Raw genomic sequence first — 45,074 nt, 5'->3', positions numbered from 1 at the left:
CGATATGGCGCTCGCCCAGCGCAACGCGCTTCTCCGCTTCAGCCAGCTCCGCCAGTCTGATTGCACGGTCCATGTTCGAACTCCACTGGGTTTGTTGACATCCTCCCATGACGAGCCGGCTGGCGATTGACGCAGATCAACCGCAGCGAAGACTTCCTGCGCATTTGCGATCGAGACGGAGGGGCAGCGCAGCGGCCTGAGCTCACGCTGCCGCGCGGACGGCCTGCCAGAGCGCCAGCACCTCCTCGCGCGCGATATTGCGAGTGATGAACACGATGCGCGAACGGCGGTCAGCGTCGGGCCATTTTGCGAGCGCCACCGGCGGATGAAAAACGTGGTGCACGCCGTGGACTGCGACCGGCGTCGGCTCATCGCGGAGGTTGAGAATACCCTTGACACGCAGGAGGTCCTCGCCTCGCCCTGAGCGCAAATGCGCAAGCCAGTTCGAGACCGCCATCCAGTCGAGTGGTTCGTCGAAGGCAAGCACGAAGCTGGCGATCGATGCGTCGTGATGGTGATGGCCGTGGTCGTGGTCATGGTCGTCGTGCGCGTGCTGTGCCTGACGAGGCGCCACGAAGGCCTGTTCGTTGAGCCAGCGTGCGACATCGACCGTCTTCTTCTCGGGATCCATGAGACCGGCGCCAAACAGCCGCGCCGGATCGATGTCGCCTTGTGCCACGCGTTCGATTCCGGCACTGGGATTGAGTCGGCGCAGGCGCGCCTCCAGCGCGGTGGTGTCGCCGGCAAGATCAGACTTGGTGATCAGCAGCCGGTCGGCGAGCGCGACCTGCTTCACCGCCTCGTACTGACGGTCGAGCTGACGCGGCGCGTTGACGGCATCCACCGTGGTCACGACGGCATCGAGCCGGAGAAAATGCGAGACCAGCGGATTGTTCAGGAGGAGCTGAACGATTGGCGCGGGATCGGCGAGACCGGTGGTTTCGATGAGAATACGGCGGAATGGCGGCACCTCGCCGCGATCGCGCCGCACCAGCAGCCCACGCAGCGTCGCCTCGAGGTCGCTGCGGACGGTGCAGCAGATGCAGCCACTCGCAAGCACGGCGACCTCGCCATCGACGCGCTCGACGAGGAGATGGTCGAGGCTGACTTCACCGTATTCGTTGATGATGACTGCGCTGTCCTTCGCGTCGTCGTGGCGCAGCACATGATTGAGCAGTGTCGTCTTGCCGCTGCCGAGAAAGCCGGTGATCAACGACACCGGAAGCCGCTCGGCGGATTTGTCGCTCTCGAACAGGCTCATCAATGCCCCTCACCTTGCCGTCTTATTTTTGTCGCTGGACAACAACTTAACGTAGGAGGAGCATGCCGAAAACAATTTAGAGCCCAGCTTCTCTGGGCCACAACCTGGGAGAGTAAAATGCCTAATGAAATCAAGGGCGAAGAACAGCAAGGCGGCATGACTACGACAGATCGTCGGACCTTGCTCCGCACGGCAGGCATCGCCGGCGCCGCAAGTGCAGCCCTCGCGGGCACGATGCACGGCAAGTTCTCGCTCGCCCCGGTCAGCGAAGCCCAGGCGCAGACCCCCACCTCCATGCCCAAGGGAACAGACAAGCCATGGTGGCCCTCGAAATGGGGCAAGGATGACGAGGCCGGGGCTTCGAACCACATCACGGCGGAAAAAGTTCTCGACGCGGTGAAATGGATCAAGGACGGCAAGATCTACAAGATCGGCCGCGTCTATGAAGGCGGAATGCCGTTGTTCGGTCCGCGCGTATTCACGCTGCGTATTCCAGGCAGTCCGACCGGCGGTCCGTTCGGCGACAACAAGATGGTCTATCACGACGAGTTTCTGACCACCGAGATCGGCCAGACCGGCACGCAGTTCGATGGTCTCGGCCACATCGGCATCCAACTCGGCAAGGACGGCGACAAGAGCGAGATGCGATTTTACAACGGACATACCGCGGCAGAGATCAGCGACGCTTATGGCCTCAAGAAGCTCGGCGTCGAGAAGCTCAAGCCGCTGTTCACCCGCGCCCATCTCATCGACATGGTCGCGCTCAAGGGCGGAATGATGGATGCCGGCCAAGAGATCACCTCGGCCGACATCAAGGCGGCGCTCGCCAAGCAGAACATGTCGGAGAGCGACATCAAGCCGGGCGATGCGATCATGTTCCACACCGGCTGGGGCTCGCTCTGGATGAAGAACAATGATCGCTTCAACAGCGGCGAGCCGGGCATCGGGCTGGACGCTGCGCGATGGGTGATCGAAAAGGACCTCGCGCTCACCGCGGCCGACACCTGGGCGGTCGAAGTGGTGCCCAATCCCGACAAGTCGCTCGCTTTCGTGGTGCATGCCGAGCTGCAAACCAAGCACGGCATCCACAATCACGAGAACCTGATCTTCGACGAGCTGATCGCCGACAAGAAATACCAGTTCGTCTATTGCTTCACCCCGGCCCCCATCAAGGGCGCCACGGGAAGCAACGGCTGCCCGATCGCGATTACCTGACGACCACACATCGGCGCGCGGGCGGAAGCACCGCCCGCGTGTGCTTTGTCAGCCGCGACGGATCAGCATGCCCAAGAGCGGATTCCAGACGGTATCGTTGCTACAGTCGGCCGTTTCGCCGCGTTCATAACGAGATACAGACGATGGTGTTGGACGCCAGCCGTGGATGCGCACGTATGCTGAGGCCGCAATACCAAGGGAATTGTCTGCTGTGGGCTTAAAAAAAATGGGGCGAGAAACTCCAGCCATCCGCACTGACAGCATTCACGCTGCCACGATCTTTTCCTCTCGTGCCTGATTGGCGTTAGCAGCTTGTTGTGGCTGCACCAGCTCGTTCGAGCTGGCCGTGCATTCCCTGAAATGCTCGTGCACGGCTGCATCTGCGGCATGCTCCCAGTATTCCGCTTCAGCGAGCAGCTTCCAGCATCTGTCAGGACGATACGCCGCGCTCTGTCGGCAGAGCGAAGCCATTGCACGCAGGCGGCGCACGGTCTCCATTCTTTCCTCCCGTTCTTTTCGGCTTGCTTTCCTGCCGTGTTTTCCCACAGCTTATTTTCTATTTCTGCATCTGAGCCATCATGATTATGATCTAGAACTATTTTTTTCGCTCCTCGATTAACCCATCGGACGAATGGTTACCGCGCTTGTTGCGATCCGGTTTCGGTTCCCCTTCACATCGATTTCGAATGCTACTCTCGCCGCCCCAGTCTCCGTATTATGACGACCTCCGATCGGGGACATCATGAACCGACGCCGGCTTTTTCTCAGATTTGTCCTTGCCGCTAGCCTCGCGGGCGTCCCTCGCGCGCCGGCCGCGGCCGACGGCAAGCGCGTAGCGCTGGTGATCGGCAACGGCGGCTACAAAAGCGTACCAGCGCTGCCCAACCCACCCAACGATGCCGCCGACGTCGCAGCCGCGCTCAGGCGTCTCGGCTTCACGGTCACCCTCATCGCCAACGGTTCGTTCGACGAGATGCGGCGCGGCCTGATCGCTCTCGGCCGCGATGCGGCGGGCGCCGACATGGCGGCGGTGTATTTCGCCGGCCACGGCATGGAAATCAACGGAGAGAACTGGCTGATCCCAATCGATGCGGAACTGAAGAAGGACACCGACGCGGCGAACGAGGCGATCAGCCTGCGCAGCGTGATGTTGCAGGTGTCGAGCACCACGAGCCTCGGCCTCGTTGTCCTCGATGCTTGCCGCAACAATCCTTTCGCCGCGAAAATGCAGCGCTCGCTGGCGCTACGCGCGGCAGCAACCAGCGGCCTCGGCCGCATCGAGCCGGCCGGCAACGTGCTAGTCGCCTATGCCGCGCGCGACGGCACGACCGCGCTCGACGGCGACGGCCGTAACAGCCCGTTCACTGCGGCGCTGTTGCGGAACATCGAGACGCTGGGAGTCGAGATCACCTTCATGTTCCGCAACGTTCGCGACGACGTCATGGAGGCAACACGCAACGAGCAGCAGCCCTTCGTCTACGGCTCGCTCTCGCGCCGGGCGATCTATCTCGCGGGCGCGCCGTCTGCGGCCGAGCAAGAGGCCACGAAACAGGCAAATGCCGCACCATCGGCCGCGGCTACACCAGCGCCCGTCGCATCAGCCATCGACCCTGCGCTGGTCGGCACCTGGGAGATCATGGTGCCGAATGCTCGCGGCACGTCGCGCTGGACGTGGCGCATCATGGGCGATGGCACCTATACGTTCCACGCCGAAGGCCGGCGCGCCGCGCCGGCGCATGAAGGCACGATTGCCGCCATGAACGGCCACTGGTCGCTGCACGCCTTGAAAGGTCTCTCGGGTTACGCCGACGCCGGCTCCTATGAGGTCCGCGACGCCACCGCCGTCATCACCGGCAGGCTCGGCACCGGCTACTGGAAGCGCAGCCTGCAGTGAGGCACCCCGCCCGCGCGTCGAAACCGCGCGTGCATTTCGTCCCGCGATGCACATAGTTAGCAGAGCGTAACGGCAGTGACGGTGCTGAATTTGCCTCGGAAACAGCTATCTGCTCCGTCCACTATCCCTAACGCCGTCTCAACGGCGCACAACGCCAGTAGAAATGCGGGGGTTTCCCATGGCCCCGTGAGGTTCCTTCATGGAACCCGCCTAACCCGCCCTTTACCCCTCCTGTGCACGATCGCCCGCGATTCAAAGGATTTTCACGGGACACTTTCGCGGACTCTGGGGCTCGTTTCTCAATGCCTGTTGCTGATTTGAGATCTCACCTTGCGGCGGCGGTGCGCCTGTTTCGCGTGCCCGCCGACAATCCTGATCTGACGCGGGCCCAGTTTGACGCCTTTTCCAAGCAAATTCCGCTGCTCTACTTCATCCTGATCACCAACACGCTCGCCGTGGCCTACACCTACGTGCCGCTCGCCCCGGTCTGGCTGACGATGGTGGTGCCTGCGGTGCTGACCGTGTTCGCGGCCTTGCGGACGTTCTGGTGGCTGCGCCAGCGCCATCTCGTGCGTAGCGATGCAGACATCCTGAGCAACCTGCGCGCCACCAACTGGCTCACGGTTCCGATCGCGGTGGGATTCACCGCCTGGTCCTTCGCGCTCTACCCATACGGCGATCCCTTCGCCAAGAGCCACGTCGCCTTCTACATGGCGGTGACCGTGATCGGCTGCATCTTCTCGCTGATGCACCTCCGCTCCGCCGCCCTGATCGTCACACTGCTCGTCGATATTCCCTACGTCATCTTCTACTTCGCGACGGGCGAACCAACGCTGATGGCGATAGCGGTCAACGACCTCCTGGTGTCGGGCGCGTTGATAACAGTGCTGTTCATCTATTACCGCGACTTCGCCGACCTCGTCGCATCCCGCAAATCGCTGCTTGCGCAACAGGCGGCGACGCAGGCGCTCTCGGACGAGAACTTCCGCCTCGCCAATCTCGATTCCCTGACGGAGCTGCCGAACCGCCGCCGCTTCTTCGCCGAGCTCGCCAGCGCCTTCGGCGATGCCGAACGCCGGCAGATCCGGCTCGCGGTCGGGATCATCGACCTCGACGGTTTCAAGCCGATCAACGACAATTACGGCCACACCGTCGGCGACCGCGTGCTGATCGAGGCAGGCCGGCGCATCCGCGAGGTCTGCGAAGCTTTTGGCCCGCATCGGGTCGAGTTCGCGCGGCTCGGCGGCGACGAGTTTGGTCTCGTGGTGAGCGGCGATCCCAGCGACGAGGATCTCGCCGAGATCGGCGAGCGGATCGGCGACCGCGTCAAGCTGCCCTATCAGCTCGACACGTCGCACACCGGACTCTCCTGCTCAATCGGGTTTGCGCTGTATCCGCGCTCCGCAACGGATGCCGAAGCCCTCTACGAATGCGCCGACTATGCGCTCTATCACGCCAAGCGCCACGCGCGCGGCCACACCGTGATCTTCTCGAGCGAGCTGGAAGCGGAGATCCGCAGCCGCGGCGTCATCGAGAACCTGCTGCGCATGGCCGACTTCGACGCGGAGATGGAGCTCGTCTTCCAGCCGATCGTCGATGCCATGAGCGAGCGCACTGCCGGCTTCGAGGTGTTGGCCCGCTGGCACTCACCGCGACTAGGCCTCGTCTCGCCGGCCGACTTCATCCCCGCCGCCGAGCGCATCGGTCTGATCCGCAGCCTGACGCAGGCGCTGCTGGTTCGCGCGCTCGCGGCGGCCAAGACCTGGCCCGACGATATCAGCCTGTCGTTCAACCTCTCGGCCCACGACATCTGCTCATCCGACGGCATTTTGCCGCTGATCGCAGTGATCGAGAAGAGCGGCGTTCTGCCACAGCGGATCGATTTCGAGATCACTGAGACCGCGGTCACCTTCGATTTCGTCCGGGCGCAGCAGTCGATCGCCACCCTGAAAGCGATGGGCTGCGGCATCTCGCTGGACGATTTCGGCACCGGCTATTCCTCGCTCAGCCACGTCCACCGCCTGCCACTCGACAAGATCAAGATCGATCGCAGCTTCGCCGCCGACGTCAACGACAATCCCGTGAGCCACAAGATCATCAAGTCGCTGACGGGTCTGTGCGCAGACATGGAGATCGCCTGTGTCGTCGAAGGCGTCGAGACACGCGCGCAGCTCGAAAGCTTACGTCGCCTCGGCTGCGATTACATCCAGGGCTACTATTTCGCAAAGCCGATGCGAAGAGATGCGGTCTCGGGCTATCTTGCTGAGGAGCGCCAACGCCTCGGCGACGACGTCGCGCGCGCGAGCGCGTGAGCCCTCTTCGCCGATCGCCTCAACGCGGCTTCAAAAGCTCGCGCGCAACGATCAGTTTCTGGACCTCGGTCGCGCCCTCGTAGATTCGCAGCGCGCGGATTTCGCGGTAGAGGCTCTCGACGATTTCGCCCTTGCGTACGCCGCGTCCGCCGAACATCTGCACGGCGCGGTCGATGACGCGCTGGGCCGTCTCGGTCGCCGTCAGCTTGGCCATCGCCGCCTCGCGCGTGGTTGGACGCCTCTGAACGTCGCGGCGCCAGGCCGCGCGATAGGTCAGGAGCGCTGCGGCGTCGATGTCGGTCGCCATGTCGCCCAGCGCGGCCTGGGTCAGCTGGAGATCGCCGAGCGTCGCACCGAACATGTGTCGGCTCTGCGCATGCGATAGCGACTCATCGAGCGCGCGCCGCGCAAAACCGAGGGCCGCGGCGGCGACCGAGGCGCGGAAGATGTCGAGCGTTTGCATTGCGAGCTTGAAGCCGCCGCCAGGCGCGCCAAGCCGACGGCTCGCCGGAATCCGGCAGTTCGTAAAGCGCAACGTCGCCAGCGGATGCGGAGCGACGACGTCGATACGCTCGGCAATGGCAAAGCCTGGATCGGTGGGGAAGACGACGAAGGCCGAAATACCGCGAGCGGCCGGCGCCTCTCCGGTTCGTGCGAACAGCGTGTAGACATCGGCGATGCCGCCGTTCGATATCCAAGTCTTCTCGCCGTCGATGACGTAGTCATCGCCATCGACGCGCGCCGCGCACGACATCGCCGCAACGTCCGACCCTGCTTCCTTCTCCGACAGTGCGAAGGCCGACAGCCATTCGCCCGATCGAACCTTTGGCAACACGGCCTTGCGCAGCTCCGCCGAGCCGCCGAGCGCGATCGCGCCGGAGCCGAGCCCCTGCATGGCGAAGGCGAAATCGGCGAGCCCGTCAGCATAGGCGAGCGACTCGCGCGACAGGCAAATCGAGCGCGAATCGATCGTCGTCGCATCGCCATCAGGCGTAGCGACCGCGCAATCGAGCAACCCCGCCTCTCCCAAAGCTCGCACGAGCCTGCGGCAGGCGCCGTCGACATCGTCGTGGTCGATCCTGTCGAGGGCCCCCGACCGCACGAAGCCGTCGAGCGCATCACCGACCGCATGATGGCGCGGCTCAAAGAACGGCCAATCCAGCCAGTCGCGCCTGATCACCTTGGCAACAGAGCTCATTTTGAGTTCTCCTGCGCGGCCATTGCTGCGGCGCGGGCGAGATTGGTTTCATATTGGCCCTTGGCGGACAGATATTGCTTGGGCCAGGTGACGGCGGTGATACCGATGCGCGCGGCTTCGTGCAGCGTCCAGGCGGGATCGGCAAGGTGCGGCCGCGCAATGGCGCAGAGATCGGCGCGGCCTGCGGCGAGGATCGAGTTGGCGTGATCGGCCTCGGAGATTGCACCGACCGCGATGGTCTCAATACCAACCTCGTTGCGGATCAGGTCGGCGAACGGCGTCTGATACAGGCGTCCATAGATCGGCCGATCGTCCTTCCAGACCTGCCCCGACGAACAATCAATCACGTCTGCGCCCGCTTCCTTGAACAGCGCAGAGAAGATCGCCGCATCGGCCGGCGTGTTGCCGCCTTCGGTCCAGTCGTGGCAGGACAGGCGCACCGATGCGGGACGATCGGAAGGCCACACGGCGCGCATCGCGCTGAAGACCTCCAGCGGAAAACGCGCACGGTTGTCGTGGCTGCCGCCGTATTCGTCGGTCCGCCGGTTGGTCAGCGGCGACAAGAAGCTCGACAGCAGATACCCGTGTGCGCAATGGAGTTCGAGCCACTCGACGCCAGCTTCGGCCGCGCGACGCGTTGCCGCGACGAAATCGTCGCGCACGCGGTCCATGTCGCGGCGATCCATCGCCCGCGGCAGCTGGCTGTGGGGCAGGTAGGGCAGCGACGACGCAGAGATCAGCGGCCAATTGCCCGATTCCAGCGGCTCATCGATGCCGTCCCATGCGAGCCTCGTCGATCCCTTCCGTCCGGCATGACCAAGCTGAATGCCGACTTTGGCGTGTCCGAGGCTGTGGATCAGGTCGACGAGGCGGCGCCACTGCGCCGCTTGCGCGTCATTCCAGAGGCCGAGACAGCCCGGCGTGATACGCGCATCGGGCGAGACGCAGGTCATCTCGGCAAAGATCAGCCCAGCACCGCCCATGGCGCGCGCGCCGAGATGGGCAATATGGAAGTCGTTGATGAGCCCATCCTGCGCCGAATACATCGCCATTGGCGAGACCATGATGCGGTTCGCAAGGCCAAGCCCCCGCACGCGGTGCGGCGTCAGCATCGGCGGCGGCACCCGGTCGCCGTCCTTGACGGCGATGCCCGAGCGCGCGGCAAACCAGCGCTCAAACCCTTCCAGCCAGGTGCGATCGCGCAGACGAAGGTTCTCGTGGCTGATGCGCTGCGAGCGCGTCAGCATCGAATAGAAGAACTGCGGCGGCTCGAGCGTGTCGGCATAGCGCCGCCCGACTACCTCGAACCATTCCATGGCGTTCCGTGCCGCATTTTGGATGCGGGCAACGTCGACACGGCGCACCTCCTCGTAGGCTTCCAGCACGGTCTCGATCTTGTCGCGACTGTGGCCATGGCGGTCGAACTGGTTGGCGAGCTCGATGGCGTCGTCGAGCGCGAGCTTGGTGCCCGAGCCGATCGCGAAATGTGCGGTGTGCGCGGCATCGCCCATCAGCACGACATGGGAGCGGCCGTTGAACACGCTCCATTTGCCGCAGATCAGGCGGCTGAAATTGAGCCAGGCCGAGCCGCGCAGATGCCGGGCGTTGGTCAAGAGCTCCGCACCGTCCAGTGTCTCGGCGAAGATCTTTTCGCAGAATTCGATCGAACCCTGCTGGTCAAGGTCGCCAAGCCCATGGCCGCTGTAGGCCTCTTCCGTAGTCTCAACGATGAAGGTCGAGGTTTCACTATCGAACTTGTAGATATGCGCCTGGAACCAGCCGTGTTCGGTCCGGCGAAAGTCGAACGTGAAGGCATCGAACGCCTTCTTGGTGCCCAGCCAGATATAGCGGTTCGGCCGGATCACCATGTCAGGCTGGAACTGTTCGGCGTAGCGGGCACGGATCCTGGAATTGACGCCATCGGAGGCGATGATCAGGTCAGCATCGGGGAATTCGAGATCGGACTCCACATCGCGCTCGAAGACGAGCTCGACGCCCAGCGCCTCGCAACGTCGCTGCAGGATGTTGAGCAGGTGCTTGCGCCCGATGCCGATGAAGCCATGGCCCGTCGTGCGCTGGCGCGTCCCCTTGAAGACGAGCTCGATGTCGTCCCAGTGATTGAAGGCGTCCTCGATCTCGGTAGCGCTTTCGGGATCGGCGATCCGCATCGCCTGCATCATGGCGTCGGAGAACACGACGCCCCAGCCGAACGTATCGTAGGGCTTGTTGCGCTCGACGACGGTGACGACGTGCTCCGGGTGACGGCGCTTCATCAGAAGGCCCAGATAGAGCCCGGCCGGTCCGCCGCCGATACAGACTATGCGCATGATCCCTCGCTTTCGCGCGCCGCGCCGTGGGAGAGCTGCAAACCCTGTCAAACCCTAGGGCAAATTATTTTAAGTATAAAATATTTCGCCGGAACGCGGATTGTCAAGGGACTTCTCGGCCGCGCCGCCGAGCTGGTTTCTCGCGACGGGCGGTGAGCAGGCTGTCTTGTTCCTTAGCCGAACCGATCCACCCGGAATGGCGACAGATCCCACGCGCCATTTCCTCCCTCGACGAGGCCAGCGACGATGAGGCTCGTCACGCCAGCCAAGGTCATGCCGAGATGTCCGTGGCCGAACGCGTGAATGAGGTTCGGATGACGTCGGCTCGGCCCAATGATCGGCAATGAATCCGGCAGCGAGGGACGGAAGCCCAACCATTGCGCCTGTGGCGGGCCCAAATCAGGAAATAATTTGCGCACGCCGCGCTCGAGAAGTGCGGTTCGGTTAGGGTTTAACGGCGCATTCAGGCCGCCGAGCTCAACGGTGCCGGCGACCCGCAACCGGCCGACCATCGGCGTAATATAGAAACCAAGATCAATGGGGCTGACGGGCCTCCTGATTGGGCAAGCGTCCATAGCGAATTCGAGGTGATAGCCGCGCTCTGTTTCAAGTAGGACCTCATCTCCTACTTGCCGCGCAAGGGTTCGCGACCAGGCACCTGCCGCAAGAACAACCTTCCGCGCCTCGATCGCAAGATCGCGGCAAACTAACCTGAATCGGCCGGAGACCTGTGGCTCGATCCGTTCCACGCGGACACGTTGAAACGAAGCGCCATGGAATCGCGCAGCATCCGAGAGCCGCCGGGTGAGTTCGGGCGGATCGACGATGTGGGCGGCATCTGGGAAGAATAAGCCTGCCGCCACGCGAGGAAGCGCAGGCTCTAAGCGCGCAACATCTTCCGAGGTGAGCCATTCCTGCTTGACGCCCAACTCTTCTCGCAATTGGGCCGCCCAATCGCTGTTCTTCGGCGGCGGCTTTTCGCGATAGATGTAGAGGCAGCCCTCATCGCGGATGAGATCCGAAACATCGGCTTGGTCAGCCAGATCGTGCCAGGTCTGCGCGGCCTCCCTAAGCAAGCTCTGCAGCGCCCGGGCATTGCACCGCGCCCGCCTTGGAGTGGACTGCCAAAGGAAACGCGACACCCAGGGAAGCAGCGAGAAAAGAGCGGTCGGCCGGATGGCGAGCGGACTTTCCGAACCCAGGAGTAGATGAGGCAAGTTGCGCAGAACGTCGGGATTGCCGATCGGGGCACAGCCGTAAGGCGCGATGGCGCCGGCATTGCCGTAGGAGGCGCCGGAACCTGGATCGTTGGGATCGACGACGACAACGTCTCGGCCGGCCGCTGCCAGCCGAAACGCCGCAGCAAGCCCGACGATGCCGGCGCCCACGACAACGATGTCCGTTTTGATCAAGGCGGCGGCCATGACGCTTCAGACCGCACCGGAGATTTCAAGGTGGCCGTCATTCAAGAGGCCGGCGATGATCGCCAGTGCCTGCCGCAGGTCGCCGAGCGATGGCGCGGCTCCTAGATTGATCCGGACGGCATGGACCAGCGTCTCGCGCCCGACGGCAAAGGCGTCTGCGGGCAGCACGCCGACGCCACGCTGACGGCAGGCCCGAGCGAAGGCACCGCTCCGCCATGGTTCGGGCAGATGCAGCCACGCGTGAGGCGACGCCTCGTGGCTCTGAACATCGTATTCCGCAAGCGCATCGCGCAAGACGGCCTGCCTTCGCCGCAGCTCCTCGCGCTGAACTTCGATAATTCTCGCTGCGCCGCCATCCTCCAGCAGATTCGTCGCAATCAGCGCCGTGAGCGGACTGATGCTCCAGCAATCGATGCGCAGCGCGGCCGCTATATTGCCGAGAACGGCACGTGGCGCGACCACCAATCCAAAACGCAGACCAGGTGCGACGCACTTCGAAAGGCCACTGACGTAGACGGTCAGCTCCGGCTCGAGCGCCGCAAAAGAGGCAGCGGCCCCATCAAGCAGCGGCCGATAGACATCGTCTTCGATGATCAGCACATTGTGCCGGCGCGCGACGCCTGCGAGCGCAAGACGGCGCTCCTCGCTCAAGACCACCGTTGTAGGGTTGTGCAGGCTGGGGACGAGAAAAACGGCGCGCGGTCGCCAGCTCGCGCAAGCCGCTTCAAAAGCATCCGGCCGCATACCCTCCCGATCAAGCGGTAGACCACGCAAGTCGAGGCCCAGCGATCGGCATAGGGCGCTGATGCCCTGATAGGTGATCGAATCCGCCAATACGACATCGCCGCGCTGCGTCAGGGCACGCAGAACGCAGGCGAGGCCGTGCTGCGCGCCATCGGTCAGAAGCACGCGGCCGGCATCGCCATCACCAGCCACGCCATTCAGCCATTCGGCGACCGCGGTGCGCGCCCACAGTGGCCCCTCCGGCGGATGATAGTCCTGCAACGAGCCGTACCGGCGGTCCCTTGCGAGGCGCGGCAGCATTGTCGTCAGCGTATCCAGATAGGCGGAGGTGGCGGGTCGGTTGACCGACAGATCGATCAGGCCCGCCTCATCGCTGGGAGCGGATTTGAAACCACCCTCCTCCGCGTCGCGCGAAGCGATGAGCGTCCCGCGGCCGGGACGAGCTTCGACGAGCCCACGCTGCTGCAAGGCCGAGAAGGCGCGCGTCACGGTCGTGACATTGATGCCGAGCGCACGCGCGATTTCACGATACGGGGGCAGCTTGTCGCCGCTCGCCAGTTCGCCGCTGGCGATGCGCGCGCCGATGGCATCCGCCAGACGTTGATAGAGCGGTTGATCGCCGGCCGGCAGTTCCAGATTCTCAAGCATTCCTTTTCCGGCGTCCCGGAGTCCTCGTTTGCCCGCGTTTTCTTATCACACGGCCCGGCGCCATACAAATAATCTTGTATGCACCGAATCTGAGCAAAAAGAGCGAATTTGGTCGCATTGTATGACGTATAATTGGAGTTGACCGCACGATCCGTCGAATATATCGTCACCCAAATCCAAGTTGTATGGCATTACAACTTGACAAGCACCGCGAACAGCAGCGCCTCGACGCGATCTCTCGCAAAGGGGCCGAAGCACGGGGAACGGTCATGACGATGGCGGCAAAGGTTGCGGGCGCACCTGCAATTGGGGGGCAAGCGGACGCCAGATTCGTCGAGTTCGTCGACGTCGAGAAGTCCTACGGTACGTTTCGCGCAGTCCGTAGTCTGAACTTGTCCATCGGTCGCGGCGAGTTCCTGACGCTGCTCGGCCCGTCTGGCTCGGGCAAGACGACCACGCTGAACATGTTGGCGGGATTTGAACGGCCAACCCAAGGCGTCATCACCTTGGACGGGAAGTCGGTCGACCGCCTGCCGCCCTATGAGCGCAACATCGGCATGGTGTTCCAGAACTACGCCCTGTTTCCCCACATGAGCGTAGCCGACAACGTCGCTTTTCCCCTTTCCGTCAGGAAAATGCCCAAGCAGGAAATCGCCTCCCGGGTCATGCGCGCGCTGGAGATGGTGCGCCTGGGGCAATTCAAGGATCGCAAACCCACTCAGCTGTCGGGAGGACAGCAGCAGCGCGTCGCGCTGGCTCGCGCACTCGTATTCCAGCCGGCGCTCGTCCTGATGGACGAACCACTCGGCGCTCTCGACAAGAAGCTACGCGAGCACATGCAGATCGAGCTGAAGCAAATTCACGAAATGCTCGGCGTCACGATTGTCTACGTGACCCACGATCAGAGCGAAGCGTTGACGATGTCGGATCGCGTCGCGATATTCGAAAGCGGAGCCATCGTTCAGATCGGCACGCCCGATCAACTGTACAAGGAGCCGGCGACCGCGTTCGTGGCCAGCTTCATCGGCGAGAACAATGCGCTCGAGGGCGTTGCCGAACGCGTCAGCAACGGTCAGTGCCTCGTTGCGCTCCCGACGGGATTGCGAGCGACCGCACGATCCATCGGCGACATCCGCCCCGGCGCACCGGTGCATCTCGCGATTCGCCCGGAGCGCATCGGATTGTCCGCTACTACGGGAGGAGCGGAGAATCATTTCCGGGCCAAGGTCGACGGCCGCATCTACCACGGCGACCATCAGCGCCTGCTCGCGCGCCTGCCGAGCGGACAGGTTTTGACGGTGAAGATCGACGCGGAGGCGGCGCTCGCAACAGGCGACACGATCGATCTTTGCTGGCCTGCCTCGGAATGCCGGGCCTTTCCGACCGGCGCGTCCGCCAATGCAGTTTAGTAAGCTCAGGGAGATACCCATGACACGAGTGTGCAGAACGGCCTTAGCCTTGGCGAGCGCGGCGATCGTTTCGCAATGGCAGCCCGCGAACGCTGAGGAGCTTACGGTCATGGCGACAGGGGGCGCCTGGCAGACCGCGCTGCGTCAAGCTTGGTTCGAGCCCTTCGCCAAGAAAGCCAACATCAAACTCAACGAGCAGGAATACACGGGCGAGCTTGGCAAGATCAAAGCAATGGTCGAGACCGGCAATGTCCCTATTGATCTCGTGACCGTCGAAACTTCGACGGTTCTTCAGGGCTGCGACGCAGGGGTCCTGATCCGTCTCGACTATTCAAAGATCGCCGACCGGTCGAAATTCCTCCCCGGCACGGCACTCGATTGCGGCGTCGGTATCGACGTTTACGGCGACGTTCTTGCCTATGACACGACGGTGCTGAAGGAGGCCCCGACTTCGGTTCTCGACATTTTCGACACGAGGAAGTTTCCTGGCAAGCGCGCCATGCGCAAGGCGCCAGCGCAGAATCTCGAGTGGGCGCTGATGGCCGACGGCGTGCCGATCGACGACGTATATAAAGTACTGGCGACCCCGGCCGGCGTCGATCGCGCCTTCAAAAAGCTCGACAGCATCAAGAAGGACATCGTTTGGTGGGAGGCTGGTGCACAGCCGCCGCAACTCCTGGCTTCGAAAGAAGTCGTCATGACGACCGCGTGGAACGGGCGCATTCAAAACGCAATCGACCAGGATCAGCGGCCATTCGTGATCGTTTGGAATAACCAGATTGTCGAGTACGACATGATCGCGATCCCGAAGGGCGCCAAGAACCAGGATCTGGCCTACAAATATCTCGCCTACGCCGCCGAGCCCGAGGTGAGCGCGCAGTTGGGCCGCTTCATCCCCTATGGCCCGGTGCGGGCCGACGCAACTGCATTCGTCCCCAAAGAAGTTCTGCCGAAGCTCCCGACCGCGCCGGATCACATGAAGACCTATCTGGTGAGCGACGTCGAATTCTGGGGCGACCAGGGCGAGGACCTCGTGAAACGCTTCAACGCGTGGCTCGCCCAGTAGGCGGCAATCGCCTGACGCCCGGCTCATGGCGGATGCAAGGAGCGCAAGATGACATCGATCGCAATGCCCGCAATCAGGGGAAGAGAGCACAGCGAGAGCCTTCGTCCGCTGGCGCTGGCTGCCCCGCTCCTGCTGCTGTTGATCTTCAGCTTCGGTGCGCCGATTGTCGCACTGCTCTCACGAGCCGTTTATGAGCCGACGATCGCCAATGCGTTGCCGCATACCATCGATGCGCTGCGTTCGGATAACGGAGCGGGCGTGCCGAACGACGCTGCGTTCCTTGCTCTTGCAGCGGACCTTAAGCAGGCGCAGGCAGCGGGTGCGGTCCCTGAGTTCGCCAAGAGCCTCAACACCCGCCTGCCCGGCGCGCGCAGCCAGGTGCTACGTCTCGCCCGGCTGGCAAGCCAGGATCAGGCGACAAGCAAGGAGGCAATAATCAAGTCAGCGCCGCTCCTCGGCGAAGCGAAAAGCTGGACGGCGATCCGGGCGGGAACGCATCGGTTTACCTCGTTTTACCTTCTCAGCGCCTTCGATTTGCGGTGGACGGACGAAGGAACGATTGGCACGGTTCCCTCCGGCCAGGCGGTTTTCTTGCGCGTATTTGGTCGGACCTTTCTGGTCGCCACGCTCGTTACCCTCGCCACTTTGGCGCTCGGCTTTCCCCTCGCCTACCTGATCACCCACCTCCGTCCGGCAACTGCCGCGGTGGTTCTCGTTCTGGTTCTGCTGCCGTTCTGGACGTCGATCCTTGTCCGAACGGCTGCCTGGACGGTACTGCTTCAGAAATATGGCCTCCTCAACGATCTCCTGCTGTGGCTCGGCCTGACATCGGATCGTCTCGAATTGATGTACAGCCGCGCGGGACTGATCATCGCGATGACGCATATCCAGTTGCCCTTCACGCTGCTCCCGATTTACAGCGTGATGCGTTCGGTCCCCCCATCGCTGATGCGCGCCGCGCAATCGCTCGGCGCCCGCCCACTCACCGCTTTCTGTCGGGTCTATCTCCCGCAGGTCGTTCCGGGCGTTCTCGCCGGCTGTCTGCTCACCTTCATTTTGTGTCTCGGCTATTACATCACGCCGGTCCTGATCGGTGGGGCGAGCGACCAGTTGATCAGCAACTTCATCGCCAACTACGTCAACGCGGAACTGAATTGGGAGATGGCGGCGGCGCTCAGCTTCGTCCTGCTCGCCTCGACCCTCGGCCTCTATGTAGCCATGACCCGTTATCTCGGTCTCGATCTCTTCAAGATGGGGTAAAGCCATGCTGCTTTCGCCATATCCGACCACCGGCGAACGGCTTCGCGTGGCCGCGCTCTGGTTCTGGTGCGTTCTCGTCCTCATCTTTCTGGTCGTGCCGATCTTCGTACCCGTGCCCCTCTCCTTCAACAGCGGATCGTTCTTTACCTTCCCGCTCGCCGGATTCTCGACCCGCTGGTACGAAGTCGTGCTCGGTACGCCGCGCTGGCGGGCTGCTATCGGCAATAGTCTGCTGATCGGCTTCGGAGCGACCATCCTGGCGACGATACTCGGGACCCTCACCGCGATAGGCCTGTCAGACCCGAAATTCCCTGCGCGCCGTTTCGTCGTCCCACTGCTGATCTCGCCGCTGATCGTCCCGGTCGTGGTGACCGCTGTCGGCACCTATCTCTTCTACGCCAGAATCGGTCTCGCCAATACTTACGCCGGGATCGTTCTTGCTCACACGGTCCTTGCAAGCCCGTTCGTCGTGGTGACCGTCGGTGCCAGCCTCACGGGCTTCGATCGGAATCTGATGCGTGCGACGGCGATCCTGGGCGCCAAGCCGCTCACCGGATTCTTTCGGGTGATGCTACCGCTGATCCTGCCCGGCGTGCTCTCCGGGGCGGCTTTTGCCTTCGTTACGTCATTCGACGAGGTCGTCGTCGTGCAATTTCTCGCCAATGCAGATCAACGAACTCTACCGCTCGAGATGTTCACCGGCCTGCGCGAACAGCTAAGCCCGGCCATTACCGCCGCAGCGACGCTGATGATGGCGCTATCGATCCTGCTTTTGATCGTCGCCAATCTCCTGGCGCGGCGCTCGCGCCGGGACGCCGGCGTCCTCGCTGAATGAAGACGTCTGACAAAACGTCTCACGCCATGAGGAGCCCCGCATGTCTTACAGCACGACGCTTGGCGGCACACGCTGGACCTTTGCGGATCTGAAGACGCTTCTCGGCAAAGCGTCGCCGGCCCGCTCCGGCGACGTGCTGGCTGGCGTCGCGGCTCAGAGCGCCATCGAGCGCGTGGCCGCTCAAACTGCGTTGGCCGATCTTCCGCTCAAGACCTTTCTGAACGTTGCACTCATTCCTTATGAGGAGGATGAGGTTTCGCGCCTTATCTACAACAGTCATGACCTCGCGGCCTTTGCGCCGATATCGCATTTGACCGTCGGCGAGTTTCGGGAATGGCTCCTGGACGAAAAGACGACAACGGCCGATCTCACGCGGCTTGCTCCGGGGTTGACGCCCGAAATGGTCGCCGCCGTTTCCAAGATCATGCGCGCGCAAGATCTAATCGTCGTCGCCGCCAAGTGCCGTGTTATAACGGCCTTTCGCAACACGATTGGGCTTACGGGCCGCCTATCCACTCGTCTTCAGCCAAACCATCCGACTGACGATTCGCGCGGCATCGCTGCCAGCCTCCTCGATGGGCTCATGTTCGGCATTGGCGACGCCGTGATCGGCGTCAATCCTGCGACAGACGGCTTGGACGACTACATGCGGATCGTTGCCTTGCTCGACGACGTCAGGCAGCGTCTCGATATCCCGACACAGACCTGCTGCTTGGGTCACCTCACGACGGCGATGCGAGCGATCAGCGCAGGCGCCCCCGTCGATCTCGTCTTTCAGTCGATCGCCGGCTCGGAAAAGGCCAATCGCAGTTTCGGAATTGATCTAGCGCTGCTCGCGGAGGCCAATGACGCCGCACTCTCCCTGGGCCGCGGGACTGTCGGTCGAAACGTAATGTATTTCGAGACGGGACAGGGCAGCGCCCTCTCCGCCGACGCCCATTTCGGTGTCGATCAGCAGACGATGGAGACACGCGCGTATGCCGTGGCCAGACGATTCAATCCGCTCCTGGTCAACACAGTCGTCGGCTTCATCGGCCCGGAATATCTCTACAACGGCAAGGAAATCACGCGAGCCGGCCTGGAGGATCATTTCTGTGGCAAGCTGCTTGGCCTGCCGATGGGTTGCGACGTCTGCTACACGAACCATGCGGAAGCCGACCAAGATGACATGGACGCGCTGCTCACGCTGCTGAGCGCCGCCGGCGTCGCCTTCGTCATCGCCGTTCCCGGCGCAGACGACGTCATGCTGAACTATCAGAGCCTGGCGTTCCACGACGCTCTCTACATTCGCGGAACACTCGGAAAGCGAACCGCTCCCGAATTCGAAGCGTGGCTGCAGCGCGTGGGCGTCATCGATCAGGCCGGTCGAGCGCTCGAAAAGTCCCCCACCTCCGCGATCGCGCCAGCGATCACACTGATCGAATCGATGGTGGGCTGATGCAGGACGACCGGTCAGATAGCGGCGATCGAGCTCCACAAGCGAGCGGCGGACTGGAGCGCCTGCGTAGCTTCACGCCCGCCAGGATCGGATTGGGACGAGCCGGCTCCGGGCAATCTACCGTCGCGACGCTCAACTTCCTGGCTGATCACGCACGCGCCAGAGACGCCGTCCATATCCCCCTCGATTTCGAGCCGCTCGAGGAACGCCTGCGCGCCCAAGGTTGGAGTATTGTACGGATACGCACCGCCGCGAACGATCGAGCCGAGTATCTTCGTCGCCCTGATCTTGGGCGACGCCTTTCGTCGGAAGGACGCGAGGTTCTGAAAGCGCAGCCAGCCGGCGGCGACGTCGTGATCGTCGCTGCCGACGGTCTTTCTTCGTCGGCGATTGCGGGAAATCTCGCGCCGCTCGTCGAGCGCCTTCGACTTCTGTTGCTGGCCAGAGGGCTCAGCCTTGCCCCGTTTGTGCTCGTCGAGCAAGGCCGCGTCGCTGTCGGCGACGAGATCGGCGAACTGCTGAACGCCAAGCTCGCCATCGTTCTGATTGGCGAGCGTCCTGGCCTTTCGGCAGCCGATTCCCTTGGCGCCTATATCACATGGCGACCACGCGTCGGCACGATGGATTCGTCTAGAAACTGCATCTCTAATATCAGGCCGGACGGACTGCCAATTGAGGACGCCGCCGCACAGATCGACGCCTTGGTCAGCCGCGCGATTTCGCATGGGGTGACCGGGGTTGCCCTAAGTGACCTGCGTTCGTCTGCAGCTGTTTCCATCCCAGCTTCAGGGAGCTCTAAGCAGGCGGATTCTCGCAACGGCCCCTGACTCGACGTGTCGGGATGGCACCTTGGCGATCAGCTGCAAGTTCTTGTGCTAGGCTATGGAGTGCGAGCTGTGACGCGTGCAGTCAGTGGCTCCGCCGCACACGCCCGGTAAGCTATCCCTTCGAAACGCCAGAAAGTTACAGAGTCAGTCGCTCCGCAGCGGTCGCATGTCAATCGCTCCTCGCCGAGCATGTAGCGTCCGCGGAGCGCGGAAGCGGCATTTTTGCAAGACGGACAAACCAATAAGAAATTGCGCATACGCCAGCGCATCACCAGACTATCCAACACCTTCGAACGCCCCTTCGTGAGTTCTCGTAGAGGTGGAGATTAGCGGACCTTTGCACGCCTGAATGTTCGATTGCTAACACAGGAACCGCGATCACTTGCCCAGGCGTCGTAGTGGCGTTCTTTTCAGGAAGTGGTTACTCTGGGCAGAACCGCGAGAGAGCAATGAGCGATGACGCGAAAGATGCAGGCCTTGTGGCGCTGATCAGCGGCATTCTGGGCGGCAAGTCCACGAAAGAGCAAGCTTCAAGGTCGCATCCGCTCGAGGCTGCCCAGTCAGCGCCGACGAGCACGACCGCGCCTCAGGTGCCGGAGATACCGCCAACGCTCCAAGAGGAGCCCGTGACCTCCTCCGCGCCGCAAACGAAGCCAATTGCTCCCATGTCAACCAGCGGCCACGATGAAAAACGAGCGCGACTGCCGGCTGTGGCGATCGCCGACCTTGTTCTTGGCGAGCTTCGCAAAGTAGATGGCTTTCCGAACTCAGGCGTCTCGATCGTCGTCTACGGGTATCGGCCATGGAATGCCATGATCAGGTTCGCCCCGTTCTCGACCACTTCCCAAAATGCAGCACGGCTGCGATACGCTTTGCCCGACGTCATCTTCAGGCTGCGGCAGTACGTCGACGTCGAAAATTAGGTTCTGCCGGCAAATTACCGGTCGGCAATCGAGCTTTCGCTCACGGCCTGACTTCCTATGATGAGACATCAGCGCGAGTTTGCAGGTCGGAACGAGCTAGCACCGCTCGCATCTTGGCTCGTGACGCCTCGAAAGCAATGATGGCGCGGGAAGCAACTCTCTCGCGCGTCGTCTCGGTGAGCTCATCGCGATACGACCGGCACTCGCGGGTCAGGTCGAACTGCGACTGATCGGCAAGACCAAGGAAGTACAATTTGCGGCCAAGAAAAACGCGGCTCTCCTTGTCGGCATATTCGAGAATACCGGCCGCCAGCATCAGATTAAGGGACGGCGTCGGCCTGACGGCCGAGGACGATTTTGCCTTGTCGCTTTGCTTCTGCGAGTGCTGTCGAGCAGCTTGAAGCGCAAAATCGCCGTTGATGGAACCAGCAGGCTACGCGTCAAATCGGCAACCGTCCGGCTTGCCGTTTGATTTTTTGTAGCCCTGCCGCTTGCTTGCTGGCTACGGTCAGGGCCTCCCAGTCGCGCGCTGCGATCGCTTCGGGCCTGAGCATCCAGGAGCCGCCGACGCAGATCACGTTGGGAAGTGCGAGATAGTTCGGGGCGGTTTCTGGCGTCAGCCCGCCTGTCGGGCAAAACTGCAGTTGAGGTAACGGAGAAACCAGCGACTTCAGATAGGGAATCCCGCCGGCGGGCTCGGCCGGAAAGAATTTCGCAAATTGATAACCGCGCGCGATCAGTGCCATGGCCTCGGAAGCACTGGCCACTCCAGGCAGAAGCGGCATCCCCAAGGCACCCGCCGCGTTGAGCAAGGCGTCTGTCGCACCGGGCGACACCGCGAAGCGCGCGCCGGCTTCACGCGCCGCCTCCAGCTGGTGTGGGCTGAGCACCGTACCGGCACCGACGACCGCGCCCTCGACTTCAGCGGCAATGATGCGGATCGCTTCGAGTGCGGCCTGCGTGCGCAGGGTCACTTCGATGACGGACAAACCACCGGCGACCAAGGCACGCGCCAATGAAGTGGCGTCGACCAGCTTTTCGATCACCACGACTGGAACGACCGGCGCGCGGCACAAAATGTCCTTGAGCCCGCTCTGCGGAAGGAGGGTCGTCATGCGTTCAACCCTGAAAAAATGCTGGCACCGCGATCTGCAGGGCCGACGGACGCGCGCAATTGGGAGAAGAGCTCTCGGCCGATTCCGACGTGCGAGGCAGACAGATCTTTGCTGGCAAGCGGACGGGCCGCCCATTCGTCGGCAGGCACCCGAACGGTCAACGTTCCCGCGACTGCATCCATGCGGATGAAGTCACCGTCGCGGATTTTGGCGACCGGGCCTCCGTCGAGCGCTTCGGGCGTGAGATGGATTGCAGCGGGCACCTTGCCTGAGGCGCCCGACATCCGGCCGTCGGTGACAAGCGCAACCTTGAAGCCGCGATCCTGCAAGACGCCGAGCGGCGGCATCAGCTTATGGAGTTCCGGCATGCCGATCGCGCGCGGGCCCTGAAAGCGGATCACGGCGATGAAATCGCGATCGAGCTTTCCGGCCTTGAAGGCCGCCTGCAACTCCTCCTGCGAATGGAACACCAGCGCCGGCGCTTCAACGACATGCCTTTCAGGTGCAACCGCGGAGGTCTTGATGACCGCCCTGCCAAGATCGCCTTCGAGAATCCGCAAGCCGCCGGTTGGGCTGAAGGGCCTCTCGATGCCGCGCAGTATCGCATCGTCGGCGCTCGTGGCCGGCCCTTCGCGCCAGACGACTGCGCCAGAGTTGCTGAGGATCGGCTCCTGGCGGTAAGAGGCCAATGTCCCGGCAAAGGCGGTTGCCGCGTCCGCATGCAGCAGACCCGCGTCGAGCAATTCACGGATGACAAAGATCGTGCCGCCGGCAGCATGAAACTGGTTCACGTCAGCCTGGCCATTCGGATAGACCCGCGCCAGCAACGGGGTGACTTCGGCTACCCGTTCGAAATCGCGCAGGTCCACCGTCAATCCCGCCGCCGCCGCCATGGCTACGAGATGGATCACAGCGTTCGTCGAACCACCTGTGGCGGCGATGCCCGCCATCGCATTGACGAAAGAGCGCTCGTCGATCATGCGGCCGACAGGCAAGAACTGCGAGCCCAAGGCACTGAGGCCGATGACCTGCCGGACCGCTTCTCTGGTCAGGGCCTCGCGCAGGATCGTGTCCGGATTGACGAAGGATGCACCTGGCAACTGCAGGCCCATGAATTCCAGGAGCATCTGATTGGTGTTGGCCGTGCCGTAGAATGTGCAGGTGCCGGGCGCATGATAGGATCGCGCCTCGACTTCCAGCAGAGCAGCTCGATCGACCTTGCCCTCGGCGAAGAGCTGGCGAACGCGGTTCTTCTCGGCGTTTGGGACGCCCGAAGGCATCGGTCCCGCGGGAATGAAGATCGCCGGCAAATGCCCGAACGACAAAGCGCCGATCACAAGGCCAGGAACGATTTTGTCGCAGATGCCGAGAAGCGCGACGGCATCGAATGTTTGGTGCGACAAAGCGACCGCAACCGACAGCGCAATGACGTCGCGTGAAAACAGCGAAAGCTCCATTCCGGCCTCGCCCTGGGTGATCCCGTCGCACATGGCGGGAACACCGCCCGCGACCTGGGCGGTCGCGCCGATCGCGCGCGCTTCCGACCGGATCAGCTCCGGATAATGCTCATAGGGCTTGTGAGCCGAGAGCATGTCATTGTAGGCGGTGACGACGCCCAAATTTGGCTTCACACCCAGGCGCAACGCATCCTTGTCGTTTGCCGCGCAAGCGGCGAAACCATGCGCCTGATTGGCGCAACCCAAACGTTGGCGATGAGGCGCGGCGGATGCCGTGCTCGCGATGCGATCGAGATAGCGCGACCGCGCATCGCGGCTGCGCCGGACGATCGCCTCGGTGACCTCGCCGATTCTTGCGTTCAAAATGGCCATGCCTGGTCCTCAGTCTCTTGCGTGAACCGCCTTGAGTTCAGTGTGTCACTTGTTTCGAGGGCTCTCGGCGCCAGCAATTCTTGCTGGCTTCGTCACGCCCATTCACCGTCCTCGACCCATGTCCGACCATCGCGCTCGATCAGAGCAATCGCGGCCGAGGGTCCCCAACTGCCGGCGACATAGGGGCGTGGCGGCTCTTTCGAGTCCGACCAAGCTTGGCGGATTGGATCGATGAACGCCCAGGCGGCCTCGACTTCGTCGCGCCGCATGAACAAGGTGGCGTTGCCGCGGATCACGTCCATCAGCAGCCGCTCATAGGCCTCCGGCGCATTGTTCCCGAAGGCCTTGGAGAAGCTCATGTCGAGCGAAACATGCTGAAGTCGAAATCCACCTGGTCCCGGCTCCTTGATCATCAACCAGAGCTTGATGCCTTCGTCGGGTTGAAGGCGGATGACGAGCTTGGTTTGATGAACCTTACCCGCACTCGCCGCGAACAGCGCATGCGGGGCCTTGCGGAAGGTGACGACGATCTCGGAAATGCGTTCGGGCAATCTCTTGCCGGTACGCAGATAGAAGGGCACGCCGGCCCAGCGCCAGTTCTCGATTTCGAGCTTCAGCGCCACGAAGGTCTCGGTGGCGCTGTCCGGGTCGCCAACCTCCTCGGCATAGCCGCGCACCGCTTCGCCAAACGCCGCGCCCGCACGATATTGCCCCCGCACGGTCCGCTCGGCCGCATTGCTGGCGTCGATCTTCAGCAGCGACTGGAGCACCTTGCGTTTTTCATCGCGCACCGCATCGGCTGTGAGTGACGCCGGCGGCTCCATCGCCACGAGACAGAGCAATTGCAGGAGATGGTTCTGCACCATGTCGCGCAGCGCTCCCGACTTGTCGTAATAGCCAGCGCGACTCTCGACGCCGATGCTTTCGGACACCGTAATCTGGATGTGGTCGATATGACCCGAATTCCATAGAGGCTCGAACAAGGCGTTGGCGAAGCGCAACGCCATGAGATTCTGCACCGTCTCCTTGCCGAGATAGTGGTCGATGCGGAAAATCTGGCTTTCGGCAAAAACTTCGCCGAGAGCGTCGTTGATCTCGGCGGCCGACGCGCCGTCCTTGCCGATGGGCTTTTCGACAATCACGCGTGTCGCGCTTGTGATCAATCGATGTGCCGAAAGCCGATCGGCTATCTTTCCGAACAAGTCCGGCGAGGTGGCCAGATAGAACGCCCGAACGCGCACGGGATCGTCGCCAAGACTAGCTTTGAGGTCCGCCCAACCGAGATCGCCGCCTGCATCCACGACGACATAATCCAGCAGGTCGACAAAGCTTGCGAGCGCCTCGGGATTGCACGCGCGGGCGGGATCGAAGCGTTTCAGGGCATCGCCGACGGCGATGGCGAATTCCCGCCTGCTCATCCGCTGCCGCGAGACGGCGACGACGCGCGTTCCCGGTGAAAGCTGACCTTCATGGTGACGGCGAAACAGCGCCGGATAGAGCTTGCGGTAGGACAGATCGCCAGTCCCACCGAAAACCACCAGATCGAAGGGTTCGACTTGAAGAGCCTGCGTGATCATTTTCAAGACAGCTGTCCCATGTTTCGCGGCGACCAGACTGCACCCCGACCCACAGACGTCAGTCTGACGTCGGCGAGGCGCTGCCACCCGGGTGGGACGAACAACCCGCAACTGTTAGGGGCTGCCGCGACCGTTCGGACGCGTCGCGATCGGTTCAGCGTCGCCAAAAGACCCAAAGCCATGAGTCCCAGGGGCGGCCCCACCTTCCCATCCACTCAGCGCTATGTCAATAAATAAATCATTTTGGTTTATTTATTGACCTGTTCTCTATCTCGTGTTAAGCGCCGAGGCAGGTCTAAGAAGAGACACTTGTGTCTCCTCAGCCGGATTCCGGAATTTGCGCATCTCTTCGACAGCCCCGATGACACCTGAGGGAGCCGTGACGCCTCTGGCTGGGGAGCGATCTCGCGGCACCAATCTGATTGGCGTTCGCGCCTATAACGAGCGGCTTGTTCTCTCCCTCGTCCGCCGGTTTTCCAGTTTACCCAAGGCCGAGATCGCGAGGTTGACCGGCCTTTCGGCCCAGACCGCCTCCGTCATCGTCAAGGCGCTGGAATCGGACGGATTGCTCCTTCGGATGGAGCCCAATCGCGGTCGCGTCGGGCAACCCTCGGTGCCCTTGAAACTGAACCCCGACGGCGCGTACGCGCTCGGCCTCCACATCGGCCGTCGCACCGCGAGTCTCATGCTGATGGACTTCGTTGGATCGGTGCGCGATCAGATCCATTGTTCCTTCGCCTACCCGGACGTCGGCGATCTCCTGAGATTCACTGCCGACAGCCTTGCGGAGCTCACGGGAAAGTTGGGCAGCGCACAGAATCAACGGATCGTTGGTCTTGGCGTTGCGGTTCCTTTCGAACTGTGGAATTGGCGCAGCGAGGTCGGGGCACCTCATGCTTCGCTCGAAGCCTGGCGCAACTGCAATCTGCAAGCCGAACTCGAATCTCTCAGCGGTCTGCCCGTTTCGATTTCCAATGACGCAACAGCCGCCTGCGGCGCAGAGCTGACTTTCGGCAGCGGCCGCGAATATGAAGACTTCCTCTATGTCTTCGTCGGCTATTTTGCCGGCGGCGGCGTCGTTCTCAACGGTGAGCTTTATTCCGGGCGTCAGGGAAACGCCGGCGCGCTGGGCTCCATGCCAGTGCTCGTCAAGAACGGAAGCACGGGAATTGCGGAAAGGCGGCAACTGATTCATTCGGCATCACTGCACAGCCTGGAAAAGCGTCTCATCGGCGCCAATCTTGACCCCGCCGCCTTCTTCAGATCGCAGGACTGGGAGAGTCTCGGCCCGATTCTCGATGACTGGCTTGAAGAAGCATCGGATAGCCTCGCGCAAGCGATTGTCGCATCGGCATCGGTGCTCGACTTCGGCCAGGCCGTCATCGACGGTGGCTTTCCAGCCCACATCCGGCAGCGGCTTGTCAGCCTTGTGCGCGAGAAAAAAAGCGCCTCCGATCTGCAAGGGCTTTCACCCTTCGAGATTGGCGAAGGGTCGATTGGAGCCAACGCCCGCACGATGGGCGCCGCGAGTCTTCCCTTCTTCGCCCGTTTTCTTCTCGACCAGAATGTACTCTTCAAAGGGGAGACCTAGTGCCGAGAAGATCAGATTCCTTGCTTAGGTGCGCCCGTGAGAAGATCGCCCCATGATCCTTGTATGCGGTGAAGCCCTGGCGGATTTGTTCGTCGATGAGCGGCCGGATTCTGGACTGACTGCGCGAGTCACGTTGGGCGGCTCCCCGCTGAATGTGGCCATTGGCCTCGCGCGGCTGGAGGAGACAGCGGCATTTTGCGGCGGGATTTCCTTCGACCGTTTTGGCGTGGCCCTGCGACGAAAGCTCGAATCGGAGCGAGTCGCTCTTGACTACGTCGTCAACTCGGATCGACTGACGACGATTTCCATCGTTACGACCGACTCCTCGGGGCAGCCGAGCTATTCGTTCCACGGCGAAGGCAAGGCAGACCGGGAAATCGGCATCGACGCGCTGCCAGGTTCATTGCCGGCCGAGGTTTGCGCGCTCACATTTGGATCCTATACTCTGGCCGTGGCCCCCGTTGCGGATGCCTATCTCGCGCTCGCCAGGCGCGAAGCTGGCCGTCGTGTGATTTCCGTCGACCCCAATTTGCGCCCGACCGTGACACCCAACCTCGAGGATTGGAAAAGGCGCTTCGGCGCCTTCCTGTCGATCGCAGACATTGTCAAAGCAAGCGAGGAAGATATCGCCGTGGCTTACGGCGAGGACGCTGACATCGATGAGGTCGTCGCCGGCTGGCTCGCGTCGGGTCCTTCGATCGTTCTCGTCACGCACGGCGGCAATGGCGCGACCAGCTATCTGAAAAGTGGCGGAAAAATCTCAGTGCCGGGAAAGCCGGTCAATGTCATCGATACCGTCGGCGCCGGTGACACGTTCCACGCCGCGATTTTGAGCTCTCTCAATAGCTCAGGCAAACTGAGCAAAGAACGCGTCGCGGACCTGACCGCGCCGGAGTTGGCTCGGGCAATCGATTTCGCCGTGACAGCGGCCGCTATCACTTGCTCCCGACAAGGCGCGGACTTGCCGAGAAAAGCGGAAGTCGAAGCATGGATCCGTGGATAAGTGCGGCCATGACCATCCGACAAGCCGGATCGCACCCCCATTGCAAAAAGGGCTGCGATAGATCTTGCCTTGAATCCCTTAGGCCGCAATCTCGGCAGGTACGCGCGCGCCGGTCATGAACGCCACCGCATCCGACATCGTATAGGACTTGGGATCTATCACCGTCAGTCGCCGGCCAAGCCGATGGATATGGATGCGATCGGCGATCTCGAACACGTGCGGCATGTTGTGGCTGATCAGGACCACGGAAACGCCCCGCCGCCGCACGTCGAGGATCAACTCCAGCACACGACGCGATTCCTTGACGCCAAGAGCCGCAGTCGGTTCGTCCATGATCACCACGCGCGAGCCGAAAGCGGCGGCTCTTGCGACCGCCACGCCCTGGCGTTGACCGCCCGACAAAGTCTCGACACGCTGGTTAATGCTCTGCACGGTCATGAGACCAAGCTCGGTGAGCTTCTGGCGAGCGATGCGCTGCATGGCCTTGCGGTCGAGCATGCGGCAGATTGAACCGAGCGGGCCCGGCCGGCGCAATTCACGGCCGAGAAACATGTTGTCGGCGATCGAAAGGCTCGGCGACAGCGCAAGCGTTTGGTAAACCGTCTCAATGCCGGCGGCCTGCGCATCGAGCGGCGAGCGGAATGCGACCGGCCTGCCATCGAGCCTGATCTCGCCGGCATCAGGAACGAGCGCGCCCGAAAGCGCGCGGATGAGCGAGGATTTTCCCGCGCCGTTGTCTCCGATCACGGCAAGGATTTCACCCGGATAGAGATCGAAGTCGGCGTGATCGAGCGCCGTCACGCGGCCATAGCGCTTGACGAGGCCGCGCGCCTGCACGAGCGGCTCGGAGTTCTGAACGTTCGCAGCTATGCTCATGCCGACACCTTGCGAATCCATTGATCAAGCGCCACGGCGATGATGATCAACCAGCCGACGGCGAATTCCTGCCACAGCACGTCCACATCGGACAACGCGAGGCCGTTTCGGAACACGCCGACGATCAGGGCGCCGATCAGCGTGCCGATGATCGATCCGCGTCCACCGAACAGGCTGGCGCCGCCGACCACCACTGCCGTGATGCTGTCGAGATTGGCCGTCTGGCCGGCCTGCGGGCTGATCGAACCGATGCGCCCGATCAGAGCCCAAGCGCCGAGCGAGCAAATCATGCCGGCAATCACATAGACGGAGAACAGGATGCGGTCGGTCCTGATGCCGGCCAGGCGTGCCGCATCGGGGTCATCGCCAACTGCATAAAGATGGCGGCCGAAGGCCGTGCGATTGAGCACGAACCAGATCAAGGCGATGAGCCCCAGCATGAAGAAGGAACCATAGGTAAAGCGGGCCCCCAGGACGTCCACCGGTTTACCGAGCGCCTGTAGCAGCGGAGCGACTTTCGCCACTTCCTGCGAACGGATGGTTTCCGAGGCGGAGTACCAGAGATTGAGGGCGAAAAAGATCGACCAGGTCCCGAGCGTCACAATGAAGGGCGGCAGCTTCACGCGCGTGACAAGCGTGCCGTTGAGAGCCCCGCAGCCTGCGCCAACGGCGATGCCGATCACAAGCGCCAGTGGAGCGGCAAGTCCCATCGTGACTGCAAGCTTGCCCATGATCACGGAGCACAGCACCATGATGGCCCCAACCGACAGATCGATGCCGGCAGTGATCACGATCAATGTCTGGGCCGCGCCAATGACGCCGATGATGGTGACCTGCTGGATGATCAGCGACAGATTGAACATCGATAGAAAGCGCGGGCCGACGATGAGCCCGAACGCCGCAACGCCGAGCAACAGCACGATCGCCGGCACCGCCGTCGGATTGGCATGCAGAAAGTGCTGAAGTTTCTGCAACGGCGATCTTGCACGCACCTCGAATTCAGCCACACGAGAGTCGCTCTTGTCGACCAGAAGCTCGAAGGCCTGGGCAGCGGGTCGGCTGTTGCCGATATCGGTCATGGCCGTTTTCCTCGTTGCATGCGTAAGACGCGCCCATAGCGCTCAGGGCGAAAGTCTCCGCTGTTATCCGGCGCCCAGATGCCGGGCACCTCTCCTTGCCAGAGGTAAAAAGTCAGCGACGCGATCAGCCCCAGCACTTCTTCAAGGCGGCGGCGCTGTCGATCGACGGCAGGTCCGCTGCCGGCTTGTCGGTGACGAGCTCGACGCCAGTATTGAAGAAGTCGAGTCCGGGCGAAGCTTTGGGCTTTCCGCCATCTGAGGCGAAGGCCTTGACCGCCTCGACGCCTTTCGCCGCCATCAGCAGCGGAAACTGCATCGACGTGGCACCGATCACGCCATCCTTCACGTTGCGCACGCCGGGGCAACCACCGTCGACCGAAACGATCAGCACGTCCTTGTCGCGGCCGACGGACCGCAAGGCCTCGTAGGCGCCAGCCGCGGCCGGCTCGTTGATGGTGTAGACAAGCGAGATGCCGGGATCTTTTTGCAGCAGGTTTTCCATCGCCTTGCGACCGCCTTCCTCGCTGCCGAGCGTCACATCGTGACCGACGATGCGCGCATCCTTCTCGTCGCCGATCTTGGCGGGATTGCCGAGATCGATGCCAAAGCCTTTCAGGAAACCCTGGTCTCGGGCAACGTCGACCGAGATCTGGTTCACGTTGAGGTCCAGAAGTGCGATCTTCGCAGATGCCGCCTTGGCGCCGAGCGTCTTCGCGGCCCACTGCCCGATCAACTGACCAGCCAGGAAATTGTCGGTGGCAAAGGTTGCATCTGCCGCATTCGGCGGATCGAGCGGGGTATCGAGGGCTATGACCAGAATGCCGGCCGCGCGCGCCTTCTCCACGGCCGGCACGATGGCGCGAGAGTCGTTCGGCGTGATCAGGATGCCTTTGGCACCGGCGGCGATCAGGTTCTCGATGGCTGCCACCTGGCTCTCATTGTCGCCATCGACCTTGCCGGCGAAGGAGCGCAGTTCGACGTCATTGGCCTTGGCCGCTTCGTCTGCACCGGCCTTCATCTTCACGAAGAACGGATTGGTGTTGGTCTTGGTGATGAGCCCGACGATCGGCTTGTCGGCGGCGGAAGCGCCGGTTGTGCACGAAGCAAGCACGAGTGCGGTGAATAGCCCGATTGACTGACGCATTGATCCCCTCCCGTGGGACGTTTGTTTGGTAAGCGGTTCGATCCGCGTATTTGGCGATCCTAAGGGCATAGAAACCTCCGAGTCAATAAATAAATCATTCCGATTTATTAATTGACGCTTGGCTTCTCTCCGTTCATTGTGACCGCTAGGCTGCTGCGAAAGCGAGACAGCTCAAGGGTTTGGGAGCCGAGGATGGATGATGCAGCCCCAGGCGCCGGGGCCAACGCGCCGGTAACGTTGCCGGGTGGAAGCCGCGGCACCACCCAGACAGGGGTGAGACTTTACAACGAGCGCCTGATCCTCTCCCTGATCCGGCGCCATAGCAGCCTCGCGAAGGTCGAAATCGCGCGCCTGACCGGCCTGTCGACCCAGACCACGACGGTCATCATCAACCGGCTGGAAGCCGACGGACTGCTGCGCGCCGGCGAGCCGCAGCGAGGGCGTATCGGCCAGCCGTCTGTCCCCTACTCGCTCAATCCAGACGGTGCTTTCGGGCTCGGCCTGATGATCGGCAGGCGCAGTTCCGATCTGGTGTTGATGGACTTCGTCGCCGGCATCCGCGCCAGGCGCCGCATGATCTACGCCTTCCCCTCGCCTGAGGACATCATGGCTTTTGCGGAACGCGAGATGCCTAATCTTCTCGCCGCACTTCCGGAGAATCTGCAAGGCAGGATCAGCGGCATCGGCGTCGCAATGCCCTTTGAACTGTGGAATTGGGAGGCGGATCTGCAAACGCCACCCGGTGCACTCGGCAAGTGGCGCGACTTCAACGTTGCCATCGAATTCTCGCGCCGCTTTGGCGCATGGCCGATCCGCGTCCACAACGACGCGACGTCGGCATGTGCGGCCGAACTCACCTTCGGTGCGGGAGCAGCCTACCGCGACTTCGCTTATTTCTATGTCGGAACATTCGTCGGCGGCGGCATCGTTCTGAACGGCAGTCTGTTTCCGGGTCGTAGCGGCAACGCCGGAGCGTTCGGCTCGTTGCCGATCATGCGACGGGAAGAGAGCGGCGAGACCACACTTCAACAGTTGATCCGCACCGCCTCCATCTATCGACTCGAGCGTCGGCTCATCGCCGCCGGTCGACGCGGCACTGACATCTGGCTCTCACCTGACGATTGGTCGAGCTTTGAGGAGCCACTCGAGGCCTGGATTGCCGAAGCCGCCGAAGCCCTGGCGCAGGCGATCGCCGCATTGCTGGCGGTTATCGACTTTGAAGCCATCGTCATCGACGGTGCCTTTCCGGCTGACGTGAGGCGCCGTCTTGTCGAGAGAACCAACTCGCAATGGGCACACATGGACCGGCAAGGACTCACAGACGCCGTGGTGGTGGAAGGCTCGGTCGGTCGCGATGCGCGTGCAATCGGCGGCGCCGCTCTGCCACTGCTGGCGACTTTTGCGCGCGACCATGACGTTCTGTTCAAGGAATGAAATGTGATCCTAACCAACAAGGCTGCAACTCGCGCGTTTGCAGAAGGCTCGAATACGCCGAGGCCAGTGACCGATACCCGCCCACGCCACCAGATGAGCGCCGTCATGGTTGACGGTCCGGCCGGGAACGATCCTGCGCCGCATCGCAGCCTCGATCGCGCACGTTCTATTTCTAATTTCTGCGTGAGAACGACGAAACATCTTCGTCGAGCCGCCGTCCGCAGCTCTGCTTCGAACAATGGACCGTGATTGCCTTGGTTCCTGATGGAAGGATTCGTCCATCGCGCCGGACTTGGCTTGGGTCAGTTGCTGCTCCACACGACAAGACGCGACCCGCGAGGTCGTCAACTGGGCGACACCACGTATCGGAGAGCTGACGGTTTCCTCGCCGCAGAGGAAATCACTGCGTGGAACCAAGAGATTGGCTGACCGTTGGGCGCTAATGGCCAGCAGAAACTGACGCGCGCTCGCGCCAACAGACTTGACTTCTCAGCTCGGCCTCCACCGCAGGAAAAAGACATGGCCGATGCCGCAAATCAAATTGCCGACCGCATCCCAACCAACCTCATCGTCAATGGCGTCAGGCACACGCTGGACCTCGTTCCCTGGACCACGCTGCTGGACGCATTGCGTGACCATCTTGGGCTGACCGGCACCAAAAAAGGCTGCGATCATGGTCAATGCGGCGCCTGCACGGTGCTGGTCGATGGCCGACGGGTCAATTCGTGTCTTACACTGGCCGTCATGAAGGATGGGGCGGAGATCACGACAGTCGAAGGTCTTGCCAGGGATGGCGCGCTGCATCCTCTGCAACAGGCGTTCGTCGATCACGACGCATTCCAGTGCGGATATTGCACCCCAGGACAGATTTGTTCAGCCGTCGGCCTCCTGTCCGAAGGACGTGCCAGGGATTCTGACGAGATTCGGGAACTGATGAGCGGGAATCTCTGTCGCTGCGGCGCCTATCCGAACATCGTCGCCGCCATCCAACAGGCAATGGGCCGGCCATGATCAATTTCCAGTATTCCCGCGCCGACGACGTCGCTGACGCGATCCTCCTGCTCACCGCCCATCCCGGCGCCAAGCTCATCGCAGGTGGCACCAATCTGATCGACCTGATGAAGGAAAATGTCGAAGAGCCCTCCCGGCTGATCGACATTTCCCGTCTGCCGCTCCGCAAGATCGAGGAGACGGCCGACGGAGGACTGCGCATCGGTGCCTTGGTGTCGAACTCGGATCTTGCCTACCATCCACTGATCGAGCAGCGCTATCCGCTGGTCGCCAGCGCCATCCTCGCCGGTGCTTCGGCGCAATTGCGCAACATGGCCTCAGTCGGCGGCAATCTGCTGCAACGAACGCGTTGCGCCTACTTCTATGATACGGCAACGCCCTGCAACAAGCGAACGCCGGGCGGCGGCTGCTCGGCGATCGACGGCCTCAACCGCAACCATGCCATCCTCGGCATGAGCGCCTCCTGCATCGCGACCAATCCGTCCGACATGAGCGTGGCGCTCGCTGCGCTCGGCGCCCTCGTCCACATCGCCGGTCCGTCCGGCGAGCGCACGATGGCGCTAACCGATTTCCATCGGCTTCCCGGCGACACGCCTCACATCGACACCAATCTTGATACCGGCGAGATCATCACGGCAATCGAACTGCCGCCACGCGGCTTTGCCGGTCATTACAGCTATCTGAAAATCCGCGACCGACTGTCATATGCCTTCGCCCTGGTCTCGGTCGCTGCTGCGCTCGAACTCGAGGGCAACGCCATCGGCGAGGCGCGCATGGCGCTCGGCGGCGTGGCGCACAAGCCCTGGCGCAGCCCTGAAGCGGAAGCGGCGTTGCGCGGCCAGGCCGCGACGGCAGATCATTTCTCGCGCGCTGCGGATCTCCTGCTGCAGGGGGCAAAAGCCCATTCGCATAACGGCTTCAAAATCGAGCTCGCGCGCCGCGCCATTGTCCGGACGCTGATGCAGGCCGCAAACGCCACGCCGCAATCCCAGGCTCACAAGAAGATCGCGTGAGGGACCGATGAACGCCTATGTCGGAACACCAACGTCCCGCGTCGACGGCCGGGCCAAGGTCACAGGGGCAGCCAAATACGCCGGCGAATTCGCCGCCGACGGGCTCGTCCATGGCTTCGTCGTCGAGGCCACCATTGCACGGGGCCGCATCACCCGCCTCGACACCAGCGAGGCGCTGAACGTGAAGGGCGTGCTCGACGTGCTCACCCATACGCATCGCCCGCCGCTCGCCAACAAGGACGAGGCCTGGATGGATGAGGTGGCGCCGGACGACGGATCGCCATTCCGTCCGCTCTATGACGACACCATCAAGTTCAACGGCCAGCCAATCGCGCTCGTCATGGCGGAGGACTGGGAAACCGCGAAATTCGCCGCGACGCTGGTGCAAGTCGAATATGAGGAGGAGCGGACATTTGCGACCGACCTCGAAGCCGAGTGCAATAAGGCGGTCAAGGTGAAGGAGCCGCACAAGCCGCGCGGCGACGCCGCAGGCGCCCTTGCCGAAGCGGCCGTGCGGCACGAGGCGGATTACTTCATTCCGGCCGAGCATCACAACCCGATGGAGCTCTTTGCGACCACGGCCGTCTGGGACGGCAACGGCAGGCTCACGGTTTACGACAAGACGCAAGGCGTCCAGAACGTCCAAAAGTTTCTCTGCAGCGTGTTCGGCAAAAAGCCCGATACCATCCGCGTGCTCTCGCCCTATGTCGGCGGCGCCTTCGGCTCCGGCTTGCGGCCGCAATATCAAGTTGTGCTGGCAACGCTCGGCGCACTCGCGCTGAAGCGCTCCGTTCGAGTCGTGCTGACGCGGCGACAAATGTACGGGCTCGGCCACCGGCCGGCGACGATTGAGCGCGTCGCGCTCGGCGCCAGGCCCGACGGCATGCTCGAGGCGGTTACGCACGAGGCCACGGCCATCACCTCACGCTACGAAGATTTCTCGCGCAACGACAGCGGCTGGGCGGAACAACTCTACAAGAGCCCGAACAGTCGCTATTCTCACAAGCTCGTCCATCTCGACGTCTCCACTCCTTGCGACATGCGCGCGCCCGGAGCCGCCTCCGGCGTCTGCGCGCTCGAATGCGCCATGGACGAGTTGGCGGTCGCGCTCAAGCTCGATCCGCTCGAACTGCGTCTGAAGTGCTACTCGGATCGCGACCAGAGCGAAGACCTCCCCTACACCAGCAAGCAGCTGCGCGAATGCTACGCCCGCGGCGCGGAGGCCTTCGGCTGGGGCAAGCGCAATCCTGCCCCTCGCTCGATGTGTGATGGTAAGGAACTGGTCGGCTGGGGCATGTCAACAGGCGTGTGGGAGGCGCTGCAGATGCCGGTCGCGGTACGCATCGTGCTGACCGCCAATGGCCATGCCGAGGTATCCTGCGCGGCGTCCGACATCGGCACCGGCACCTACACCATCGTGGCGCAGGTAGCAGCCGATACACTTGGGCTGCCGATCGAGAACATCAGCGTCAAGCTCGCGGACTCGACGCTGCCGCAAGCGCCCGTCGAGGGCGGTTCCTGGATGGCTGCATCCAGCGCGCATGCGGTTCTCGGAGCAGCCGAGGACATTCGCCAGGAGCTCGCGCATCTTGCCGGCGCGATGCCCGGCTCGCCGCTCGCTGATATCGATGCAGCCGACGTCATCCTCGTCGACGGCACGATCGCCAGCAACGGCGAAAAACGCCGTGCGGTCTCGATCGCGGATGCGATGCGATACGGGAAGCTCGAGCGGATCGAGAAGCAGAAGCTCAATCACTTCGCGGAGGACAAGTCGCACGCCCGCAACACGCATTCGGCCGTATTCGCCGAGGTGAAAGTCGACGAGCAACTCGGCGTCATCCGCGTCACGCGAGTTGTGAGCGCGGTCGCGGCCGGACGGATCCTTAACACCAAGACCGGCCGCAGCCAGATCATGGGCGGCGTGGTCTGGGGGATCGGGATGGCCCTGCACGAGGAGACTTTGATGGATCACCGCTACGGCCGGATCATGAACGCGAATATCGCCGAGTACCACATCCCCGTGAATGCCGACGTTCACGACATCGATGTCATTTTCGTCGAGGAGCGCGACGACCGCATCAATAGGCTTGGCGTCAAGGGCCTCGGCGAAATAGGCATCGTCGGCGTCCCCGCAGCAATTGCGAACGCCGTCTATCACGCGACCGGAAAGCGCATCCGCCGCTTCCCGATCACGCTGGACAAGCTCCTCGCCTGATGCGCCAGATCAGTGTTTCGGCAGCGAGGCTTATCGCGTATCCATGCGCGTACGACCTGCGCGCTTTCGCCTGGTGGAGACGCATCGGCGCCACAACGCGTCAGCGGGCCGATCTGCTCGGCAATGATCCACGCCATGGACGAACACCGCGCCCGCATTCACTGGTCGCAGCGCCCACATGCGTCTCTGACAGCACCCCTGGCGCGAGACTCCGTCGCCTCAAAATGGCCGCTTGAGAAATGAGACGCTCAAGCATTGGATCTTCGCTTCCTCGCCTGGAACTACTCAAAGCGAGCGATCGAAAACGAAGTCAAATCGACCCGATTACGCCCGCCGGTCAATTGTTCGGCAACGACATCGCCGATTCCGGCCGAGTGCTTGAAACCGTGGCCGGAACATGCCGAGACCACGAAAACTCGATCGTGACGCGGGTGCCGGTCGATGATGAAACCTCGATCGGGAGTGACGGTATAGAGACAGGCGGCTGCCTGGGCAACGCAGGGCGTCGCACCTGCCAACCGCCCCTTTACATGCGTTCGATACATCTCGGCCGACTCCGCCGGACAGACGTCGCGGTCGATAGTGTTCGCGGTGGTCAGCGTCTCGTACTGCTCGGTGGCAACCTTGATGCGGCGATCGCCCGGCAGTGGAGGAAAGCCGTAGAGATAGTCGACGTCGGTCGCGCCATGCATCCAGATGAAAGCCGGCGCGTCGGGCCCGTAAGCTGCGAGATCATCGAGCTCGTACCAGTGAAGCACCTGACGATTGACCGTCAGAAGACGGTCGAATGGCGCGCCCAACAAGGGCGCCGTCCAGCTACCGGCCGCGACCACCGCCTGCTGTGCCTGGATCGTCCCGCTCGAGGTCTCGATGCGGACCTTGCCGTGCTGGTCGACCGAAAGAACCTCGACGCCGGTGCGGATTTGCGCGCCGAGCCGCATGGCTTGGTTCAGTTGCGCCGCGATGCAGCGCTCGGGAAAAACATAACCGCCGCCCGGCTCAAAGTAAGCCTTCTCGTTTCCGGCGAGGCCCAGGAATTGAGGGAAACGACGGGCGACTTCCGCACCGTCGAGAATCTCGTGCTTGATGCCGAAATCCCGCGCCACCTCGATCGAGCGCGCGACAAAGTCCGGTTTGCCATGGTGCGAGGTAGGTCCCGTGCCCGGCGCCATGACCAGAACTCCGCAATCATTCAGCAGCTTCTCTCCGGTATCCGCTTCGAGCTCGCGCCAGATCCGGTGGGAGTTGAGGACGAGTGGAGCGTAGTCGCTGCCCTCACCGACCGCCTGCCGCGTTATACGGGTTTCCCCGTGGCTCGACCCCATACGGTGCGGGGGCGCGAAACGGTCAACTCCGATCGCATGCGCGCCGCGCTTGGCCAACTGATAGAGGATGGCGCTGCCCATGGCGCCAAGACCTATGACGACGAAATCTGCTTGCTCGGTCATGGAACTGTGGCCGTGTTGAAGTCCGACGGAAGCTGTGGGTGCCTACAAGACTTTGGAGAGGAATTCTTTCGTGCGCGGATCGCTCGCGCGCGTGAAGAACTCTGCTGGCGGTGCATGCTCAACGATACACCCTTGTCGGTGAAATAAATATGGTCGGCGGCCTCACGAGAGAAGCCCATTTCATGGGTTACGAGAATGCAGGTCGTCCCGTCCTCGGCAACCTTCCGGACGGCGGCAAGGACTTCCTTGACCATCTCCGAATCGAGCGTCGCCGTGACCTCGTCGAACAGGATGACCTCGGGCTCCATGCGATTGCGACGCGCTGCTGTTGGCCGCCCGACAGTTCTCCGGGATAGGAGTTAGCCTTGCCTGGCAGACGCATCTCGCCAAGCAGCTTGCGGGCACGTTCCTCGACGAGCGGCCGAGCCTCCTTCAACACCTGAATGGGCGCCATCGCCACGTTCTCGAGCACTGTCTTGTGCGGAAATAAATTGTACTGCTGGAAGACCATGCCGACGCGGTGGCGAAGCTTGATCTTGTCCACCTTCGGATCGTTGACTTTGATCTCACCAACCGTAATGACGCCGTCGCTAATGGGCGTCAGGCCGTATGGTTAGCGCATCAGGAACGACCACGATGACCGAGACCGTCAGCAATGATCGCCCGCCCGTCGATCAAGCGGCAAGATGGCGGCTTTCCGCTCGACCATAGCCGCGTTGCCTACCTGCGGCGACGTGAGCATCGGCGATCGCCGCGCATGGAGTAGAAGCGCACCTTGTTACGGCGCGACGCGGCCGAGGAACGGATCGACCGGATCGTAGACACGTCCTTACGCATCTGTCCGGCATGACGGCGCGCTGCACGCGCGATCTGGCGTCAGGCCCAACATCGACGCGGTCGTCGTGGATCAGCTCCGGCGCGAGGGCGGCGGCGTGCCTCGCCAAGGCCGACGAGTTGAACGAGCCGCCGCTCGGTTGCGCAGGATTGACGCTCCCTCCAGCAACCCGCCTTCGACTGTGGTCGGGAGAGCGGTAGGCCCCGCGGAACTATCGGACGTGCAACTCATTGAGCGGTTATTCATGTAGAGGACCACTCTATGAACCACATCGCCATAATCTTGATCTTACTTGTTGGCGGCTCTTCGCTCGTCTTGGCCCAGAGTGCGGGTGGATCGAGCAGTGGCAGCTCAGCGGCAAGTGGAACTGCGGCCACCGGGTCCACAGGTTATGCGGGCGGCACCCTATCGACCGGGCATACCATAAGCGGCACTGCGGGCTTCTCCGGTCCCAACACGGGCAACGCGCTTAGCCACTCAACAACCGGCGGCGACGTGGATGCTTCCTCGATTACTCAGGCTCCAACCTCGCACGACAACGCGGTGGATACGCCCGCCGCCAATCGGGCAATGAAAAACTTGGGCAACACCGATATTGGCATTCTCAAGAAGTAAACACATGCTGAGAGCCGGCCTCGGTGTTGGCGTTTGCCCATTCTCGGTAATCTCCGCGCGTAGTGTGCAATCTCTACGCAACCTCGCGCTGATGCCCGGCGTATTCCCCGATTATTCTGCGCCCGTCCTACGCAACACCGACGCCGGAAGTAAGATGGTGTTGATGCGCTGGGCCATGCCGCCCCCTCCGGGCTGGGGGCGCGCATTTGCAGAGGCAACCATAACTCGGTTTTAACGATCGACCGCTAGTGCAAATCTGTCGGAGTATTCAAATCGAGGAAGACATGCATTTTCGCTTAGCGGCTTTTGCAACTGCGTTTTTTGCACTCAGTACAGCGGATGCATCTGCTTTTTCGATGAGCTTCCGCTGGTGTGGCGCCGGCCCCTCACCTGTCATCGCGCTTTCTGGCGTGCCAAAGGGAACGACGTCGCTTCAATTCCACATGGATGATCTCGATTACTCGGCTGGAAATCATGGTGGAGGCGTTGTGGCCTACACCGGCCAAAACAGCGTGCCCTGCGGAGCGCTGCAAACGTACAACCCACCGGCGCCGCCAAAAGGCAGCCACCGCTACCAGATGAGCGTTACGGCCCTCGGCTCTGGGAATGCAAATCTCGGAACCGCTACGTTCACTCGAAAATTTCCCGAGTAGTTCGAGCGTCAGCCCATGTCCGAAGTGCCCACTGCCTGATCGCCGCATGAAGCTAACCACCGAACGCCCTTTCGCCAACCCAGAAGCTGCAGCGCGCAAGCTGGTCGAGATCGCCATTGGCATCGAGCCAGTACAGGACGGCCGCACCCACATCGAGAAGATAAACGCGCCGTTCCTCTACACATTGAAGGTCAGTGGTGAGGAGTTCGGCGCCGGCATCAAGATGGCGGTCGAGCGCGGCTGGCTCGAGCTGCACAAGAGCGGGACCTACGTGCGGCTCCTACAACTAATGCGTCCTATCGAAGGTAGCCCGCCATTCGCGGCGGGCTCCAGGCTAAGGGAGAACGCGCCGTGAAGGACGCGGCAAAAGCCTACGACGAGTCGCGCCAATGCGGTGTGTCGCGATCGACACTGTGGACAACAAAGCACTGCTGTCATCTACCGACATAGGGTCGGATCGTCTTTCGCTACCTTCTGACGGGGCGGGCCTTGGCAATTCGGCTGTTTGAAATATGCTGAGCTCCGGCCGTTCTGAGGGAGCGCAGAATGGAACGTCGCGTCACCGCAATCCTTGCCGCCGACGTAGTCGGATACAGCCGTTTGATGGAGTCGGACGAACTCAGGACGTTCGGAAGGCTCAAGGAACTGCGCACACAGTTGGTCGATCCAGCCGTTGCAAGCCACGGCGGACGCGTGGTCAAGCTGACCGGCGACGGGTTTCTGGCCGAATTCGCAAGTGCAGCAAAGGCAACTCAATTTGCCATCGATCTGCAAAAGGCGATCGCCAGGCGAGAAGGCGCGACTTCCGAGAAAGACCGTATCGTACTGCGCATCGGGATCAACCTGGACGATGTCATTCGCGACGACGGCGATATCTATGGTGACGGGGTCAATGTCGCGGCGCGGCTGGAAGGCATGGCCGAGCCGGGCGGAGTGCTGATCTCGCAATCGGTCCAGGAAAATGCTGCGCTGTCTGTCCAGGCAACCTTCTTCGACAATGGCGAGCGGAAGTTCAAGAACATCGCGCGTCCTATACGGGTCTGGTCGTGGCCGAAGCGACTGACAAGCTTGCGTGCGGAGGGGAAGCCGCGGTTGTTCCTTTGCAAGTTTGAAGCTTCCGGTGAAGCCGAACAACGGTTTGCGAACGATCTCTGTCACGAACTCAACTCTTGTCTCTCACGCCTGACCGGGCTTGAACTTACAGCCAATCGCGCCAAGGCACACTACGTGCTGGAAGGCGCGGTGCACATCGGCGAAAGCCGGCACCGGATTTTTGCGCGGCTGCTGTCGGCTGAGGAAGAGAAGCAGATCTGGTCGGAACGATACGATGAGCACTGCGATAGCCTGTTCGATGTTCTAGACCGTTGCGCGCCAAGAGTGGCCATGAGCGTGCGGCGCCGGGTGGCAGCGGATGATGCCGACAGACTCGCCAATCGTCCCCTGGACGAACTCTCGGTCGAAGAGCTCTTGGCGCTGGCGGGCGTGAGCTTTTTTACGCCGACGAAGGAGGGCTGGCGCGGCGGCGGGGTAATCTCGGAGCAAATTCTGGAGCTCCAGCCGAAAAACTTCATGGCGCTGATGATGGCCGGCTCGGGACTTGGAACTGCAGAATTCCTTTACGGTTTCAGCAGGCCGGACGACGCTGTCCTTAACCTTGCTGTTCGCCGGGTCGAGGAATCGGTGCGGGTGAACAACAAGAGCGACGTAAACCACACTGCGCATTCCCTGCTGCTGCTGTTCGGACGGCACCGGCACCGCGATGCGATAGCCGCGGCGCGGCGCTCGCTTGAACTTAATCCGGACTTCAACATGGCCATGTGGGCGCTGGGTGCCGCCCAGGTGTTTTCGGGCGATCCCGATGCGGGAGCCAAGAGCGCGATGCGGGCTGTCGGCATCGAAACTCGAGATCCTTATGTGCACCTTTACAGTCGGTTCGCAGGCTATGGCCACCTCGACGCAGGTCGCCTTGATGAAGCGAGAGCCTGGTTCGAACGGGCTAACCAGTTGGCTCCTGGCGTGGGCCCCAACCTGGCTGCCCTAGCAGTCACCTGCTGGCGCGCGGGCGATCACCAATGCGCGCAGAGTACAGTCGAGGCCCTTCTGGAGCACGAACCGGACTTCTCGGTCAGCGGCTGTTGTCCGCTTCCTTATCGTGGTGCAGCGCCATGGCTGACTTTTGCCGAAACATTACGCGCGGCCGGCGCCCCCGCTTGAAGTCGTCATTCATCCCCACAATAATGGGCGCGCTGCCGACGCTCGACGCTCATATCCACACCGCACACGGTCAGACCGCCGCATAAAACTCACCGTCGAATGCCCCTTCGCCAGCCCCGAAAGTCGCCGCGCGAAAAATCGTCGAGATCGCGGCTAGGAGTTCGGTTGCTGGGGGCACTACGAAAAGAGACACCCGCCCGAAGGCGGGTAGCGCAAGGTTACAGGGGCTGCCAATATCACTCAGTGGCACAGCTCTCTGCCGTGCTCTTTGAGCTAGGCCGCGTCCGGCCCACGGTGAGTTGGCTGAGATCCGCCGAAGCCTCAACTATCCGTGGTTTTGGGCGCGGTGTCAGAACCGCGATCTGATGGGGAGAAGCGGGCATATCCGCCGATACCAGCGTTGGCGTAGGCGAACTCTCTTCAACCCGGGCTCCTCCCAGCACTGCCACTTGCAGCCGCGAGATCGGGAAGCCCGTCACTTCAAAAGTTGGAAAGCGCAAAGTGCACGCGCGAGCTTGATGGGTCGTCGCACCTGCCACGGAGGCGATGGCGGTTGCGATTAAGAACAGATTTCTCATGATGATACCCCTCTTGGATTAGAGATATTTCCACCACGAATTCCGTAATCACTTTAGTTCTGAGCCAGTCGCGCAATATGTGAACTCGTTCACTGGCGACACCAATTCTGTTTGCAATTACTGCTTGTTTGGGAGTGTCAGTGGCTCCGGGATGCCTACTCACAGCGCCCAGTCCTAAGCCTGTCGCCGGGTGATATGTTAGAGTCGCTAGTTGGTGCGGTCTGTCCGATAACTAACGTTCGCGCAGAGAATTTCAGCGCAATGCCCCCGACATAACTTTGCGAGACTCGGTAGCGGCCGGACCAACGTTAAACTAGAGAAGGATGTCCCGCGAAACATAGGCGTGCATCTGGCACATGTGACCAAACGGAATGCCAGACCGGCCCGGCGACCGGAGTTCTGCGAAGGCACCAAGACGGCAGTCGAGCGCGGCTGGTTGGAGCTGCACGAGAGCTAACGGGACCTACCCGTTAGAAATTAGGAGGGCGACACACGCAATCAACGTTGCCGTACTGAGCGTGACTACGACAAGGGCTCGTTCGCTTTGGGTTTGAAGTTCTCTGTCATCCATCATGCCCAACGCAAAGTTGCGCATTTAAGTTTCATTTCGCGCGAGGAACTCGCAACAGCTTATTCTGGTGGGCGCAGTCCCGAAGAACGCAACCACCCATCGATCCGGGCGGCGACGTCAGCGTCATGGGCCTTCTTCAAAAGGTCCTCACGCTCCCTACCAGGTGGTAGTTGTTTTGCCTTTTCTCTTGCTAGCCGGGCTTCCTTGATCAGTCGTTCTCCGAGCGCTTTGTCTGGTTTGAACCGCAGGCGTTTCACGATGTCCTCCTGTCATGAAAATCGCTCCACTCAAAAACGCTCTGGAGATGCAGACGTTCGGGCGGGAACATTCTAGGCGTTCGCTCCACCTTTGGACCGCTACAGCTCCACGGCGAAACCGGAATTGGGGCAGTACTGTTAACGGTAATCACCCGGAGTCCACTTGGCATTTAGATACCGATAGTTTGGTTGCCGCCGGGGCTGGCATTTCATCCCGAACAAGATTGCAACCGGCAAAAGGGGTCGCTGAAAAGCGGCCCCTTTCGAGTCGAAGATCTGCCGTCGATACCTATCGGCCCATGCGTATGGCGTACGAGCCCTGTCTCGCGGCCGCGGGCAAGCAGGTCCCGTCTGGACCGGAGTGGTTTCACGAAGTCAAGCACATGGCTACCGGATGCTCGTGATCCGGGAGAACGAGCGCGTGCGCCTGCTGTCTCGCAACGGGAGCGACTGGACGAAGCGGTATCCGTGGATCGCCGAGGCTGCTCTGGAGAACCGGCAGAAGCACTTCGTCATCGATGGCGAGGCCATATGCGGAAGACGATTATTGCCACCCTAACAGCAGCGGTGGTACTCGCAGGGGCGGCTAGCGTTGCATATGCCCAATCTAGCGGATCCGGTAGTGCAGGTGCTGGCGGAGCTGGTGGTGCCGGCGCAGGGGTCGGCACCGGCGGATCGACGGGCATGGGCGGCTCGTCCTCGAGTGCAGGAGGCGCCGGGGACTACTGGTTCTGGGCCGGGCCTAGTGGCACAACTGGCTCGGCTGGCGGATTACAGAAGGCGCTATTCACCGAGGCAGCGGAGAAGATCCGACTCGGCGCCGGAGGCGATACTGAAAGACTGATCTAGTGGGCCCGCCAGCAGAACCGGCGGGCCGTGTTCTCGCCATCGCCTAACCCAACGGGCGTACTCTGCAATAAGAAGGCCGTGCGGTCTATGCCGTACGACCGCGGTTGCGACTGTCCAGCCCTCCCGGATTCCGTCGCCGCCGCTAAGTTAGTCGCCAATTCCTGTTAGGAGCCGTCACTAGCGGCTCCTCTTCCCACAGCCGCGAGGACACGGCTACTGCTTTTAGGAACGAAGACTTCGGGACCAGGTTGCCAACTCGGTGCTTGCCCCTCACAAACAGGCACCATCTCTGCGTGACGAAGGCCCCAGTGTCAAACGCCATCCGGAACTGCCCCCTTTGCGTCATGAAGAACTGCCCCCACCCTCGGGTTCATGATGTCGGTTGA

General features: G+C 62.1%; 35 protein-coding genes and 1 pseudogene. 21 read left to right on the top strand and 15 right to left on the bottom strand.

Going from position 1 to position 45,074, the window contains the following annotated elements; genetic code table 11:
• Positions 1–202 precede the first annotated feature (202 nt).
• Positions 203–1,261 (bottom strand): CobW family GTP-binding protein, encoded by a 1,059-nt coding sequence (locus tag SO180_RS31895; protein ID WP_449382791.1) that lies wholly within the window; start codon positions 1,259–1,261, stop codon positions 203–205.
• 117 nt (positions 1,262–1,378) lie between these two features.
• Between SO180_RS31895 and SO180_RS31890 the strand changes: the two genes are divergently transcribed.
• Positions 1,379–2,476, top strand: coding sequence for a cyclase family protein (locus tag SO180_RS31890; RefSeq protein ID WP_449382790.1), 1,098 nt, complete (start codon positions 1,379–1,381; stop codon positions 2,474–2,476).
• A gap of 264 nt (positions 2,477–2,740) precedes the next feature.
• Here SO180_RS31890 and SO180_RS31885 read toward each other — a convergent pair whose 3' ends face one another.
• Positions 2,741–2,974, bottom strand: coding sequence for a hypothetical protein (locus tag SO180_RS31885; protein WP_449382789.1), 234 nt, complete (start codon positions 2,972–2,974; stop codon positions 2,741–2,743).
• Positions 2,975–3,218: 244 nt separating this feature from the next.
• On the opposite strand from SO180_RS31885, the gene SO180_RS31880 reads away from it, so the two are divergent.
• Positions 3,219–4,370, top strand: a complete 1,152-nt coding sequence (locus SO180_RS31880) for a caspase family protein (RefSeq protein ID WP_449382788.1) — start codon at positions 3,219–3,221, stop codon at positions 4,368–4,370.
• Between the two features lie 302 nt (positions 4,371–4,672).
• Positions 4,673–6,682 carry a putative bifunctional diguanylate cyclase/phosphodiesterase gene (locus SO180_RS31875; protein WP_449382787.1) on the top strand — a complete coding sequence of 670 codons (2,010 nt, stop codon included), beginning with the start codon at positions 4,673–4,675 and terminating at the stop codon, positions 6,680–6,682.
• Positions 6,683–6,701: 19 nt separating this feature from the next.
• Here the strand turns inward: SO180_RS31875 and SO180_RS31870 are convergent, their stop codons facing one another.
• The 4 genes from SO180_RS31870 to SO180_RS31855 all read right to left on the bottom strand — a co-directional run bounded on the left by SO180_RS31870 (position 6,702) and on the right by SO180_RS31855 (position 13,023).
• Complete coding sequence (locus SO180_RS31870; RefSeq protein WP_449382786.1) at positions 6,702–7,880, bottom strand: acyl-CoA dehydrogenase family protein; 1,179 nt, start codon at positions 7,878–7,880, stop codon at positions 6,702–6,704.
• Complete coding sequence (locus tag SO180_RS31865; RefSeq protein ID WP_449382785.1) at positions 7,877–10,207, bottom strand: bifunctional salicylyl-CoA 5-hydroxylase/oxidoreductase; 2,331 nt, start codon at positions 10,205–10,207, stop codon at positions 7,877–7,879. The genes SO180_RS31870 and SO180_RS31865 overlap by 4 nt, the downstream gene beginning before the upstream one ends.
• Before the next feature lie 173 nt (positions 10,208–10,380).
• Positions 10,381–11,631 carry an NAD(P)/FAD-dependent oxidoreductase gene (locus SO180_RS31860; protein WP_449382784.1) on the bottom strand — a complete coding sequence of 417 codons (1,251 nt, stop codon included), beginning with the start codon at positions 11,629–11,631 and terminating at the stop codon, positions 10,381–10,383.
• A gap of 6 nt (positions 11,632–11,637) precedes the next feature.
• The gene (locus SO180_RS31855) at positions 11,638–13,023 is read right to left on the bottom strand and encodes an aminotransferase-like domain-containing protein (protein WP_449382783.1); all 1,386 of its coding nucleotides are present in this window, start codon (positions 13,021–13,023) and stop codon (positions 11,638–11,640) included.
• 275 nt (positions 13,024–13,298) lie between these two features.
• Here SO180_RS31855 and SO180_RS31850 point away from each other — a divergent pair, with 275 nt between their 5' ends.
• The 7 genes from SO180_RS31850 to SO180_RS31820 all read left to right on the top strand — a co-directional run bounded on the left by SO180_RS31850 (position 13,299) and on the right by SO180_RS31820 (position 20,781).
• Positions 13,299–14,432, top strand: coding sequence for an ABC transporter ATP-binding protein (locus SO180_RS31850; RefSeq protein WP_449382793.1), 1,134 nt, complete (start codon positions 13,299–13,301; stop codon positions 14,430–14,432).
• Positions 14,433–14,541: 109 nt separating this feature from the next.
• Complete coding sequence (locus SO180_RS31845) at positions 14,542–15,498, top strand: ABC transporter substrate-binding protein (protein ID WP_449382782.1); 957 nt, start codon at positions 14,542–14,544, stop codon at positions 15,496–15,498.
• A 48-nt stretch (positions 15,499–15,546) separates the two neighbouring features.
• A complete protein-coding gene (locus SO180_RS31840) occupies positions 15,547–16,758 on the top strand; it encodes an ABC transporter permease (RefSeq protein ID WP_449382781.1) in 1,212 nt (403 codons plus the stop codon).
• A 4-nt stretch (positions 16,759–16,762) separates the two neighbouring features.
• On the top strand, positions 16,763–17,593 hold the full coding sequence (locus tag SO180_RS31835; protein WP_449382780.1) for an ABC transporter permease: 831 nt from the start codon (positions 16,763–16,765) through the stop codon (positions 17,591–17,593).
• Positions 17,594–17,633: 40 nt separating this feature from the next.
• Entirely contained in the window at positions 17,634–19,031 is a 1,398-nt protein-coding gene (locus SO180_RS31830) for an ethanolamine ammonia-lyase subunit EutB (protein WP_449382779.1), read from the top strand.
• Positions 19,031–19,858 carry an ethanolamine ammonia-lyase subunit EutC gene (gene eutC, locus SO180_RS31825; RefSeq protein ID WP_449382778.1) on the top strand — a complete coding sequence of 276 codons (828 nt, stop codon included), beginning with the start codon at positions 19,031–19,033 and terminating at the stop codon, positions 19,856–19,858. Before SO180_RS31830 ends, eutC begins: the two co-directional genes overlap by 1 nt.
• Before the next feature lie 449 nt (positions 19,859–20,307).
• Entirely contained in the window at positions 20,308–20,781 is a 474-nt protein-coding gene (locus tag SO180_RS31820) for a hypothetical protein (RefSeq protein WP_449382777.1), read from the top strand.
• Between the two features lie 55 nt (positions 20,782–20,836).
• Here SO180_RS31820 and SO180_RS31815 read toward each other — a convergent pair whose 3' ends face one another.
• From SO180_RS31815 to zwf, 4 genes are all read right to left on the bottom strand, one after another.
• Positions 20,837–21,097: a hypothetical protein gene (locus tag SO180_RS31815; RefSeq protein ID WP_449382776.1), complete on the bottom strand. Its 261-nt coding sequence runs from the start codon at positions 21,095–21,097 to the stop codon at positions 20,837–20,839.
• 124 nt (positions 21,098–21,221) lie between these two features.
• Positions 21,222–21,896, bottom strand: a complete 675-nt coding sequence (eda, locus tag SO180_RS31810; protein ID WP_449382775.1) for a bifunctional 4-hydroxy-2-oxoglutarate aldolase/2-dehydro-3-deoxy-phosphogluconate aldolase — start codon at positions 21,894–21,896, stop codon at positions 21,222–21,224.
• Positions 21,893–23,725, bottom strand: a complete 1,833-nt coding sequence (gene edd / locus SO180_RS31805; RefSeq protein ID WP_449382774.1) for a phosphogluconate dehydratase — start codon at positions 23,723–23,725, stop codon at positions 21,893–21,895. Before edd ends, eda begins: the two co-directional genes overlap by 4 nt.
• A gap of 92 nt (positions 23,726–23,817) precedes the next feature.
• Positions 23,818–25,302, bottom strand: coding sequence for a glucose-6-phosphate dehydrogenase (zwf, locus tag SO180_RS31800; RefSeq protein WP_449382792.1), 1,485 nt, complete (start codon positions 25,300–25,302; stop codon positions 23,818–23,820).
• Positions 25,303–25,663: 361 nt separating this feature from the next.
• On the opposite strand from zwf, the gene SO180_RS31795 reads away from it, so the two are divergent.
• Both SO180_RS31795 and SO180_RS31790 read left to right on the top strand, forming a co-directional pair.
• Positions 25,664–26,893, top strand: coding sequence for an ROK family transcriptional regulator (locus SO180_RS31795; RefSeq protein ID WP_449382773.1), 1,230 nt, complete (start codon positions 25,664–25,666; stop codon positions 26,891–26,893).
• Positions 26,894–26,945: 52 nt separating this feature from the next.
• Positions 26,946–27,896: a carbohydrate kinase family protein gene (locus SO180_RS31790; RefSeq protein WP_449382772.1), complete on the top strand. Its 951-nt coding sequence runs from the start codon at positions 26,946–26,948 to the stop codon at positions 27,894–27,896.
• A 78-nt stretch (positions 27,897–27,974) separates the two neighbouring features.
• Here the strand turns inward: SO180_RS31790 and SO180_RS31785 are convergent, their stop codons facing one another.
• The 3 genes from SO180_RS31785 to SO180_RS31775 form a co-directional block, all read right to left on the bottom strand.
• Positions 27,975–28,793, bottom strand: a complete 819-nt coding sequence (locus SO180_RS31785; RefSeq protein WP_449382771.1) for an ATP-binding cassette domain-containing protein — start codon at positions 28,791–28,793, stop codon at positions 27,975–27,977.
• Entirely contained in the window at positions 28,769–29,851 is a 1,083-nt protein-coding gene (locus SO180_RS31780) for an ABC transporter permease (RefSeq protein WP_449382770.1), read from the bottom strand. Before SO180_RS31780 ends, SO180_RS31785 begins: the two co-directional genes overlap by 25 nt.
• A gap of 124 nt (positions 29,852–29,975) precedes the next feature.
• On the bottom strand, positions 29,976–30,995 hold the full coding sequence (locus SO180_RS31775; protein ID WP_449382769.1) for a sugar ABC transporter substrate-binding protein: 1,020 nt from the start codon (positions 30,993–30,995) through the stop codon (positions 29,976–29,978).
• Positions 30,996–31,187: 192 nt separating this feature from the next.
• On the opposite strand from SO180_RS31775, the gene SO180_RS31770 reads away from it, so the two are divergent.
• The 4 genes from SO180_RS31770 to SO180_RS31755 all read left to right on the top strand — a co-directional run bounded on the left by SO180_RS31770 (position 31,188) and on the right by SO180_RS31755 (position 36,668).
• Positions 31,188–32,429, top strand: a complete 1,242-nt coding sequence (locus SO180_RS31770) for an ROK family transcriptional regulator (RefSeq protein ID WP_449382768.1) — start codon at positions 31,188–31,190, stop codon at positions 32,427–32,429.
• 519 nt (positions 32,430–32,948) lie between these two features.
• Entirely contained in the window at positions 32,949–33,440 is a 492-nt protein-coding gene (locus SO180_RS31765; RefSeq protein WP_449382767.1) for a (2Fe-2S)-binding protein, read from the top strand.
• Complete coding sequence (locus tag SO180_RS31760; RefSeq protein WP_449382766.1) at positions 33,437–34,453, top strand: FAD binding domain-containing protein; 1,017 nt, start codon at positions 33,437–33,439, stop codon at positions 34,451–34,453. The genes SO180_RS31765 and SO180_RS31760 overlap by 4 nt, the downstream gene beginning before the upstream one ends.
• Positions 34,454–34,460: 7 nt before the next feature.
• Entirely contained in the window at positions 34,461–36,668 is a 2,208-nt protein-coding gene (locus SO180_RS31755) for a xanthine dehydrogenase family protein molybdopterin-binding subunit (RefSeq protein WP_449382765.1), read from the top strand.
• Positions 36,669–36,949: 281 nt separating this feature from the next.
• Here the strand turns inward: SO180_RS31755 and solA are convergent, their stop codons facing one another.
• Together solA and SO180_RS31745 are read right to left on the bottom strand one after the other, a co-directional pair.
• The gene (solA, locus tag SO180_RS31750; protein ID WP_449382764.1) at positions 36,950–38,116 is read right to left on the bottom strand and encodes an N-methyl-L-tryptophan oxidase; all 1,167 of its coding nucleotides are present in this window, start codon (positions 38,114–38,116) and stop codon (positions 36,950–36,952) included.
• A 42-nt stretch (positions 38,117–38,158) separates the two neighbouring features.
• A pseudogene (locus SO180_RS31745) lies at positions 38,159–38,720 on the bottom strand (amino acid ABC transporter ATP-binding protein); the annotation flags it as partial.
• A gap of 492 nt (positions 38,721–39,212) precedes the next feature.
• Here SO180_RS31745 and SO180_RS31740 point away from each other — a divergent pair.
• The 5 genes from SO180_RS31740 (at position 39,213) to SO180_RS31720 (ending at position 44,398) form a co-directional block, all read left to right on the top strand.
• Positions 39,213–39,566 carry a hypothetical protein gene (locus SO180_RS31740; RefSeq protein ID WP_449382763.1) on the top strand — a complete coding sequence of 118 codons (354 nt, stop codon included), beginning with the start codon at positions 39,213–39,215 and terminating at the stop codon, positions 39,564–39,566.
• Between the two features lie 284 nt (positions 39,567–39,850).
• Positions 39,851–40,219, top strand: a complete 369-nt coding sequence (locus SO180_RS31735; protein ID WP_449382762.1) for a phospholipid-binding protein — start codon at positions 39,851–39,853, stop codon at positions 40,217–40,219.
• Positions 40,220–40,265: 46 nt separating this feature from the next.
• A complete protein-coding gene (locus SO180_RS31730; RefSeq protein WP_449382761.1) occupies positions 40,266–40,574 on the top strand; it encodes a hypothetical protein in 309 nt (102 codons plus the stop codon).
• A gap of 191 nt (positions 40,575–40,765) precedes the next feature.
• Positions 40,766–42,433 (top strand): adenylate/guanylate cyclase domain-containing protein, encoded by a 1,668-nt coding sequence (locus tag SO180_RS31725; RefSeq protein ID WP_449382760.1) that lies wholly within the window; start codon positions 40,766–40,768, stop codon positions 42,431–42,433.
• Positions 42,434–44,233: 1,800 nt separating this feature from the next.
• The gene (locus tag SO180_RS31720) at positions 44,234–44,398 is read left to right on the top strand and encodes an ATP-dependent DNA ligase (RefSeq protein WP_449382759.1); all 165 of its coding nucleotides are present in this window, start codon (positions 44,234–44,236) and stop codon (positions 44,396–44,398) included.
• Positions 44,399–45,074: the final 676 nt, after the last annotated feature.

Source organism: Bradyrhizobium sp. UFLA05-112 (assembly GCF_053572325.1).
Note: the sequence above shows the minus strand (reverse complement) of the source record. Positions and strands in the feature narration are given on the sequence as shown.

Excerpts from the sequence above, each read along its gene's own strand:
- SO180_RS31895 (WP_449382791.1), bottom strand. The coding sequence starts at position 1,261 with ATGAGCCTGTTCGAGAGCGACAAATCCGCCGAGCGGCTTCCGGTGTCG.
- SO180_RS31890 (WP_449382790.1), top strand. The coding sequence starts at position 1,379 with ATGCCTAATGAAATCAAGGGCGAAGAACAGCAAGGCGGCATGACTACG.
- SO180_RS31885 (WP_449382789.1), bottom strand. The coding sequence starts at position 2,974 with ATGGAGACCGTGCGCCGCCTGCGTGCAATGGCTTCGCTCTGCCGACAG.
- SO180_RS31880 (WP_449382788.1), top strand. The coding sequence starts at position 3,219 with ATGAACCGACGCCGGCTTTTTCTCAGATTTGTCCTTGCCGCTAGCCTC.
- SO180_RS31875 (WP_449382787.1), top strand. The coding sequence starts at position 4,673 with ATGCCTGTTGCTGATTTGAGATCTCACCTTGCGGCGGCGGTGCGCCTG.
- SO180_RS31870 (WP_449382786.1), bottom strand. The coding sequence starts at position 7,880 with ATGAGCTCTGTTGCCAAGGTGATCAGGCGCGACTGGCTGGATTGGCCG.
- SO180_RS31865 (WP_449382785.1), bottom strand. The coding sequence starts at position 10,207 with ATGCGCATAGTCTGTATCGGCGGCGGACCGGCCGGGCTCTATCTGGGC.
- SO180_RS31860 (WP_449382784.1), bottom strand. The coding sequence starts at position 11,631 with ATGGCCGCCGCCTTGATCAAAACGGACATCGTTGTCGTGGGCGCCGGC.
- SO180_RS31855 (WP_449382783.1), bottom strand. The coding sequence starts at position 13,023 with ATGCTTGAGAATCTGGAACTGCCGGCCGGCGATCAACCGCTCTATCAA.
- SO180_RS31850 (WP_449382793.1), top strand. The coding sequence starts at position 13,299 with ATGGCGGCAAAGGTTGCGGGCGCACCTGCAATTGGGGGGCAAGCGGAC.
- SO180_RS31845 (WP_449382782.1), top strand. The coding sequence starts at position 14,542 with ATGGCGACAGGGGGCGCCTGGCAGACCGCGCTGCGTCAAGCTTGGTTC.
- SO180_RS31840 (WP_449382781.1), top strand. The coding sequence starts at position 15,547 with ATGACATCGATCGCAATGCCCGCAATCAGGGGAAGAGAGCACAGCGAG.
- SO180_RS31835 (WP_449382780.1), top strand. The coding sequence starts at position 16,763 with ATGCTGCTTTCGCCATATCCGACCACCGGCGAACGGCTTCGCGTGGCC.
- SO180_RS31830 (WP_449382779.1), top strand. The coding sequence starts at position 17,634 with ATGTCTTACAGCACGACGCTTGGCGGCACACGCTGGACCTTTGCGGAT.
- eutC (WP_449382778.1), top strand. The coding sequence starts at position 19,031 with ATGCAGGACGACCGGTCAGATAGCGGCGATCGAGCTCCACAAGCGAGC.
- SO180_RS31820 (WP_449382777.1), top strand. The coding sequence starts at position 20,308 with ATGAGCGATGACGCGAAAGATGCAGGCCTTGTGGCGCTGATCAGCGGC.
- SO180_RS31815 (WP_449382776.1), bottom strand. The coding sequence starts at position 21,097 with ATGCTGGCGGCCGGTATTCTCGAATATGCCGACAAGGAGAGCCGCGTT.
- eda (WP_449382775.1), bottom strand. The coding sequence starts at position 21,896 with ATGACGACCCTCCTTCCGCAGAGCGGGCTCAAGGACATTTTGTGCCGC.
- edd (WP_449382774.1), bottom strand. The coding sequence starts at position 23,725 with ATGGCCATTTTGAACGCAAGAATCGGCGAGGTCACCGAGGCGATCGTC.
- zwf (WP_449382792.1), bottom strand. The coding sequence starts at position 25,302 with ATGATCACGCAGGCTCTTCAAGTCGAACCCTTCGATCTGGTGGTTTTC.
- SO180_RS31795 (WP_449382773.1), top strand. The coding sequence starts at position 25,664 with ATGACACCTGAGGGAGCCGTGACGCCTCTGGCTGGGGAGCGATCTCGC.
- SO180_RS31790 (WP_449382772.1), top strand. The coding sequence starts at position 26,946 with ATGATCCTTGTATGCGGTGAAGCCCTGGCGGATTTGTTCGTCGATGAG.
- SO180_RS31785 (WP_449382771.1), bottom strand. The coding sequence starts at position 28,793 with ATGGATTCGCAAGGTGTCGGCATGAGCATAGCTGCGAACGTTCAGAAC.
- SO180_RS31780 (WP_449382770.1), bottom strand. The coding sequence starts at position 29,851 with ATGACCGATATCGGCAACAGCCGACCCGCTGCCCAGGCCTTCGAGCTT.
- SO180_RS31775 (WP_449382769.1), bottom strand. The coding sequence starts at position 30,995 with ATGCGTCAGTCAATCGGGCTATTCACCGCACTCGTGCTTGCTTCGTGC.
- SO180_RS31770 (WP_449382768.1), top strand. The coding sequence starts at position 31,188 with ATGGATGATGCAGCCCCAGGCGCCGGGGCCAACGCGCCGGTAACGTTG.
- SO180_RS31765 (WP_449382767.1), top strand. The coding sequence starts at position 32,949 with ATGGCCGATGCCGCAAATCAAATTGCCGACCGCATCCCAACCAACCTC.
- SO180_RS31760 (WP_449382766.1), top strand. The coding sequence starts at position 33,437 with ATGATCAATTTCCAGTATTCCCGCGCCGACGACGTCGCTGACGCGATC.
- SO180_RS31755 (WP_449382765.1), top strand. The coding sequence starts at position 34,461 with ATGAACGCCTATGTCGGAACACCAACGTCCCGCGTCGACGGCCGGGCC.
- solA (WP_449382764.1), bottom strand. The coding sequence starts at position 38,116 with ATGACCGAGCAAGCAGATTTCGTCGTCATAGGTCTTGGCGCCATGGGC.
- SO180_RS31740 (WP_449382763.1), top strand. The coding sequence starts at position 39,213 with ATGAACCACATCGCCATAATCTTGATCTTACTTGTTGGCGGCTCTTCG.
- SO180_RS31735 (WP_449382762.1), top strand. The coding sequence starts at position 39,851 with ATGCATTTTCGCTTAGCGGCTTTTGCAACTGCGTTTTTTGCACTCAGT.
- SO180_RS31730 (WP_449382761.1), top strand. The coding sequence starts at position 40,266 with ATGAAGCTAACCACCGAACGCCCTTTCGCCAACCCAGAAGCTGCAGCG.
- SO180_RS31725 (WP_449382760.1), top strand. The coding sequence starts at position 40,766 with ATGGAACGTCGCGTCACCGCAATCCTTGCCGCCGACGTAGTCGGATAC.
- SO180_RS31720 (WP_449382759.1), top strand. The coding sequence starts at position 44,234 with ATGCTCGTGATCCGGGAGAACGAGCGCGTGCGCCTGCTGTCTCGCAAC.